Here is a 57,397-nt window from a genome sequence, read left to right as displayed (position 1 = left end):
ACGCGAGGCGCGCCCGCTCGCGGCGTTCTGCGTCCTCCTGTCGCCGTTCGTCCCGATGCTCTTCATGGGCGAGGAGTACGGCGAGGACGCCCCCTTCCAGTTCTTCTCCGACCACATCGACGAGAAGATCGCGGTCGCGACACGCGACGGCCGTCGCCGCGAGTTCGCCGCGTTCGCGGAGTTCTCCGAGGAGGAGGTCCCCGACCCGCAGGCCGCGACGACGTTCGAGCGCTCGAAGCTGAGCCGCGTCCGCGACGAGCCGCTCGCCGCGCTCTACGCGGAGCTGCTGCGCGTGCGCCGGACGCTCCCCGGCGACGAGGTCCGCACGGTCCACGACGAGCATGCGCGCTGGCTCGCCGTCGACCGGGGCGACCACCGCCTCTGCTGCAACTTCGCCGGGGACGAGCGCGCGGTGCCGGCCGGCGACCGGCGCGAGATCGTCATCGCGACCGGCGAGGCGACGGTGCGCGAGGACAAGGTCGTGCTCGGCCCGCGCACGGGGGCGCTCGTCCGGTGAGCCTGCGCGAGCACGAGGTGTGGCCGGGACGCCCGTTCCCGCTCGGCCCGACCTGGGACGGCGAGGGGACGAACTTCTCGATCTTCAGCGAGAACGCCGAGCGCGTCGAGCTCTGCCTCTTCGACTCGGGCGACGTCGAGACGCGGATCGAGGTCGTCGAGCGCACGGCGTACAACTGGCACTGCTACCTGCCCGGGGTGGGTCCCGGCCAGCGCTACGGCTACCGCGTCTACGGGCCCTACGACCCCGAGGAGGGCCACCGGTTCAACCCGACCAAGCTCCTCATCGACCCCTACGCGAAGGCGATCGAGGGCGAGATCCAGTGGGAGAGGGCGAGCGTCCTGCCCTACGTCCCCGACGAGACCGACGTCGCCGACCTCGAGCCCGACGACGAGGACGACGCCGACGCGATCCCGAAGTGCCTCGTCGTCAGCACCGACTTCGACTGGGAGGGCGACCGCCTCCTCGGTCACCGGTGGAGCGACACCGTCATCTACGAGACGCACGTGAAGGGCTTCACGCGGCAGCACGAGGACGTCCGCGAGGACCTCCGCGGCACGTTCGGCGGCCTCGCATCCGAGGCGGCGATCGCGTACTTCAAGGACCTCGGCGTGACGGCGGTCGAGCTCCTGCCGGTCCACCACATCGCCGACGAGCACTTCCTCGCGGAGAAGGGCCTCAGCAACTACTGGGGGTACAGCTCGATCGGCTACCTCGCGCCGCACGCCGACTACGCGGCGACCGGCTCGACGGGGGAGCAGGTGCGCGAGTTCAAGGGGATGGTGAAGGCCCTCCACAAGGAGGGGATCGAGGTGATCCTCGACGTCGTCTACAACCACACGGCAGAGGGGAACCACCTCGGGCCGATGCTGTCGTTCCGCGGGGTCGACAACGCCTCGTACTACCGGCTCATGCCCGACGACCCGCGGTTCTACATGGACTTCACGGGGACGGGCAACAGCCTCAACGTCGTCCACCCGAGCGTCCTGCGGCTCATCATGGACTCGCTGCGCTACTGGGTCATCGAGTGCCACGTCGACGGCTTCCGCTTCGACCTCGCGAGCGCCCTCGCGCGCGAGCTCTACGACGTCGACCGGCTGAGCGCGTTCTTCGACACGATCCACCAGGACCCGATCCTCTCCCAGGTGAAGCTCATCGCCGAGCCGTGGGACGTCGGTCCGGGCGGGTACCAGGTCGGCAACTTCCCGGTCCTGTGGACCGAGTGGAACGGGATGTACCGCGACACGATGCGCGACTTCTGGCGTGGCGAGGCCGGCGTCGGCGAGTTCGCGAGCCGGCTCACCGGCTCGAGCGACCTCTACCAGGAGGAGGGGCGCGAGCCGTTCGCCTCGATCAACTTCATCACCGCGCACGACGGCTTCACGCTCGCCGACCTCGTCTCCTACAACGAGAAGCACAACGAGGCGAACCTCGAGGGAGGCCAGGACGGCACCGACGACAACCGGTCGTGGAACCACGGCGTCGAGGGTCCGACGGACGATCCGGAGATCCGCGAGCTGCGCGAGCGCCAGCAGCGCAACATGATGACGACGCTCCTCCTCTCCCAGGGCGTCCCGATGATCCTCGGCGGCGACGAGTTCTCGCGCTCGCAGGGCGGCAACAACAACGCCTGGTGTCAGGACAACGAGATCTCCTGGTTCGACTGGGACATCGACGAGCCGGGGCGCCGGATGCACGGCTTCACGAAGCGCGTCATCGCGCTGCGCCGCAATCACCCCGTCTTCCGCCGCCGCCACTTCCTCTCCGGCGAGACGAGCTCGGCGGCGGGGACCGGGCCGCCCGACGCGTGGTGGTTCCGCACCGACGGCCGCCGGATGACGCACCGCAACTGGGAGGCCGGCGGGCACGTCATCGGCCTCTTCCTCAACGGCCGCGAGTTCCCGTACCGGGGCCACCGCGGCGAGCGCATCATCGACGACTCGTTCCTCATCCTCGTCAACGCGCACCACGAGGACGTCACCTTCACGCTCCCGGGGCGCCGCTACGGCTCGACGTGGGCGCTCGAGCTCTCGACCGCCGAGCCCGAGGCGGAGGCCGGTGCCTACACCGTCGACGCACGCCGCTCGCTCGAGGTGACGTCGCGGTCGATGACGGTGCTGCGGCGGGTCGCGCCGGAGAAGTGAGCCGATGAGCATCCCCCGCGCGACCTACCGGCTCCAGCTGGGGCCCGAGATGCGCTTCGACGACGTCCGCGCGCTCGTCCCCTACCTCCGCGATCTCGGGATCACGCACGTCTACCTCTCACCGGCGCTGCAGGCGCGGTCGGGCTCCACGCACGGATACGACGTCGTCGACCCCACGCGCGTCTCCGAGATGCTCGGCGGCGAGGAGGGGCTGCGCGCTCTCGCCGGCGAGGACATCGGGATCGTGCTGGACATCGTCCCGAACCACATGGGCGCCGGGGACGAGAATCGCTGGTGGGCGGACGAGGCCGAGCGCGTGCGGGTCTTCGACGTCGACCCCGGGACCGGGCACCACCGGCGCTTCTTCGACATCGACGACCTCGCCGGGGTGCGCGTCGAGGACCCGGAGGTCTTCGCGCTCACGCACGACAAGGTCCTCGAGCTCGTCGGCGACGGCGTGCTGGACGGCCTGCGCGTCGACCACCCCGACGGGCTCGCCGATCCGGCCGGCTACCTGCAGCGCCTGCACGACGCCGGCGCGGAGCACGTCTGGGTCGAGAAGATCCTCCACCCCGGCGAGCGGCTGCGGGACTGGCCGGTCGAGGGGACGGTGGGCTACGAGTTCCTCGTCGACGTGCAGGCCCTCTTCGTCGATCCGGTCGCGGAGGCGCCGCTCACGGCGCTGTGGCACGAGCTCTCCGGGGACTCCCGGTCGTTCGACGAGGTCGCGCTCGATGCCCAGATGGAGCAGGCCACGACGACGTTCACGCGCGAGGTCGACCGGCTGCGGACGATCCACGATCCGGGCGGCCTCGAGGAGGCGCTCGCGCGGCTCCCCGTCTACCGCACCTACGTGACGGACGGCCGCGTCGCGCCGGAGGACCGCGCCGCGCTCGAGGCCGCCGGCCGGCCGGACCTCTTCGACGGCGCGCCCGCGGAGTTCGTCTCGCGCTTCCAGCAGACCTCGCCGCCGGTCACCGCGAAGGGCATCGAGGACACGGCGTTCTACCGCTACCTGCGGCTGCTCGCGCTCAACGACGTCGGCGGCGACCCGGGGCGGTTCTCGGTGCCGGTCGCGGACTTCCACCTCGCGAACGCGCAGCGGGCCGAGCGGTTCCCGCACAACCTCCTCATCACGCAGACGCACGACACGAAGCGCTCGGGCGACGCGCGGGCGCGGGTCGGCGCGCTCAGCACGATGCCGGAGGAGTGGGCGGAGCACGTCCGCGGGTGGCTCGCGGCGACCGAGGACCTCGTCGAGGACGGCGCCCCCGACGTCCCGGAGCGCTACCTCGTCTTCCAGACGCTCGTCGCGGCGTGGCCGATCACGCCGGAGCGGCTCGAGGGCTACGTCGAGAAGGCGCTGCGCGAGGCGAAGCGCAACACGACGTGGGTCGACCAGGACCACGGCTGGGAGGAGCGGGCGAAGCGGTTCGCCACCGGGCTCCTCGAGCACGACCGGTTCCGCGCGTCGTTCCTCCCGTTCCTCGACCGGCTGCTGCCGGAGGGCGAGCGGTCGGCCCTCGGTCAGCTCCTCCTCAAGCTCACCGTCCCCGGGGTCCCCGACGTCTACCAGGGCGACGAGCTCTGGGACCTCTCGCTCGTCGACCCGGACAACCGCCGGCCCGTCGACTGGGAGACGCGGCGGGCGGCGCTCGACGCGCTGGCGCGGGGCGAGGCTCCGACGCGCGAGACGATGAAGCTCCACGTCATCCGCCGCGCGCTCGACCTCCGCGCCCGGCGGCCCGAGGCCTTCGACGGCCCGTACCGACCGGTCGATGCCGGCCCCGACGTCTGCGCGTTCACGCGCGGCGAGGCCGTCGAGGTCCTCGTCGCGGTCCCGGTGCGTCGCGACGCGGTGGCGCAGATCGACGCGTCGGGCTACGCCGACGTCCTCGGAGGGCACTCCCCGCCCGGAATGTCCCTCCTCGAGAAGGCGTGAATGCCGATCCGCCCACCGATACCGGGGGTGGATCGACACTCACCGGGTCGGGGCGGGTCAGCGGGGGTCCGCGAGGCCCATGTCGCGGCCGATGATCTCCTTCATGATCTCGGTCGTGCCGCCGTAGATCCGCAGGATGCGGGCATCGGCGTAGTCGCGGCAGATGGGGTACTCCTGCATGTAGCCGTAGCCGCCGTGCAGCTGGAGGCACGCGTCGGTGACCCGGCCGAGCATCTCGCTCGACCAGTACTTCGCCATCGCCGCCTCGGCCGCCGTGAGCTCGCCGGCGACGAGCGACCGCAGGCACTGGTCGACGAACGCGCGCGTCGACGCGATGTCGGTGCGGCACTCGGCGAGGACGAACCGGGAGTTCTGGAAGGTGCCGATCGGCTGCCCGAACGCGTGGCGGTCCTTCACGTACTCGAGCGTGCGCTCGAGCGCGCCCTCGGCCGCCCCGACCGCGCCGATCGCGATCGACATCCGCTCCTGCGGGAGGTTGTGCGTGAGGTGGCGGAAGCCGTCGCCCTCCGCGCCGATGAGGTTCTCGACCGGGACGCGCGCGCCGTCGAAGAAGAGCTCCGCCGTGTCCTGGGCGTGCTGGCCGAGCTTCTCGAGGTTGCGTCCGCGCGTGTAGCCGGGCGTGTCGTTCTCGACCATGACGAGGCTGAGGTCGGAGTGCGTGCCGGTCGACCCCGTCCGCACGGCGGTGATGACGAGGTCGGCGTTGAGCCCGCTCGTGATGAACGTCTTCGAGCCGTCGACGACGTAGTGACCGTTCTCGCGGACGGCCTTCGTCTTGATGCCCGCGAGGTCCGAGCCGGTGCCGGGCTCGGTCATCGCGATCCCGAGGACGAGCTCGCCGCTCACGATGCCGGGCAGCCAGCGCTCCTGCTGCTCGCGGCTGCACAGCTCGAGGACGTAGGGCAGCGCGACGTCGTTCTGCATCGTGACGCAGAGCGCGAAGGCGTTGAGCCCCCGCCGCGTCGCCTCCTCGTTGAGCACCGCGTTGAAGCGGAAGTCCTCGACGCCCGGACCGCCGAACTCCTCCGGGACCTGGAGTCCGTAGAAGCCGAGCTCGCCGATGCGGCGCAGCACCTCACGGGGCACCTGGCCCTCGCGCTCCCAGTCCTCGTAGTGCGGGACGACCTCGGCGTCGAGGAACCTCCCGAAGCTCTCGCGGAGATCGTCGTGGTCGGCGGTGAACGTGTCGCGCTTCATGCGGTGGTGCCTCCGGGGACGAGCGAGCGGACGGCGGCGATGCCGTCCACCTGGGTGAGGGGATGGGGACCCGCCGGCGAGAGGCAGAAGCCGTCGACGCCGGCGTCGCGGTACTCGGCGATGCGCGAGGCGACGTGCTCGGCGTCGCCGATGAACGCCCACTTCTCGACGCGGTCGAACGGCATGCCGTACTGACGCTGGATGTGCTCGGCCGCCTGCTCGCGCCCGACGCCCGCGTCGTCGCAGACGTTGACGAACGCGACGAGCGCGACGCCCGGGGCGGGACGCCCGTGCTCCGCGGCCATCGACGCGAGCTCCTCGCGGGCACGCGCGACGTCCTCGGGGTCCATCCACATCGGGAAGTAGGCGTCGCCGACGCGGGCGGCCCGCCTCAGGGCCGCCGCCGAGCGGCCGCCGACGAGGACGGGCGGCATCTGCGGGACGGCCGGCGCGAGGCCGTCGCAGTCGACCGGGAGGATCCCGTCGGACTGCACGCGCTCGCCGGTCATGAGCGGCGGCAGGAGGTCGAGCGCCGCGTCCATCCGCTTGCCGCGCTCCTTGCGGTCGACCCCGACCGCGCGGAACTCCGGCTCGTACTCGCCGCCGAGCCCGACGCCGAGGAGCAGCCGGTCGCCCGCGAGCGCCGCGATCGTCGAGAGCTGCTTCGCGAGCAGGGTCACCGGGCGCAGCGTCGGGTTGAGGATCGCCGTGCCGAGCTTCACCCGCTCGGTCACCGCGCCGGCGAGCGTGAGGCAGGTGACGGCCTCGAGGACCGGCTGGTGGAAGAGCAGGTGGTCGGGGACCCAGACGTGGTCGAGTCCGGCGGACTCCGCCTCGCGGGCGGTCTCGGCGACGGGCGTCCCGTTGCCGAAGGTGTCGATCGTCTGCAGGGCGATCCCGATGCCCGCCCAGGGTGGTGCGGTGCTCATGCTGTCTCCTCGATCGTTCTCGGTTCCGCGATCTCGCCGAGCGCGCGACGACGCTCGCGGGCGGTGAGGCCCGTGAGGCGCCGGGCCCCGCGCTCGGTGACGACGACGTCGACGTCCGCTCGCGTCGTCGACACGGGGCCGTCGAGCCGCTCGACGATCCGCGCCGCGGGCAGCGCGACGACGCCCGTCCCGCCGCTCGCCGCGGCCGCGCGCAGGAAGTCCACCTGGCCGCCGATCGCCCCGACGGCGCGGCCGCCGACCGACTCGCAGCCGGCATTGCCGTCGAGATCGACCTCGATCGCGCTGTTGATCGCGACGAGGCGGCCGACGCCGGCGAGCGTCGCCGCGGAGTGCGTGTGGCTCACGGTCCGCAGCACGACGTCGTCGCGGCCGTCGACGGCGTCGTAGAGGCGCTGGGTGCCGACGATCTGGCCGGTGACGGTCGGGCGGGAGAGCGCGTCGGCCTCGAGGAGGTCGACGAGTCCGTCGCTCACCATCCCGCTGTGGATGCCGAGGTCCCGGCGGTCGGCGAGCGCCACCAGGATCGCGTCCGGCAGCGCGCCGACACCCATCTGGAGCGTGTCGCCGTCGCGCACGAGGGCCGCGACGTGGCCGGCGATCGCGCGCTCGACCGGGCCGGGCTCCGCGTGCAGCTCGGGGAGGGGCCGGTCGGTGTGGACGACGGCGTCGAAGCGGTCGTACGCGATCGTCTCGCCGCCGACCCGCGGCGCGCGCGCGTTCACCTCGCCGATGACGACGCGGGCGTGCGCGATCGCGTCGGGGAGGTAGTCCGTGCCGCCCGCGTAGCCGCACCGCCCCTCGGCGTCCGGCGGCGTCACCTGGACGAGGACGACGTCGGCCGGGACGAGCCGCTCGGCGAAGAGCCTGGGAAGCGCGGAGTAGTGCGTCGGGATGATCGCGAGGCCGCCGATCCGCCCCGTGCGTCCGAGGCCCCCGTAGGAGGAGACGCGCGCCTGCGGCGGGACGAGCGGCTCGTGGTCGTGCAGCGACATGCCGAGGAAGACGGTGACGTGACCCGCCTCTCGCACCGCCCGCCACACGGCCTCGACGAGACCGACCGGCTCGGCCGCGAGGTTGCCGACGACCACGCCGTCGCCGTCACGCAGCCACGGGGCGAGGTCGATCCGCGCCGCGTCGAGCTCGACCGGGGCCGCCACGACGTCACCCGTCGAGGCGCTCGATGATCGTCCCGACCCCGAGACCGCCGCCGCAGCACATCGTGACGAGGCCGAGGTCGCCTCCGGTCCGCTCGAGCTCGCTGATGATCGTCGCGAAGAGCCGGGCCCCGGTCGTGCCGACCGGGTGGCCGAGCGCCATCGCCCCGCCGTTGACGTTGACGCGGTCCATGTCCGGCCCGAGCTCCTTCGCCCACGCGAGGACGACGGAGGCGAACGCCTCGTTGCACTCGACGAGGTCGAGGTCGCCGATCGCGAGGCCCGTCCGGTCGAGCAGCTTGCGCGTCGCCGGGATGGGGCCGGTGAGCATGATCACCGGGTCGACGCCGACCGTGACGTGGTCGACGATGCGCGCGCGGACGCGCAGCCCGAGCCGCTCGGCCGTCGCGCGCGAGGCGAGGAGGACGGCGGCGGCGCCGTCCGAGAGCTGCGACGACGTCCCCGCGGTCACCCGGCCGTCCTCCTTGAACGGCGTCTTCAGCCCGGCGAGCGACTCCATCGACGTCCCGGGACGGATGCCCTGGTCGGCGTCGACGGTGCCGTGTGGCGTCTCGATGGGCACGATCTCCCCGCGGAAGCGCCCCTCCTCGGTCGCCCGCTGCGCCCGCGCGTGCGACTCGACGGCGAGGGCGTCCATGTCCTCGCGCGAGATGTCCCAGCGCTCGGCGATCCGTTCGGCGCTGAGGCCCTGCGGGATGAGGTCGAAGCGCTCCTTGAGCCGATCGGTCCACGGGTCGCCGTAGAGCTCCTGGATCTTCACCGGCGAGTTGATCGGCACGTGGTGCATGTGCTCGACGCCGGAGGCGATGACGAGGTCGTGGACGCCCGAGGCGATGAGCCCCGTGCCGTAGGCGACCGCGGACTGCGCCGACCCGCAGCGGCGGTCGATCGTCGCCGCCGGGACCTCGACCGGGTAGCCGGCCTGGAGCCACGCGTTGCGGGCGATGTTGCGCGACTGCTCGCCGAAGGGCGCCGTGCAGCCGGTGATGACGTCCTCGACCTCGGCCGGGTCGAGCGACGAGCGCTCCAGCAGCGCGGTGAACGTCGCCTCGAGGAGGTCGGCGGGGTGCGTGTCGCGGAACGCGCCCTTCTCGGGGTGCGCGCGGCCGATCGGCGTGCGCACGGCGTCGACGAGGACGACCTCGCGGCCGGCGTCGAGCATCGGGCTGCGGACCTCGCGCGCCATCAGATGACCGTCCCGCCGTCGACGCACAGCACCTGGCCGGTGATGTACGCGGCGTCGTCGGAGAGGAGGAACGCGAACGTCCCGGCGACCTCGTCGGGCTCGGCGAAGCGGCCGAGCGGGATGCGGGCGAGCGTCTTCGCCTTCAGCTTCTCGTCGGTGCGGACCGTCTCCGTCATCGCGGTCGCGGCGAGCGGCGCGACGGCGTTCACGGTGATCTGCCGCTTGGCGAGCTCCTTCGCCCCCGACTTCGTGAGGCCGACGACGGCGGCCTTCGCCGCCGAGTAGTTCGCCTGGCCGATCGTGCCGACGAGCCCGGCGGCCGAGGTCGAGTTGACGATGCGGCCGGTCCCGTCGTCGGGCAGGTGCGACAGCGCGGACTGCATGACGTGGTAGGTCCCGAGGAGGTGGACGTCGAGCACGGAGCGGAACTGGTCCTCCTCCATCTTGTGCAGCATCGCCGGGCGGATGATCCCGGCGTTGTTGACGACGGCGTGGAGGGCGCCCAGCCGGTCGGCGGCCGCGTCGACGGCGGCCTTCACGGCGGCCCCGTCGGCGACGTCCGCGCCGAGCCCCACCGATCCGCCTCCGATCTCGTCGGCGACCGCCGTCGCGGCGCTCTCGTCACGGTCGACGACCGCGACCTTCATGCCCTCGGCCGCGAGCCGTCGCGAGACCGCGGCGCCGATCCCGGCGCCCGCGCCCGTGACGAGCGCGACCCGTCCCTCGAGGCCGCGCATCAGTACGACCTCGGGAGGCCGAGGACGTGCTCCCCGACGTAGTTGAGGACCATCTCCTGCGGGAGCGGCGCGATCTTCAGCAAGCGTGCCTCCTTGTAGTAGCGCTCGACGTGGTACTCGCGGGCGTACCCGAACCCGCCGTGCGTCTGGATCGCCCGGTCGCAGGCCTCGGTGCCCGCGTCGGAGCAGAGGTACTTCGCCGCGTTCGCCTCGAGGCCGGCGGGCTCGCCGCGGTCGTACTTCCACGACGCCTTGCGCAGGACGAGCTCGGCGGCGTCGAGGCGCATCCGCGCGTCGGCGAGCGGGAACTGGATGCCCTGGTTCTTGCCGATGGGCCGGCCGAAGACGACGCGCTCGTTCGCGTAGTCGACGGCGCGGCGCAGCGCCGCCCGCCCGAGCCCGAGCGCCTCGGCGGCGATGAGGATCCGCTCGGGGTTGAGGCCGTCGAGGAGGTACTTGAAGCCCTTCCCCTCCTCGCCGACGCGGTCCTCGGCGGGGATCTTCAGGTCGTCGATGTACAGCTCGTTGGAGTCGACGGCCTCGCGCCCCATCTTCGGGATCGGCCGGATCTCGATGTTCGGGCTCTGCACGTCGGTGAGGAAGAGCGTCATCCCGTCGGTCTTCTTCGCGCAGTCCTCGAGCTTCGTCGTGCGCGTGAGGAGGAGGACCTTGTCGGAGTGCAGCGCCTTCGAGATCCACACCTTGCGCCCGTTGCACACGTAGTGCGACTCGTCGTCGGAGAGCTTCGCGAAGGTCTTCGTCGCCGTCGTGTCGAGACCGGCGTCCGGCTCGGTGATCCCGAAGCAGACGTGCATCTCGCCGCTCACGATCTTCGGCAGGAGACGCTCCTTCATCTCCGGCGTCCCGTGCTTGATGACGGGATGCATCCCGAAGATCATCCCGTGCAGGGACGAGGCGGCGTTCATGCCGCCACCGCTCGCGGAGATCTCCTCCAGCATGATCGACGCCTCGGTGATCCCGAGGCCGGTGCCGCCCTGCTCCTCGGGGACGCAGATCCCGAGCCACCCGTCCCGGGCGAACGCGTCGTAGAACTCGTGCGGGAACTCGTGCTGGGTGTCCTTCTCGAGCCAGTACTCGTCGTCGAACGTCCCCGCGAGGTCGGCGACCGCGCGGCGGATGTCCTGCTGGTCCTGGGTGAGTGCGAAGTCCATGGGGCCTCTTCCTTAACGATCGTTAGGGAGACTAGCGCCCGCGGCGCCCGGCGTGAACCCCCGGTCCACCGCCGGGCGCGGATTCGCGCCTCTCGGAAGGGGGAGACGCCCCCCGCGGTCAGGTCGTGCGGGCGCGTGCGAAGTCGACGAACCAGTCGAACGCGCCGGGGTTGGCGAGCGCGTCGCGGCTCGCCGCCTGCTCGGGGTCCTGGCCCATGAGGAGGCGCTTCACGGGCACCTCGAGGACCTTGCCGGTGAGGGTGCGGGGCACCTCCGCGACCGCGTGGATCTCGTTCGGGACGTGCCGAGGCGAGCAGTCCTCGCGGATGCGCGTGCGGATCTGCGCGACGAGGTCGTCGGTGAGCTCCTCGCCGTCGGCGAGGACGACGAAGAGCGGCATCCAGCCGTCTCCGGTCCCGTCCATCGCGGGGACGTCGACGACCATCGCGTCGACGACCTCGGGGAGCGCGAGGACGGCGGCGTAGATCTCGGCCGTCCCCATGCGGATGCCGCCGCGGTTGATCGTCGAGTCGCTGCGGCCGTAGATGACGGCGCTGCCGCGCGGCGTGATCCGGATCCAGTCGCCGTGGCGCCAGACCGCCCGGTCGTAGTGCGAGAAGTACGACTCGCGGTAGCGCTCGTCGCCGGGGTCGTTCCAGAACATCACCGGCATGGAGGGCATCGGCTGGGTGACGACGAGCTCGCCGACCTCGTCGATCACCGGCCGGCCGGCGTCGTCCCACGCCTGGAGGTCGACGCCGAGCCCCGCTGCCTGCAGCTCGCCGAGGTGGACGGGGACGAGGGGGTTCGCGCCGACGAACGCCCCGGCGATGTCGGTGCCGCCGGAGGCGCTGAAGAGCCAGATGTGCTCGCCGAGCTCGTCCATCACCCAGCGGAAGCCCTCGGGGGACAGAGGCGACCCGGTCGAGCCGATCGCGCGCAGGCGCGAGAGGTCGCGGCCCTCGCGCGGGTGGATGCCCGCCTTGAGGCAGCCGTGCAGGTACGCGGCGCCGGTCCCGAAGACGGTGACGCCCGCGGCGTCGCAGAGATCCCACAGCACGCCGATGTCGGGGTGCCCGGGGTTGCCGTCGTAGAGGACGATCGACGCGTCGGTCATGAGGCCGGCGACGAGGTAGTTCCACATCACCCACCCGGTCGTCGTGAACCACAGCACGCGGTCGTCGGGCCGGGTGTCGTGCTGCAGCCGCCACGTCTTGAGGTGCTCGAGGACGATGCCGCCGTGCCCGTGGACGATCGCCTTCGGCAACCCGGTCGTCCCGGAGCTGTAGAGGATCCAGAGCGGGTGATCGAACGGGACGCGGGCGAACTCGAGCGGCTCGTCGGTCGCCGGGAACGCGTCGGCCCAGTCGCCCGCCGAGGCGTCGAGGTAGCCGAGCCGCACCGTCCGGCGCAGCGACGGGAGCGCCTCCTCGAGCTCGGCGACGACCTCGGTGCGGTCGTGGTCGCGGCCGCCGTAGCGATAGCCGTCGACGGCGAGGAGCACGGACGGCTCGATCTGGGCGAAGCGGTCGACGACCGTCCGCGTCCCGAAGTCCGGCGAGCAGCACGACCACGTCGCCCCGAGCGAGGAGACCGCGAGGAACGCCGCGACCGTCTCGGGGACGTGCGGCAGGTAGCCGACGACGCGGTCGCCCTCGCCCACGCCCATCGCCTGCAGGCCGGCGCGGATGCGCGTCGTCTCCTCGCGCAGGTGCCCCCACGTCCACGTCTCGTGCTCGCGGACCTCGCCGGCCGCCTGCAGCGCGAGCGCGTCGTCGTCCTTGCCGCGGAAGACGTGCTCGGGGAAGGAGAGGCGGGCGTTCGGGAACCACGACGCGCCCGGCATCCGCGCGTCGGCGAGCGCCGGCTCGGGCGAGCCGTCGTGCAGGACGTCGAAGCGGTCCCACACCGCGGTGCGCCAGAACCGCCCGACGTCTTCGACGGACCAGGCATGCAGGGCCGCCGCGTCCTCGAGGCCGAGCTCGTCGCGCAGCAGCGCCATCTCCGAGCGCTCGAGCAGGTCGGGGCCGGGCGTCCAGATGACCTCGGGGATCTCGTCGGTGCTCGCCATGACACCGACCGTATCCGCGTCGGCCGTCGCCGCCATCCTCCCCGAGGGGGAGCCCCGCTCGACCCTGGGGGGAGGGCTCAGCCGAGCGCGAGGAGGTCCGGCAGGCTGTCCTCGAAGGCGTCGAGGACGGCGGGGTCGAAGTGCGTGCCGCGCCCGGACCGGACGATCCCGAGCGCGTCGGGGACCGGCATCGCCGGCCGGTAGGGGCGGTCGCTGAGGAGAGCGTCGAGGACGTCGGCGACCGCCGCGATGCGCGCCTCGAGCGGGATGTCGTCGCCGCATAGGCGCCGGGGGTAGCCGGTGCCGTCCCAGCGCTCGTGATGGGCGAGCGCGATCGTCGCCGCGAGCTCGAGGAGCGCCGACCCCGAGCCGCTGAGGATCGCGTGCCCGATCTCGGTGTGGCGCTGGATCTCGGCACGCTCCTCGGCGGTGAGCGGCCCCTGCTTGAGGAGGATGCTGTCGGGCGTCGCGACCTTGCCGAGGTCGTGCATGGCGCTCGCCGTGCGCAGCAGCTCGCAGCGCTCCGGTGAGAGACCGAGGGCGCGGGCGATGACGACGCAGTACTCGCTCATCCGCCGCACGTGCTCGCCGGTCCCGCCGTCACGGAGCGTCACCGCGCTCGCGAGCCGCGCGATCGTCTCGTCACGCGTCCCGATGATCTCCGCCTGGCGTCGCGCGAGAGCGACGGCCTGCGAGAGCTGGTGGGCGACGGCGCGGCAGAGATCGACCTGCTCGGGCGTGAACGGCCGTCCGTCGCCGCCGAGGACGACCACGCCGAGCTCGTCCCTGTCGTCGCGCAGCCCGACCGCGACGCCGTCACCGGAGACGACCGCGCGACCGTTGCGCGCCGCCGCGTCGACCGCGTCGGCGGGGACGTGCGGGGGCTCTCCCACCCGGACGGTCTCGCCCGGCGTCGCCGAGCGGAACTCCGCCCCGGCGACCCCGGTGGCCTCCATGCACCGCTTGAGGATGTCCTCGATGACCGCGGCGGGGTCGGGCGAGCGGCCGAGGACCTCGGAGATCCCGGCGATGACGGCGAGCTGGGCGTCGCGCTGGGCGAGCTCGTCCTCGAGCGCGACGTGCTCGGCGGCTTGCACCGCGAGCGCACGGCCGAGACGCTCGGCGTGGAGCGCGACGTAGCCGTCCTCGTCCTCGTCGCGCGCGGGCCGGGCGGTGACGACCCGCCGGATGGCCTCGAGGATCGCGGCCATGTCCGGCTCGCGGGTCACGAAGCCGACGGCGCCGGCCTTCACCGCGAGCTCGCGGTCGGACTCCTCGACGAAGACCGAGGAGGCGAGGATCACCGGGACGTGGGAGAGCTGCGGGTCGTGGGCGATGCGACGGCAGAGCTCGAAGCCGTCGAGCCCCGGCATGAGGACGTCGGCGACGACGACGTCGGGCTGCTCGGAGCGCACGGCGTCGAGCGCGGCCGCGCCGTCCGGCGCGTCGACGACCTCGTACCCCGCGTCGCGGAGCCGCAGGACGGTGAGCTTGCGCTGGAGGTCGGTGTCGTCGGCGACGAGCACCTTCGTGCCGTCGCCCGCGCCGCCGCTCGCGAAGCCCGGGACGAGGCGCTGGACCGCGGCGAGGAGCGCCGACGGCTCGACGGGCTTGCGGATGCGCTCGTCGAATCCCGCCGCGGAGGCCGCCTGCCCGAAGAGCTCCTGCGCGTGGGCGCACACGGCGACGACGGGCGTGCTCGTGCCCTCCCGGCGCGAGCGGATCGCGTCGCGCAGCTCGATGCCGTCCATGTCGGGGAGGACGAGATCCTGCACGACGAGATCGAGCGGGCCGTCGAGCGCGGCGAGCGCCGCGGCCCCGTCGCGCGCCTCGACGACGTCGCAGCCGTGGCTCTCGAGGGTCACGCGCAGCATCTTGCGGTTCCCGGGGTGGCCCTCGACGACGAGGACGCGTGGACGGCTCATCACGCCGCCTCGGCGGGGAGGTGCGGCGCGAGCTCCTCGGCGAACCGGCGCGTGTCGAGCGGCTTCGGGATGAAGCCGGTGCACCCGGCGGCGAGCGCCTTCTCGCGGTCGTGCGTCATCGCCGCCGCCGTGAGCGCGACGACGGGGATGTCCCGCGTCGCGGGGTCGTCCTTGAGGCGCCGGGTGAGCTCGAACCCGTCGACCTCGGGCATCTGGAGGTCCATGAGGATGATGTCCGGGCGCTGCTCGGCGAGCCGGTCGAGCGCCTCGCCGGCGCTGGCGGCGACGTCGGCGTCGTGCCCCTCGGAGGCGACGAGCAGCTGCGCGAGCTTGAGGTTCATCGGGTTGTCGTCGACGATGAGGATCCGCGACCGCATGCCTCACCCCACCGGCTCTGCGGCCGGCTCGGCCGGCGTGGGACGCTCGACGGCGACGACCCGCGGGAGGACGACGTGGAAGCGGCTGCCGACGCCGAGCGTGCTCTCGACGGCGACCTCGCCGCCCTGCGCCTCGACGATCGACTTCGTGAGCGAGAGGCCGAGCCCGGTCCCGCCGTGCCGGCGGTTCGAGCCCGTGTCGACCTGCTCGAAGGCGTCCCAGAGCCGCTCGAGGCCCTCCGGCGGGATGCCGGGCCCGTCGTCCTCGACGACGATCCGGAAGCGGCTGTCGCACTCGAGCGTCGCGCGGACGCTGACCGACCCGCCCTCGGGCGTGAAGCGGAGCGCGTTCGAGACGTAGTTGAAGAGGATCTGCTTGAGCTTGCCCGGGTCGAGCTCGAGGGGATCGATCGCCGGGTCGATCTCGCTGCGCAGCTCGATGCCCTTGCGGACGGCGAGCGAGCCGACCGCGTCGCACACCTCGCCGACGATCGTGGCGCACTCCACGGTCTCGGGGCGCAGGTCGATCTTCCCGGCCTCGATCTTCGAGAGGTCGAGGACGTCGTCGATGAGCCGGCGGAGGTGGCCGGCGCTCGTGAGGATGTCGCCGAGGTACTCCTTGTGGAGATCGGCGACCGGGCCCACGCGCCCGTCGTGCATGAGCTCCGCGAACCCGATGATGCCGTTGAGCGGCGTGCGCAGCTCGTGGGACATCGTCGCGAGGAACTCCGTCTTCATGCGGTCGGCGGCGACGACCTCCTCGTTGCGGTGGGCGAGCTCGGCGTTCGCGCGGGCGAGCTCGTCCGAGCCGAGGGCGAGGCGGCGGACGAGGACGACGACGAGGACCGAGACGAGGACGAGGACGAGGAGGAGCGCCCACGGCAGCCACTCGGAGAGCCCGCCGACGGCCGCGTACAGGCTGCTCTCAGGGGTCGTCACGACGACGGCCCAGTCGGTGCCGACGATGGGGGCGCTCGCGTAGTAGAGCTTCTCTCCCTCGAGCTCGATCGGACCGGACTTCCCGGCGGGGAGGCGCAGGACGCCGTCGGGAAAGCGTCCGCTCGCGGTCGCGAGCGGGGCACCGGTCGCGCTCACGACGAGGGCGTCGTCCTGCGGCGAGGTGCGGATGCGCTGCAGGTATCCGCCGAGGAAGCCTTGGAGGAGCTCTCGCGGGAACGACATCACCGCGACGCGGCGGCCGTTCTCGGTGTCGATGCCCGAGACGAGATGGACGCGGCCGTCCGCGCCGTCGCCGACGTCGAGGATCCAGTCCTCTCCGGCGCCGACCTCCCGCGCCGCGTCGGCGGCCTCCGGCACCGGTCGGCCACGCTCGGCGGCGTCCTGCGGCCACTTCGCGAGGACGCGGGCCTCCGCGTCGGTGACGACGAACGACTGTCCCGGGATCTCGACGGCCTCCCTGAGGACCTCGTCCGTGATCGTGACGCTGCTGAGGTCCTCCGCACGCTCGTCGACCGCCGTGCGGGCGGTCTGGATGAGGATCGACTCGGTGAGGGCGGCGGCGATCGTCGCGCGCTGGTCGAAGTTGCTCTCGAGGTCCGTGCGGCTCTGCGCACGCGACGAGAGGAGGGCGACGGCGACGATCGCGATGAGGAGAACCGTGACGGCGCCGGTCACGGCGACGACGCGCTGCGGTGACCTTGGCATGTTCGCGTCGTCGGCACTCGGGATTCCGGTCTTGAGCGATTCGTCGCCTTTCCGGAGCAAGATCCCCCCGGCGGATGACGAGGAATCTCCCCTGGGGAGGTGCAACGCCGACCCCCGCGGTGGGAATGTCGGGGGGTCGCCAGCCACCCGAGGAGACCCCGTGCCCATCACCGCCACCGACCTCGCCGCCTATCCCGCGCGCTACTTCGACGCCTGGAACGACCAGGACATCGAGAAGGCGCTCGGCGTCATCGCCGACGACATCGAGTGGGTCGACCCGCTCCTCCCTGCGCCGCTCACGACGAAGGACGCCGCCCGCGGCTTCTTCGAGGGGAGCTGGGCGGGGCTCCCGGACTTCCGCATCGAGGCGATCGGAGAGCCGCTCGTCGACGAGGCGGCCGGCCGCGTCGCGCAGGAGTGGCGGATGACCGGGACGCACGAAGGCGAGCTGGCCGGCATCCCCGCGACCGGCAAGCCGTTCGACGTCAAGGGCACGGACGTGTGGGAGGTCGACGCGGACGGCCGCGCCACCTCGGTCCACGCCTACTACGACGCCGCGACGCTCATGCGGCAGCTCGGGCTCGCGTGAGGGTCGAGCCGATCGCGATCTGCGATCACTCCCTTCACACGCCGTCGAGTGGCACCTAGATTCCGCGTCATGCGATCGGAGCGGACGCGGGCCGAGTCCCTGCAGCGGCTGTGCGCGAGGGGCGGCAGCTGGGGAGTCCTCGTCCTCTTCGTCTCCCTCTTCGGGACGGGGGCCCTGCCGCCGCCCTCGCCGGCCGACGAGCCCCAGCAGCTCGTCGACAGCTACTTCGCGAACAAGGACCTCGTCCTCGCCGGGCTCGTCGTCGGCTTCATGGCGTTCGGCTTCTACGCCGCCCTCACCGTCTCCATCTTCATGCAGCTCCTGCGCATCGAGGGCCGCCGGCCGGTCATGTCGTTCCTCCAGCTCGGCTCCGGGCTCGGCTGCTGGCTGTTCCTCTCGGTCCCGATGCTCGTCCTCGTCGCGGCGGGGTTCCGCGTCGATCGCGACCCGGAGGTGACGCAGGCGATGGTCGACCTCGCCTACGTCCTCTTCGTCATCCCGGTCGCGCCGTTCCTCCTGCAGTACCTCGCGCTGGCGAGCGTCGTCCTGCGCGACGAGAGCGCGGAGCCCGTCTACCCGCGCTGGGTCGCGTGGGCGAACATCGCGATCGTCATCTCGTTCGTGCCGGCGCTCGGGCTCGCCTTCGTGAAGGACGGGCCGCTCGCCTACAACGACGTCCTGCCGTTCGGCATCCCCGTCGTCACCTTCGGCCTCTGGATGCTGATGATGGGCATCATGACCCGCCGCGCCGTCGACCAGGAGGTCCGCCAGCGGATCGAGGCGGAGCGGGCGCTCGCGGCCACCGAGGCCGTCGAGGCCGGTGAGCGCGAGCCGGTCCTGTCGACGTGAGCGACCAGGGCTACCCGGACTTCATCGATCCGTTCGCGACCCCGGCGCGGGCCACGACGACGGCGGCCCCCGGCGGCACCGGGACGAGGCCGTCCGCCCGTGCCCGGTCGCGCGCGGACGGCAGGCGCTACCCCGGCGAGGCCGGGCTGTGGGTCCTCATCGCCGAGGACGTCACGGTCTTCAGCGTCGTGTTCGCGGCCTTCCTCGTCAACCGGGCGCAGGAGCCCGCGACGTTCGCCGCCTCCCGCGAGGAGCTCCTCCTCACCGTCGGGGGCGTCAACACGCTCGTCCTCCTCACGAGCTCGCTGCTCGTCGCGGGAGCCGTGCACGCCTACCGGTCGGGGGCGGCGTCGCGCGCGAGGCGGCTCACCGTCGGCGCCGCCGGTCTCGGCGTGGCGTTCGCGGTCCTCAAGGCCTACGAGTGGATCCACACGCTCGACGCCGGCTTCGAGCCGTCGACGAACGACTTCTTCATGTTCTACTACGCGCTCACCGGCGTGCACTACCTGCACGTCGTCATCGGGCTCGTCGTGCTCGGGGTCGTGTGGCGGCGGATGCAGCGCGACCCCGGGGGCGAGAGCCGCGCGTTCGTCGAGGGCGGCGCGGCGTTCTGGCACATGGTGGACGCCCTGTGGATCGTCCTCTTCGCCCTCCTCTACCTCACCGCGACATGACCCTCGCGCTCCCGCGCCGGATCGTCCTCGTCTGGGTCGGCCTCGTGCTCGCCACGATCGTGTCCTGGGTGACCGGACCCGACCAGGGCGCCACGACGCACGGCGCGCAGGCCGGCGCCGTCGCCGCGCTCACCCTCGCGATGATCAAGGTGCGCTACGTCGCCCTCGACTTCATGGAGGTGCGCGACGCCCCGCCGGCCCTCCGCCGGGGCATGGAGGCGTGGGTCGCAGCCGTCGGGACGCTGCTCGTCGTCCTCTACCTCGCCGCCTGATTCACCCAACCTCCCTGACGAAACTCACTCCTGGCGTGAGTTTCGTCAGGACGGATGAGGATCACGGGAGCGGCGGGAAGCCCGACCCCGTGATGAAGAGCTGCGGGACGAGCGTCGTCGCCTTGCCCTCGGTGACGAGCGGCGTGTAGGCCCGCGAGGTGACCGGGTCGAGCTCGAAGAAGTCGAGCTCGTCGCGCATGCGCTCCCACAACCCGGCCCGCCGTGCGTAGGGGGCGATGAAGTCCGTGAAGTAGACCTGCGTGCCCGCCATGATCTTGTCGCGACGCGGCATCGCGGCGATGCGCGCGTAGAGCCGCGAGGTCGCCTCCTCGCAGCCACGCAGGATGCGCGAGCGCTCCTCGGCGTCGACGGGCCGCAGCTCCTCGATCGGCGTGTCCCATCGATCGCGGGCGTAGAGCGCCGCGCCGGTGATGTGGCGCAGGTAGTTCGCCGGCGTCGTGAAGAGGGTTCCGATGTCGACGAGCGACGTCTCGAGGGGGCCGACGGGCTCGAACACCATCGCCTGCGTGACGGCGTGAGGAAGATCGGACGCGGCGTCCGCCCAGTGGTAGACCGGGTCGTGGAGGAAGTGGTCGCGGACGATGAGGAAGCGCCCGTCGCCGAGCGGGTAGGGCCCGGTGTCCGACACCCCGCCGCGATAGTCGAAGTGCAGCAGGAAGCCCATGAGCTCGGCGCTCGCGCTGAAGCGCTGGAATGCACGGCGCTGCTCGGGCTCCGTGAAGATCTCGGCGTCCTCGCGGAAGCGGTCGATCCACTCGGCGTCGAGCAGCGGGGCGGCGTACCCGCGCGAGCAGGTGAACATCGTGCCGCCGTCGCCCCAGGTGCCCTTGTAGAGGCGACGCATGAACTGCAGGACCGTGCGCAGGTCCTCCTCGCGCTCGCCGACGTCCTGATAGCCGAGGGAGATGCTCACGCCGCGACCGAACGCCGCCATGAAGCCGAGGGCGAGGTTGCGCAGGAGGTTGATCTTGGTCCCGACCTCGCGACGGGCGACAGCACCGAGCTCGATGATCCCGTCGGGCCCCAGTTCGTCGGTCATGAAGCGCAGCAGCTCGGGGTAGCGCTGCCAGGTCTGCAGGAAGCCGAGCGCCTCGTACTCCTGGCGCGGGATCAGACCGGACTCGCCCTCGGTCGCGCGCGCGGCGAGGCAGTCCCACATCGTCCACCCGACGTACTCGAGCATCTCGTTGGCCTCGTCGCGCGTGAGGTCGCGATGCAGCGTGTCGTCGTCGAGGTGGAGGGTCCGCGTCCGCAGGCGCGCCTGGAGCATGCGGTCGCCCTCGTCGCCGTGGGGCACCTCACCGCGGTAGCGCTCGAGCAGCGTCTGGATCTGGGCCGCGGTGTCCGCGTCCATCTCGGGCGTCGCCGGGCGGCTCTCGGCGTCGGACGTGGGGGCGTCGGCGTCGACGAGCACGGCCCCTCTCGGGGACGACGAGACGTCGAGGCGCACGAGCGCGCCGTCCGCCGGGACGACCTCTCCGCGCGGCGTGCGCATCCCCTTCGTGAACTCGACCGACATGAGGCAGGGGACGCCGTACTCCCGGGCGAGGATGCCGAGGTGGCTCTCGGGCGCCCCCTGGAGCGTGATGATGCCCTTCACGCCCGCCATGAGCACCGGCGTGAGGAACGTCGTCGTGCCGCCGCGAACCATCGCGATCGTGTTCGGCGCCTCCCCCGAGGCGACGAGATCGGTCACCGCCTGCGGGGAGTCGAGCCACAGCGCCGGGCCCTCGACCGGGTCGTCCTCGAAGACGGTGAGCCCGGTGCCGGCCTGTTCGAAGGCGATCGTCGTCATGCGTGCCGGCCCATGCGGTCCGCGATGTACTCGGGAGCCCAGGAGAGCTCGGAGTAGGTGACCCCGGGGGCCCCGTCGATCTCCGCGGTCCCGATGACGTCGACGAGGGTGAGCCGCGGGTTGATCGGATACACGATGTCCGCGTGGCGGCTGCGGTCCGCTCCACCCGTCGCGACCGTCGTACGACCCTCGGAGTCGTGCAGCTCGAGCCGCAGGCCGCGGTGGACGAAGCGCTCGTCGAGCTCGTAGTCGAACCGGGCGTCGAGGATCTCGGCCGTCGTCCCCTCCTTGTGGACGTACCCCCGGATCGCGCCGTGCCCGTAGGCCTGGAGGTCCATGACGTTGATCGAGGCGTCCTCGGCGAGGAAGTTCCACCACTTGTAGTGCGTCACCGCTCCCCAGTCGCGGGCGCCCCACGAATGGTCGCGGTGGCAGAACGCATCGACGGCGATCTCCTCCCCGTCGATGCGCAGGACCCCGCGTGCGCGGCCGCCCTGCTCGTAGCGGTCGTCGGCGAAGAAGGACGGGAAGCCGTCGGCGTGGGAGGCGTACGTGTAGGGGACGTGGAAGCCCTCGAAGGCGAGCTCCACGCCGAGCCGGTCGCCGCCGTAGGCGACGTCGGCCGAGCGCAGCGGCTCGCTGTGCGCGACGTGCACCGGCCCGACCCTCCAGTCCGTGAACGGCATCTCGAGACCGACGTCGATGCCGTCGCGCATCTCGAAGATGGGCTCGTCGAGCCGGGGCCCGAACGCGACGCCGGCCGCGCCGGCCTTGCCGTGGGCGTCCACCCAGGTGTAGACGAACGCGCCGAGCTGCTCCTCCGGGAGGGGCAGGACCCAGACGAGCGATTCACGCGCGTGCGGTCGCGCGGGGTCGAGGCGGTGACGGGCGTCGCAGGACGGGTCGAGGGCGGCGACGGACATGCTCAACCTCCAGGTCGTGGTCGGTGGCCGGCCTCACCGCTCCCCTCGGAGGGCCGCCTCCGAGTCTCGCCCGTGCGTCACCCGTCGCGCCTGTCCCCGTCGGGCGGTTCTCGTGCCTCGGCGGGGTCAGGGCACCGCGCGGCCGCGTCGCTCGGACGCGCTGGTCGTCGCGTCGAGGCGCGCCTCCGGTGGGGCTCCGGGGAGCGCGAGGCCCGCGGGGCCTCAGCCGGCGATGTGCTCGAGATAGCCGGGAGGCCAGAGGAAGTCGGTGAACGCCGCGCCGGCGCGGCCGTCGATGTCGACGCGCAGCATCGCGTCCATCAGCGTCGCGGCCGGGCTCACCGGGAAGACGAAGTCGCCGAACGCCGAGCCCCTCAAGGTCGTCGTACGATCCGCGTCGTCGCGGACGGCCAGCGCGCACTCGCGCTGCATCCAGCGCTCGTCGTACTCGACGGTCCAGTCGGCCTCGACGATCGACGCGAGGGTGCCGTCGCGGAAGACGTAGCCGACGAGATCGCGCCGGCCGTAGGCGTTCAGCTCGCTGAGGTGGAGCGACAAGTCCGGAGCTTGCGCCTCGATCCACTTGTAGTGCTGCATCGCTCCCCAGTTCCGCACGCCCCACGAGTGGTCGTGATGGCCGAGGGCGTCGACGTCGATCCAGCGGTCGTCGATGCGCAGCCGGCCGGTCACGCGCCCGCTCTGCTCCATGCGGTCGGTCGCGAAGTACGGCGGGCAGCCGCTCGGCGACTGCGAGTAGAGGTACGCGTCGTGCATCGGCGAGAACTCGAGCTCGACGCCGATGCGATCGCCCGTGAAGACGGCGCGACTGCCGACGTTCCCCGGCCGCATGGCGACGCTGAGCGGACCGACCTCCCACGCGTCGAATCCGGCGTCGTCCACGTCGATCCCGTCCTCGAACTCGAAGAGCGTCGAGCCGTCCTGGCCTCCCCCGTAGATCCACGCGGCGTAGCCGGCCCGGCTCGACGCGTCGACCCATGTGTAGACGAGCCCGACGAGACCCTGCTCGGGCAGCTTGACGTCGTAGAAGAACGACTCGCGCGCGTGCGGGACATCCGCGAGCGCGTGGCGGGCGAAATGCTCGGTGGCGATCATGGGCATGAGCCGACCCTGCCCGATCGCGGGAGCCGGCGGGGAGGCCGTGCCCCCACCGGATGGCGCGGATCCCCCGCCCGAGGGCGCGAGGCCCGAAGGACCGCCGAGGGGCGGGTGGGAATCATCCTTTTCGGGCCGGCTCTGCGACGACGTGGTTCTCGAGCGCGCCGATCCCCTCGATCTCGACGCGCACGACGTCTCCTGCCTGCAGGAAGCGTCCGCTCGGCGTGCCGATCCCCCCTGGCGTCCCGGTCGCGATGACGTCCCCGGCCTCGAGACTGCAGACCTGCGAGAGCGTCGAGACGATCTCCGCGACGCCGAGGATCATGTCGCCCGTCGTCCCGTGTTGCCGGACCTCGCCGTTCACGGTCGTGCGGATCGCGAGGGCTCTCGGGTCGAGCGCGTCCGCGCTGACGACGCACGGGCCGAGCGGACCGTGCGTGTCGAAGCTCTTCCCGGGCCACATGGTCTGGGTCTCCACCTGCCACTCGCGGATCGAGAGGTCGTTCGTCACCGTGTAGCCGCCGATGATCGCCGCGGCGTCCCGGACGTCGACCCGGCGGCCGCCGCGCGCGAGGACCACCGCCAGCTCGCCCTCGTAGTCGAGCATCTCGGCGTCGCAGGGGAGCAGCACGTCGTCGCGCGGGCCGACGATGCAGCTCGTCTGCTTGTTGAAGACGAGAGGGAAGCGCGGCGAGGGGTAGGCCTCCTTCGTCCGGCGGACGGTCTCGTAGACCCGCGTGACTCCGGCATGGTCGGTCGTCGGCCCCTCCGCCGCGTGGTCGGCGTAGTTGAAGCCGAGCGCGAGGAACTTCCCCGGTCGCTCCACCGGCGGGAGGAGGTCGACGTGCTCGACCGGTCGCCGGTCGCCGTGCGTGCGAGCGGCCGACTCGATGCGTGCCGCCCGCTGCGATGGCGGGAGCCCGAGCAGCTCCACGACGGATGTCGTGCCGAGGTCGACGACGAGCGGCCCGTCGAGGACGCCCGTCCTCGGAGCGCCGCCCTCGCGGTAGCGGACGAGCTTCACGATGCGGCCCCCGTGAGATTGTGGATAACCGATTGTCTGCCCGCCACCACTACGATGGACGGGTGGAGCCGATGCTGAAGCCGACGACGCCGACGCCGACGACTCGGGCCGAGGCCGTCGCCGACGACCTGCGGCAGCAGATCCTCGACGGGCGCCTCGCTCCCGGCACGGCGTTGCGGCAGATCGAGGTCGCGAAGGCGTTCGCGGTGAGCCCGACCCCGGTTCGCGAGGCGTTCGCGCGCCTCCAGCGCGAGGGCCTCATCACCTACGAGCCGCATCGCGGCGCGGTGGTGTTCCTTCCTCGGGTCGACGACCTCCGCGAGAACTACGAGATGCGCATCGCCCTCGAGCCGCTCGCGACGCGGATCGCCGCCTCGACGCTCGGCCCCGACGATCTCGCCGCGCTGCGCGGCCTCGTCGACGAGATGCGCGACACGCACGAGCTGCGTCCCTACTTCGCTCTCAACCGCACGTTCCACGCCCGGATCTACGCCGCCGCGCGCCGACCTCGGCTCGAACGACTCATCGCCGACCTCCGGGACGCGTCGGCGGCGTACGTCCGGGTCCTCATCGACGAGACCCCCTGGGACCGCGAGGGCGCACAGCGCGAGCACGAGGCCATCCTCGCGGCGCTCGAGGTCCGCGCCCCGGCGCGGGCGGCGAAGCTCATGGCCGAGCACCTCCGGCACAACGAGGCGCTCATCGAGAGCGCCATCGCAGCCGGTCACGGCAGCGGGAGCCGGATGTCGAACGGCCCGGAGGGCGGGAGCCCACCGGCGTAGGCGCGGTCGTGGAGCTCCTGCGGCGAGGCGCCGGCGCGGCGTGCCTCGACGTAGGCGTCGGGGTCGACCGGCTTGCCGATCGGATCGGCCGCGAACCGCGGATCGGTGCGGATGAACTCCGTCGACCTCGCCCAGTCGCCGTAGTTGTCGATCTGCAGCTCGACGGAGTTGTCGTCGGGGTCCTGGTAGTAGAAGGACAGGGTGAGCCCGTGATCGAGGCAGCCGCCGGGCACGATCCCGTGCGACTTCAGCCGCAGGTAGGTCGCGAGGAGGTCGTCGAGCTCCGGATACTCGAAGGCGACGTGATGCATCCCGGTCCGCGTCACCTTGGCGTCGTCGTCGACGAACGCCGGGAGCGTGATGAGCGCGATGCGGTGGTTCGCCTCGTCGTTGGTGAGGAAGGCGCCCCCGGGGAAGGAGAAGTTGGCCTCGGCGCCGAGGACCAGTCCGTACCACTCGACGAGGTCGTCGAGCCGGCGCGTCTTGAGGTTGACGTGATGGAGCGCGGGGCGGCGCACCCGCTGCTCGTCGAACGTGACCTCGGCCATGCCTCTCCTCCTGAGTCGGGACCACAGCCGCACTCGCGGCTGGTCGATATGTTATATACAACGCGTCCCGGAGGAGAGCGGAGGAGCGCTGCGATGCGAGAGGTGCGGGTCCCGGTCCTTGTCGTCGGTGGAGGAGGCTGCGGACTCGCGTCGTCCGCGTTCCTCTCGGATCTCGGCGTCGAGCACCTCATGATCGAGCGGCACGACACGACGTCGCACCTGCCGAAGGCGCACTACCTCACGCAGCGCACGATGGAGATCTTCCGTCAGCACGACATGGCGGACGGGATCTACGAGGTCGGTGCGCCGATCGACAACTTCGGCCACATCCGGTGGGTGACCTCGATCGGCGGCGACGGCCCCTACGACCGGCGCCAGTTCCACGAGTTCGACGGTTTCGGCGGAGGTGTGCTGAAGGACCTGTACGCGCGCGACAGCCCGTGCATGCCGACGAACTACCCGCAGCTCCGTCTCGAGCCGCTCCTGCGCCGGATGGCCGAGGAGCGGTCGCCGGACTCCGTGCGCTTCGGGCACGAGCTCGTCGACTTCGCGCAGGAGGGCGACGAGGTCCTCGCGACCGTTCTCCACCGCGCGGCCGACGAGCGCTACCGAGTCCGCTGCCGGTACATGATCGCCGCGGACGGCGGCAAGACCGTCGGTCCCGCCCTGGGCGTCCCGATGATCGGCCCGACCGGGATGATGGACATGGTCTCGACCCACTTCACGGCCGACCTCTCCGAGTACGCCGACGACGAGTCGATGATCACGTGGTCGATCAACGCCGAGGGCAGCGGCTCGTGGACGAGCGGAGCGCTCGTCAAGATGGGGCCCACGTGGGATCGCCACTCGGAGGAGTGGGTCATGCACTTCGCGTTCCGCCCGGACGACCCGGAGCGCTTCGACGAGGACAAGATCGTCCCGCGGATCCGCGAGCTGCTCAAGATCCCGGAGCTCGAGCTCGAGGTCCACAAGGTGAGTCACTGGATCCTCGACCGGATCGTCGCGGAGCGCTTCCGGATCGGGAACGTCTTCCTCGCGGGGGACTCCGCCCACCGCCAGCCGCCGACGACCGGCCTCGGCCTCAACGGCGCCTTCGCCGACGCCCACAACATCTGCTGGAAGCTCGCCGAGGTGCTCGCCGGCCGCGCGGACGACTCGCTCCTCGACACCTACGAGTCCGAGCGGCATCCCGTCTCGGTCGACAACGCCGACTGGGCGCTCGCCGCGTTCACGAACTTCGCGGTCGTCGACGTCGCGATGGGCTTCCTCCCCGGCGCGCCCATGGAGGCCAACGTCGCAGCGATGCAGGCCTTCTTCTCCGAGGGCCGGCTCGGCGCCTCCATCCGGGCCCGCTTCCGCGAGGTCATCCACACCCAGCGCGTCGAGTTCCACGCCCACGACATCGAGATCGGCTACTCCTACGAGGACGGCGCGCTCGTGCCCGACGGCACGGACGCGCCGGAGCGCGACCCGTTCGGCACGGAGTACGCGCCGACGACACGACCGGGCCACCGACTCCCGCACGCGTGGCTCGACCGCGACGGCGCGCGCATCTCGACCCACGACCTCGTGCGGCCCGGAGGGTTCGCGCTCATCGCGGGACCAGCCGGCGAGGCGTGGGCCGACGCGGCGCGCGAGGTCGCCACCGCCCTCGACCTGCGGCTCGACGTCGTGACGATCGGCGTCGACGCCCAGGACGTCGACGGCCGCTGGGCGGAGATCGCAGGCCTCGACCCGGCCGGGGCCGTCCTCGTGCGTCCCGACCATCACTGCGCCTGGCGGACGCAGGACACGGCCACGGACCCCGCGGCGGAGCTCACGGCTGCGCTTCGCCACGTCCTCGCCCCGCAGGCCTTGGCGAACGCGTCGTCGTAGCCGAGCCGGAGGCCGGACACCCGGACAGCACTGTCGAACGGCGTTTGCCGCGCCGTGCCGCGCGCCCGAAGGTCGGTCCATGACGGAGACGGCGACGCGCACGATGCCCGACGTGAATCGCGAGGTCGGGGACGTCGTGCCCGACCTGAGCACGTTCGTCCTCCCCGGCCGCGTCAAGGACCCGTCCGTCGCCGTCGACGAGGCGATCGCCGCCGAGCGCGCGGGCTTCGCGCGCGTGTGGATCTCCGAGCGCTTCGACCTCAAGGACATCGGCGTCCTCACCGGCGCGATCTCCGCGCTCACGTCGCGGATCGGCGTGGCGAGCGGGCTCGTCGTCGCCGGGGCGCGGCACCCGGTGGTGCTCGCCTCGTGGGCACAGACGCTCCAGGCGATGTTCGGTCCGCGCCTTCTCGTCGGCCTCGGCCGTGGCGCTCGCTCCGTCCTCGACCCGCAGGGCATCCCGTTCCCGACGATGCAGGCGACGGAGGATCTCGTCGTCGTGCTGCGCAGGCTCTGGGCGGGCGAGACCGTCGCCTACGACGGGCCGCTCGGCCGCTTTCCCGCGATGCGGCTCGCCGACGTCGCCGACGTCCCACCGCCGCCGATCCACCTCGGCGCGTTCGGCGCGCCGCGCGCGGCCGACCTCGCAGGCCGGCAGTGCGACGGCCTCGTGCTCCCGCCCTTCCTCACCACGGAGGCGGTGGCCGAGACGGCGCGCCTCGTCCGGGACGCCGCCGTGCGCGCGGACCGCGATCCCGACTCGGTGCGCATCACCTGCGAGCTCGTCTGCGCGCCGGACCGCACGGACGACGAGACGGTCGCCCTCGTGCACGCGCGTCTCCTCACGTACGTCGGGATGTCGGGGTACGGGGAGCACCTCATGACGCGCAACGGCTGGGATCCCGCCCGGCTCGAGGCGGTCCATGCCCACCCGGTCTTCGACGGGCGGACGGCGAAGGACGCCGACGCCGCGTTCCACCGCGCGCAGCTCGTCGATGCCGCCCGGCTCCTGCCCGAGGACTGGGTCCTGCCGAACGCCGCCGTCGGCAGCCCGGCGGACTGCGCCGACCGGATCGAGGAGTACCTCGCGGCCGGCGCCGACGAGATCTGCCTGCACGGCGCGACGCCGGACGTGACCGCCGTGGTCCTCGACGAGATCCGCGAGCGCCGGCGGCGCTGACAGCGCCTCGGCCTTCCGGCGGTGAGCGAAGGGCACCCCCCGCCCTGACGAAACCCACGCCAGCCGTGAGTTTCGTCAGTGGGGGTGGGGGTGGCGAGCGGGCTCAGCCGGCGCGGAGCGACGCCCGCAGCTCCGTCCGGCGGATCTTGCCGCTCACCGTCTTCGGCAGCTCGTCGACGAAGTGGATCTCCCGCGGGTACTTGTACGGCGCGGTGAGCGCCTTCACGTGGTCCTGCAGCTCCTTCGCCAGCTCGGGCGTCCCCTCGTGGCCGGCCGACAGGATGCAGAACGCGACGACGATCTGCGTGCGCTCGGGATCGTCCTTGCCGACGACCGCCGCCTCGGTGACCGCCGGGTGCTCGACGAGCGCGCTCTCGACCTCGAACGGCCCGATCCGGTAGGCGCTCGACGTGATGACGTCGTCGCCGCGGCCCTCGAACCAGAAGTACCCGTCCTCGTCCTTCGCCGCCTTGTCACCCGTGAAGTAGAGGCCGAGGCCCTCGGGGAACGCCTCGGCGGTCGCCTCGGGCGCCTGGTGGTAGCCGGGGAAGAGGCCGACCGGGCGCACGGGCTCCGTGCGCACGGCGACGTGGCCGACGGTGCCCGGCTCGACGGGCCGGCCGTCGTCGTCGACGACGTCGACGTCCCATCCCGGGACGGGCTTGCCCATCGATCCCGGCCGCACCTCCACCGCGCGGTAGTTGGCGACGAGCGCGGCGGTCTCGGTCTGCCCGTAGCCGTCGTAGACCGTGAGCCCGCCCGTCCCCTCGCGCCACGCCCGGATGACCTCCGGGTTGAGCGGCTCGCCGGCGCTGGTGCAGTGCCGCAGCGTCGAGAGGTCGTGCCGGTCGAAGTCGCCCTGGACGAGCGCGCGGTAGAGCGTCGGCGGCGCGCAGAAGGACGTGACGCCGTGGCGCTCGATGACGCTGAAGAGCGTGTCGGCGTCGGGCTTGCCGAGCGCGGCCTGCACGACACAGGCACGCTCGTGGAACTGGCCGAACAGCGTCCCCCACGCGGCCTTCGCCCACCCCGTGTCCGTGATCGTCCAGTGGACGTCGCCCGGGCGGAGGTCGTGCCAGAAGCGCGCCGTCGGCACGTGCGCGAGCCCGTAGGACTGGCGGTGCTGGACCATCTTCGGCTGCGAGACCGTGCCGCTCGTGAAGTAGAGGAGCAAGGGATCATCGCGGTGCGTGGGGTCGGTCGGCACGTCGCCGTCGCCGGCGGCCTCGAGCGCGTCGGCCCAGGAGCGCCACCCGTCGCGACCGGTGTCGCCCACGACGAACCGCGTCGCCAGCCCCGGCGCGGCGCCGTCGACCTTCTCGGCTCCCGCGACGTCGGTGATCGCCGCCCTCGCCCCGGTCTCGCCGATGCGGAAGGCGATGTCCTTCGCGGTGAGGAGGTTCGGCCCCGGCATCGGGACGGCGCCGATGCGCATGCAGCCGAGCATCGCCTCGTACCACTCGGGGACGCGCGGCAGCATGACGAAGACGTGGTCGCCCTTCGTCACGCCGGCGTCCAGGAGCGCCCGTGCGGCGCGGCGGGACCGCGCGGAGAGGTCCGCCGCGGTGTCGAGCCGGACGACCTCGCCGGAGGCGTCGAGCGAGAGGACGGCCGGTGCCGCGGGGTCCTCGTCGGCCCAGCCGTCGACGATGTCGAGGACGGGGTTGTAGCGCTCGGGAACGTCGAGCCGGAACGACGTGCGCTCCGCCTCGTAGTCCGCCATGTTCGGCGCGGCATCGCGCCCGGGCCGCGCACGGAAGGACGCCTGGGTGCTCATGCCGGCACCTCCGCGCCGAGGAAGTCGAGAAGGGTGCCGTTGAACGCGTCGGGACGCTCGAACTGCGGCCAGTGGGCGCAGTCGGTGAGGACCTCGAACCGCGCGTCGGGGATGTCCTTCGAGACCTCGCGCGCGAGCTCGGTCGTCTGCCCGGGGTTGTCCTCGGTCCAGAGGACGAGCGTCGGCCGCTCGAGCCCCCGCAGGACGCCGGGCTCCATGTACTCGTCCCCGTGGTCGCCTCGCAGCATCCCGACGACGCGCGACATGATCGTCGCGACCGAGTCGAGCATCCCGGGCTGCTCGTAGATCCGCAGGCGGACGTCGATCATCTCGTCCGTCATCCGCTCGGGCTCGGCGACGAGCCAGTTCATCCGGTGGCGGACCTTCTCGCGGGTGATGCCCTCCCGCGCGAGCGCCAGCGTCCGCTGCTCGAGATCGTCGAGCTGCGCCTGGCCGCCCGCGTCGGGACGCGCGAGCGTCCCCGTGTTCATGACGATGCGGTCGGTGCGATCGGCATGGGCGATCCCGCACCAGGCGGCGACCATCCCGCCGAGCGACTCGCCCGAGACGTGGGCGCGCTCGATGCCGGCGGCGTCGAGGACGTCGACGACATGGGAGGCGTAGTCGCCCACCGAGTAGTCGATGTCGGGGCGCCCGGTGTAGCCGTGCCCCACCATGTCGATCGCGAGGACGCGGAAGTGCCGCGACAGCGGACCGAGGTTGCGGCAGTAGGTCTCGGCGTGGCCGCCGGTCCCGTGGAGGAGGACGAGCGCCGGGCTCGCCGGGTCGCCCGCCTCGAGGACGCGGGTGCGCACGCCACGGGCGTCGTAGAAGCGCTCGCACACCCCTGCGCCCATCATGTCCAGCCAGATCGTCTGCGCGCTCATGCGCGATCCCTCCGAGTGTCGTCGTTCGCGGTCGCGCCGTGGCGCGACGTCCAGTAGGTCCAGCTGCGCTCGATCTGCTCGCGGCGCGCGACGGTCGCGGCGAGGAAGCGGTCGACCGCGACCGCGTCGTACTCGCGTGGGCTGCCGAGCGCCGCGCCTCCGATGAGGGCCGCGGCGTTGCGCTCGAGGAAGACGGCGTACGCGAGCGCGTCGCGCACGTCGGCGCCGACCGTCAGCTGACCGAAGCCGCGCAGGGCGACGGCACGGCCGTCCCCGAGCGTCGCGGCGACCGCGTCGCCGCCCTCCGGGCTCGTCACGGTGATCGCGACGTCGTGCACCGGCACCGCCGAGCCGCAGAACATCCCGACGCCGGCGACGCACGGCAGCGCGTCGAGCGCCGTCGAGGCGGCGAGGCACGAGCGGCCGTGGAAGCGCACGACCGCGCCGACGTCCTCCCGGGCGCGGTAGGCGCCGAGGTGCAGCGCCGCCTCGCCGGGGAGCAGCGACGCGTCGCCGTCGACGACCTCGCCGTCGGCGTCGAGCCGCAGCAACTCGCTCGGGTCCCCGACGAGGCCCGGCCCGACGCGAGGCGTCATGAGGATCGCCCCGTCGTCCGTCCGCGCGCTCACGTGGCCGAAGGCCTCGGTGAGACCCTCGCCGTCGAGGACGGCGCAGGCCGCGACGATGTCGTCCGCGACCGCGATCAGAGCACCACGCTGAGCGCGCCGTTGGGGATGAGCGCTTCCTGGTCGAGCTCCGCGCGTCGCAGCTTGAACTTGAAGGTCTCCCCGTCGCGGACGAGCGTGTGCTTGTAGACGCCGACGAAGATGTCGTGGTGCCCGGCGCGGAAGCGGTGAAGCACGACGCCGGCCTCGACGTCGACCTCCTCGCCGCGAACCGCGAGGATCCGGATGTTCGAGATCTGACGGCGCGTCCGCGAGTACGGGAACTCGCGGTGCGCGTGGCGGCTCTTCAGCCGGTTCACGCGCCAGGTGAGCCGCAGGTGGTCGTCGTCGATGAGGGTGAGCGCCTCGCGCGGGTCGCCCTCCGGCACGTCGGTCGAGGGCACGACGTAGTCGGCCCCCTCCTGGAACAGCGCGAGCCAGTCGTCGAGCTTCCACTCGTCGAGGAGGTGCGCCTCCTCGACGAGGAACTCCTCGACGGCGAGCCGCAGGAGCAGCCGCTCGTTGGTCGTGATCTGCGTCGTGTCCGCTGTGGCCATCGTCTCTATCCCATGCTGCTTCCGCCGTTGACGCTCACGACCTGACCCGTGACGAACGACGCGTCGGGCGAGGCGAGGAACGCGACGGTCGCCGCGACCTCCTCGAGCCCTCCGGGCCGTCCGAGCGGGATGAGGTCGATCGCCTGATCGATCATCGCGTTCCATCCGGGGACGATCTCGCGTCGCTCCGCGAGCGCCGCGGTCACCTGCGGCGTCTCGATGATCGAGGGCGCGACGCAGTTGACCGTGATGCCGTGCGGGGCGAACTCGCGAGCGAGCCCGGACGTGAGCGCGTGGACGCCGCCCTTCGCGGCGTTGTACATCGCGTGGAGCGACAGCCCGTTGCGCACGGACTCCGCCCCGACGTTGACGATCCGCCCGCCGCCCGCCTCGACCATCAGGGGCAGCGCCGCGCGGCAGCAGTGGATCGTCGTGTGGAGGTTGCGGGAGAGCGTCTCGGCGATCGAGTCCTCGTCGTGATCGAGGAACCGCCGGATGACGCCGCCGCCCGCGTTGTTGACGAGGACGTCGAGCCGCCCGAACGCCGCGAGCGTCGCATCGACGAGCCCCTGGGCGCCGTCGAGCGTGCTCACGTCGCCGGCGTGGCCGATCGCGCGGCCGCCCTCCTCGGCGATCTGGGCGACCGCCTCGTCGAGACGGTCGCCGTCGACGTCGCCGAGGGCGACCGCGGTCCCTCCCGCGGCGAGGCGCCGCGCGATCGCGAGGCCGATGCCGCCGGCGGCGCCGGTGACGATCGCGGCACGCGCGATGCCGTCGCTCATGTCGCCTTCGCGAGGGGTCCGGGCGTCGGGATGCCGTCGTCCCAGCTCGTGATCTTCCGCTCCTCCATGTCCGCCGCCCACTGCCGCCAGAACGAGCGCATCTGCAGCTCGTCGTCGAACTGGGGGGTGCGCTTCATGCCTCGCGAGACGTCGTTCCACTCCTCGCCGCCGGCCGCGAAGCCGATCTGGCACGAGTCGAGGGCCTCGACGTCGTCGGGCGTCGCGAAGCCTCCGGGCCCGAGGAACTCGAGGAAGTTGTGGAGGCGCACCTGGGCGCGGTCGCCGGTCTCCTCGACCGGCGCGAGCGACCAGGCGCTGATCTCCATGAGCCCGGGCGAGACCGGGTAGAAGGTCCGGACCGTCGTCGCCATGATGTCGTTGATGACGAGGTTGGGGTAGATGATCATGTTGCGGTTCCACTCGCACAGCTGAGTGGCCCGCTCCTCCCCGTGACGCTCCGTCATCTCCGCGCGGATGCGCTCGATCTCGGGCTTCGCCTTCTCGCCCATCTGCGGCACCCAGCGCGCGACGGGGCGGCCCCACGGCGACCAGTAGTGGATGACGGCGTGCCCGTTGCCGAGGGCCTCGCAGGTCCCCTTGAGGGTCTTGCCGTCCGCGACGCCGCCTGCCGAGATGACGTACTCGAAGTACGTCTGGTGGGTGGGCATGCCGTGATAGCCGTCGACCGAGTTCTCGACGAGGAGCTTCCAGTTCGCCCGCATCGAGTAGAGGTGCGTGCCCTTCTGGACGACCATCTGGCCCGAAGGCGACTGCTCGGTGACCATGTCGAGGACGTCCTTCGCCCCCGCGAGGTAGCCCTCGAGCGAGCCGATGTCGGGGTTGAAGGAGATGAACCAGAAGCCCTTGTACTGCGCGAGCTTCGCGACGGGGGTGAGGTTGCGGTCGGACTTCTCGAATCCGCCGCCCTCGTACGCGTCGGCGCCGGGGATCCCCTTCAGCTCGCCCTTCGTGTTGAACGTCCACGCGTGGTAGAAGCACTGGAACGCCTTCGCGTTCCCCGCGTCGTGGCGACACACGATCGCGCCGCGGTGCGGGCAGGTGTTGTGGAACGCGCGGACCTCGCCCTCCTGGTCGCGGACGAAGATGATCGACCTGCCGGCGATCCGCCGCCGGCGGTAGTCGCCGGGCTCGGCGAGCTCGGAGTCGTGGCCGAGGTAGAGCCAGACGCGCTCGAAGATCTTCTCGTGCTCGAGCTGGAGGATCTCCTCCGAGGTCATCGAGGAGCGGTGGACGCGGAAGAGGCCCTTGTCGCGGTCGTCGCGGATGAGCGAGCCGAGCCCCGCGGAGTCGATGTCGCGGAAGGTCATCAGCCCGCCACCGCCCCGGCCTGCTCGGTGAGGTCGGCGAGCTCGGTGCCGAGCCGGAACGACTCGGGCAGCGGGGTCCCCCACATGCTGTTCCCGAGGTGCCCGACCTCGGTGTCCCAGCGGATGGGCTCCCAGTCGGGGGCGAAGATGAGCATGCCGCCGGTCCAGATCTCGACCCGGTTGCCGCTGGGCTCCTTGAAGTAGAGGAAGGTCGCCCCGCTCGTGCCGTGCTTGCCGGGCCCCCACTCGAGCTCGAAGCCGTGGTCGACGAGGAGCGACGCGGCGCGCAGGACCTCGTCGGGGGAGTCGGCGTAGTAGGCGACGTGATGGAGCCGGCCGCCGGACTGGTCGAAGCTCTTCGTGAGCGCGATCTCATGCGACACGTTGTTGCAGCTCATCCAGGAGCCCCAGCGGGTCCCGTCCGGGCCGTGGATGAGGTAGTTGTGCCGGATCCCGAGCACGTCGCTGAGGAACGCCTGCTCGGCGGGCACGTCGTCGACGATGAAGGTGACGTGGTCGAAGCGGCGCGGCGCGGCGCCGTACGCGGTCATCTTCGACGGGTGCGAGGGAAGACGCGAGGCGTTCTCCGGCGGGGCGACGTACTTCTTCGGCTCCCAGTAGAGCTCCATGGGGATGCCGCCCGGCGTGTTGAAGACGAGGGAGTCGCCGTGGGCCTTCTCGTCGGAGCCCTCGGCCCACGCGGTCGAGACGCCCGCCGACTCGAGCGCCTTCTGCGCCTGCTCTGCGTCGGCGCGCTCCGGGACGCGCCAGCCCATGTGGTCGAGCCCGGAGGTGTCGGCCTCCGTGAGCATGAGCGTGTGGTGGTCCCAGTCCTGCCAGGCGCGCAGGAGGACGCAGCCGTCGCGCTCCTCGGAGACCTGGAGGCCGATGAGGTCGGTGAAGAAGGCCTTCGAGGCCGCGAGGTCGGTCACTCGCAGCTCCGCGTGACCCAGATGGGTGATCGACATGCGTCTCTCCTGTCCTGACAGTGGGTGGGAACCAGATCGTGCGGTGCCTCGTTCGAGAGAGACAACCGGTGTTCAGCCTTGCTGGACGCGCCGGACCATCTCGTCGCGGGCGATGTGCTTCTCGACGCTGCGGGCGGCGCCGGCGACGAGGCGCCGGTAGTCGTCGCCGCGGTCGCGGACGCGGTCGGCCGGGCCGGAGATGCTGATCGCGGCGCAGACCTCGCCTCCGCTGTCGCGGATCGGCGCGGCGACGCACCCGAGACCCGGGAGGACCTCCTCGCGGTCGTAGGCGACCCCGATCCGCCGGACCGTCTCGAGCTCGCGATGGAGGTCGTCCGGCTTGGTGATCGTCGCCGGCGTGAAGGCCTCCATCCCGTGACGGACGAGGTACTCGTCGACCTCGTCGCGATCACGATGGGCGAGGAGGACCTTCCCGACGCCCGAGCAGTGCGCGGGCAGGTGCTTGCCGATCTGCGAGAGCGGGAGATCCGTCGCGCGCGCGCCCTGCATCCGATCGACGTAGACGACCCGGCCGCCGTCGAGCGCGCCGAGGTGGATCGTCTCGCCGGTGCGACGGGCGAGCGCGACGGCCGCCGAGCGGCCGGGGAGGCGGAACGGCGTGGTCTCGGCGGCGATCCGGTCGAGCTGCAGCGCGCGCCAGCCCACCCGGTAGCGGCCGCCCTGCACCCGCCGCAGGATGCCGACCTCGGCCATCGACGAGAGGAGGAGGTGCGCCTTCGACTTCCCCATCCCGAGCGCCTCGGCCACCTCGGTGACCCCGAGCTCGGGGCGCTCGGCGGCGTAGAGATCGAGAACGCGGCCGAGGTTCTCGACGGTCTGGAGCATGCCTCCGATCGTACGCCTGTCCGCTGTCCACCATAGTAGGACGCGTATTGCCCATCAGGGGGAGGCTCTGGTGACGTGACCGCCGTGCCCGCCTCCTCGCAACCACGGAATCCGGTCGACGTCGCGTCGCTCGCCGAGACGCTGTACCAGGCGTTCGCCTCCGGCATCCCGGTCGAGCCGCTCACGGACGCGCACCCCGAGCTGAGCGTGGACGACGCGTACGCGATCCAGCGCGCCCTGGTCGCCCATCACATCGCGGACAAGCGCACGGTGCGGGGACGCAAGATCGGACTCACGAGCGCAGCCATGCGCGCCCAGCTCGGAGTCGACGACCCGGACTTCGGCGTCCTCTTCCACACCCACACCTTCCCGGACGGCGGTCGGGTCTCGATGTCCGGGATCCGCGCGATCCATCCCCGCCTCGAGGGGGAGATCGGCTTCGTCCTCTCGCGCCCGCTCGGCGACGCCGACACGACCGTCAGCGCCGACGACGTGCGGGAGGCGACCGCCGCCGTCCTCCCCGTGTTCGAGCTCATCGACTCGCGGATCCGAGACTGGAAGATCCGGCTGGCCGACACGATCAGCGACAACGCCTCCTGCCTCGGGGGCGTCCTCGGCACACCGGTCGCGGCGGCGGACGCAGGGGACCTCACCACCGTCGAGATGACGCTCTCGCGGGGCGACGAGATCCTCGAGCGCGGAACCGGCGAGGCGGTGATGGGCGACCCTGCCGAGGCGGTCGCGTGGCTCGCGAACGAGCTCGGCCGCCGCGGCGAGGCGCTGCCCGCCGACGAGCCGATCCTCTCCGGCTCGCTCACCGCCGCCGTCGAGGCGACCCCCGGCGTCTACACCGCCGACTTCGGCCCCCGTCTCGGGGCCGTCACCATCGAGATCGAGGAGTGACCCGCATGTCCGAGCGCCCCCGCGCCGCGATCCTCGGGACCGGGAACATCGGGACCGACCTGCTCATGAAGCTCCGTGCCGCGGGCGAGCTCGACGTCGCGCTCTTCGCCGGCATCGACCCCGCGTCCGCCGGCCTCGCCCGCGCTCGCGATCTCGGTGTCGACACGACCGCCGACGGGCTCGAGGGGATCCTCGCGCGGGACGACATCGCGATCGTGTTCGACGCGACGTCCGCCTACGCGCACCGCGAGAACGCCCCGCGACTGCGCGAGGCCGGCATCGTCGCCGTCGATCTCACCCCCGCCGCGGTGGGGCCGCTCGTCGTCCCGGCGGTCAACCTCGAGGAGCACGTCGCCGAGCCGAACGTCAACCTCATCACGTGCGGCGGGCAGGCGACGATCCCGGTCGTCGACGCGATCGCGTCCGTCGCTCCGCTGCGGTACGCCGAGATGGTCTCGACGATCTCGAGCGCCTCGGCCGGGCCGGGCACTCGGCAGAACATCGACGAGTTCACGCGCACGACCGCGCGGGCGCTCGAGAAGGTCGGCGGCGCGGCGCAGGGCAAGGCGATCATCGTCCTCAACCCGGCCGACCCGCCGATCCTCATGCGCAACACGATCTACGCGGTCCCGGAGTCGGGGACGCTCGACGAGGCGGCGGTCCGCGCGTCCGTCGAGCGCCGCGTCGCCGAGGTCGCCGAGTACGTGCCCGGCTACCGGCTCAAGAGCGTCGCCTTCGACGTCCAGGACACGGCCTGGGGCCGGTCGGACGTCGCGATCGCGCTCCTCGAGGTCGAGGGCGCCGGTGACTTCCTGCCGCCCTACGCCGGCAACCTCGACATCATGACCGCGGCCGCGTGCCGCATCGGCGGCCGGATCGCCGCTCGCCTCGCGGAGGGGGCGATCGCATGAACGCCCCCCGGCTCACCGACACGACGCTGCGCGACGGGTCCCACCCGATGCGCCATCAGTACACGCCGGCGCAGATCCGCGACGTCGTGACCGCGCTCGACGCCGGCGGCGTCCCCGTCATCGAGGTCTCGCACGGCGACGGACTCGGCGGCTCGTCGATCCAGTACGGCATGAGCGCGCACGACGAGATGGAGCTCATCGCGACCGCGCGCGAGACCGCGACCCGGGCGCGGATCGCCGTCCTCCTCATCCCGGGCATCGGGACGCGGGACACGCTGCGCACCGCCCGCGAACGGGGCGCCGACGTCGTCCGCATCGCGACGCACTGCACCGAGGCGGACATCAGCGAGCAGCACTTCGCGGCCGCCCGCGAGCTCGGGATGGAGCCCCTCGGGTTCCTCATGATGAGCCACATGATCGAGCCGTCGCAGCTCGCCGAGCAGGCGGCGCTCATGACGTCCTACGGCGCCGCAGGTGTCTACATCGTCGACTCCGCCGGGGCGATGCTCCCGGCCGACGCCCGCGCCCGCGTCGAGGCGCTCCTCGACGTCACCGACGACGTCGGCTTCCACGCGCACAACAACCTCGGCTGCGCGATCGGGAACACGATCGCGGCGATCGAGACGGGCGCGCGACACGTCGACGGCTGCCTGCGCGGCCTCGGCGCCGGCGCGGGGAACGCGGCGACCGAGCTTCTCGCCGCGGTGTTCGACCGCATGGGGCTCGACTCGCCGCTCGACACGTTCGCGCTCTCCGACGCCGCCGAGCGCGTCGTCCAGCCGTTCATGCCGTTCCAGCCGTTCCCCGACCGCGAGTCGCTCACGATCGGGTACGCCGGCGTGTACTCGACGTTCCTCCTCCATGCGAAGCGCCACGGCGAGCGCCTCGGCCTCGACCCGCGCGAGATCCTCGTCGAGCTCGGCCGGCGGCGTGCGGTCGCCGGGCAGGAGGACTGGATCGTCGACGTCGCCGAGGACCTCGCGCGCGAGCAGGCCTCCGCGCCCGCCTGACGCCCGTCACCCCCCTAAGGGGGATGACGGCCCTCCGCGAGTGCGGCGACGGGCCTGCGCATGCGCGCGAAGGTGTGGGCCAGAGTCATCAAGGAGGAAGAGGAGAAGCATGAGCACCGTCGCACCCGACGAGACCCGTCAGCCGTCCCCCCACAACGTCGGCACCTTCGAGTTCTGGGCGAAGACGTTCGATGTGCGCGAGAAGACGTTCAAGGAGCTGCGGGCCACGGACCCGGTGTCCTGGCAGGCGCCGCCGGACTCCCTCCTCGTCGAGCCCGAGCTGAACACGAAGGGCTACTGGGCGATCACGAAGTACGAGCACATCCGCGAGATCTCGCGCAACCCGAAGGTCTTCAGCAACTCGGAGGGCATCTTCCTCGAGGACCTCCCCGAGGCCGTCCGCGTCGGCGCCCTCTCGTTCATCGTCCAGGACGCGCCGGAGCACACCGCGCTGCGCGGCATCGTCCAGAAGGCGTTCAGCCCGCGGCACATGCGCACGCTCGAGGACTGGACCCGCGAGCAGGTCATCGACCTCATCGAGGGGATCAAGACCAAGGGCGAGGCCGATCTCTGCGAGGAGTTCACCAAGCAGCTCCCCGGCCGCATCTTCTGCTCGTTCTTCAACATCACCGACCCCGAGCACATCCACAAGACGCTCGAGGGCGCCGAGCAGATCGTCTCGTGGAACGACCCCGACTACACCGAGGACACGGAGCCGATCCTCGTCTTCGCGAACGCCGCCGAGATGCTCTCGGAGGTCGCGATGGACCTCGCCGAGGACCGCCGGGAGAACCCGGGCGAGGACCTCATGTCGTGGGTCGTCGAGGCCGACTGGGAGGGCCGCAAGCTCGAGGACTGGGAGATCGGCGGCTTCTTCGTGCTCATGGCCGGCGCGGCGAACGACACGACCCGCCACGCGACCGCGCACGGGCTCATCGCGCTCGAGAACCACCCCGAGCAGAAGGAGCTCCTCCTCTCGGACATGGACAAGTACCTCGACAGCGCGGTCGACGAGATCCTGCGCTGGTCGAGCGTCATCCTCCACATGCGCCGTCAGGTCATGGAGGACTACGAGATCGGCGGCAAGACGCTGAAGGCCGGGGACAAGCTCGCGCTCTTCTACTGCTCGGGGAACTTCGACGAGGACGTCTTCGACGACCCGCACACCTTCGACATCACGCGCAAGCCCAACCCGCACATGACGTTCGGCGGCGGCGGCCCGCACTACTGCCTCGGGAACATCCTCGGCAAGCAGATGCTCAAGCACGCGATCCGCGAGGTCTACACGCGGATGCCGGACATCAAGGTGAGCGACCCGTCCTACCTCGAGTCGAGCTTCATGCACGGCGTGAAGCACCTCACCGGCACCTGGACGCCGCGGTAGCCCGGAGGTGCCGGTGCCGGAGCAGGCGGACGTCGTCATCGCCGGCGCCCGCTGCGCCGGCACCGCCGCCGCCGTCCCGCTCGTCCGCGCGGGACACCGCGTCGTCGTCCTCGACCGGACGAGGTTCCCGTCGGACACGCTCTCGACGCACGTCCTCGTCCCCAACGGCGTCGCGGAGCTCGCGCGGATGGGCGCCCTCGGCCGGATCCTCGCGCTCGACCCGGCCCGCGTCCGCCACCTGCGGATCGTCGACGGCGACGTCGAGGTCCGCGAGCGCTTCCGGCCGTTCGACGGGCTCCCCTACGGCGTCTGCGTCCCGCGCGACCTCCAGGACCGCGCGCTCGTGGACACCGCGCGGGACGCGGGGGCGGACGTCCGCGAGCGCTGCTCGGTGACGCACGTCGTCTGGCGCGACGGTCGGGCGGCCGGCGTCGTCTACACCGACGCCGACGGCGAGGAGCACGAGATCCACGCCGCGCTCGTCATCGGCGCCGACGGCCGGCGGTCCCGCGTCGCCGCCGAGGTCGACGCCTGGGTCCCCTACCGCGCGTCGAAGAACGGCCGCGGCTTCGCGTTCCGGTACATGGACGACCCGCAGCGCGGAACCCCGCGCCACGACGAGTTCGGGGTCTACCGGGCGAAGCGCAACGTCGTCCTCGCGCTGCCGTCGACGCCGGAGGGCCGTCTCCTCATCGTCCACATGTGTCCCGCGGAGGACGTGTCGGCCTTCCGCAAGGACGCGGAGGCGGCGTGGCAGTCCAAGCTCGACGCCGACCCCGCCCTCGCCCGTCGCGTCGCCGGCGCGACGAACATGTCGAAGGTGCGCTCGACCGCCGACCTCTCCTCCTACTACCGCCGATCGAGCGGCCCCGGGTGGGCGCTCGCCGGCGACGCGGGCCACTTCAAGGACCCCGTGACCGGGAACGGGATGCGCGACGCGCTGCGCCACGGGCGGCTGCTCGGCGAGGCTGCGGCGCCGGTCCTCCACGAGCCCCACGAGCTCGACGCGGCGCTGCGCAGATGGGAGCGGGGCCGCGACCGCGACACGCTGTCGACGTACCACTGGGGCAACCGCGAGTCGCGGCCCGACCCCACGAGCGACCTCGTCCGGGAGGTCCTCAGGACCTTCAGCGGCGACGAGCGCCCGGACATCTCGGACACGTTCAACCGCGCGAGGAGCATCGAGGCGATCATCAGCCCGAGCCACCTCGCGCGCGGCCTCGTCGCCGCCCTGCGACGGCCCGGCGCGGACCGGCGGGCGATCCTCGCGCAGGTCCGCCGCGAGCTCCCGCTCGAGTGGCAGGCCCGCCGCAACCGCCTGCTCGACGGGTTCCGCTCGACGAGACCGACGGGCACCGAGCGCGAGGGCTGGAGCGTCGGCCCGCCGGCCGGCCCGCCGTCGCGACGTCCCGCGAGCACGACCGCGGAGGTTGCGGCCCCGCCCCCCGTCCACGCCTGACCCGAGGAGCACCACCATGAGCACGAGCGACACGACGACATCCACTCTCGAGACGACCCGCGCGGTCGCCGCGGAGTTCTTCGCCGCCGTCCACGCGCGCGACATCGAGCGCATGCAGGCGGTCTGGGAGGACGGGGGGATCGACGCGTTCCCGGGCTTCCGCGACATGCGCGTCCCCGACCAGCAGCGCGAGTTCTTCCTCGCGTTCTTCGACGCGTTCCACGACTGGGACGTCGAGGTCCTCGACATCACCTGCGAGGGGGACGTCGCCGTCGTCCACTGGCGGCTCACCGCCGGGTTCACCGGCCCGGGCCGGTTCGACGGCTTCCTCGCGACCGGCGCGAAGGGCACGGTCCAGGGCCTCGACCGCATCGAGGTCCGCGACGGGAAGATCACGCGGCTCGACGCCTACTTCGACACGACCGAGATGGCGCGTGCGATCGGCCTCATGCCGCCCGCCGGCAGCACCGCCGACAAGGGCATGACCGCGGCCGTCAACCTGCAGACGCGCATCAAGCGCCTGTTCACGCGGGGCTGACGGCGGGCCGCGCCGGCGCCTCCCGTCCCGCCCGCTCGGCGGGTCGGACGGAAGGCGCCCGCGGCTTCCCCCGGATCAGCTCTCGGTGAACGCCTTGTGCGTGAGGGCCGAGTTCATGAAGTCGCGGAACTCGAGCCACTTGCCGTCGCGCAGCTTCACGATGTGGGCGAAGTCCGAGTCCCACTCGTGGCCGCCTTCGAGCCGGCGGAACCACTGGTGGCCGTAGGCCGCGACGTCGTCGCCCTGGACGATGAAGCGGTACGTCTCCATCTTCACGATCTCGATGTTCGTGCCGACCTTCGTGAAGAAGTCGACGGCGCCGTCGATGCCGTGGTACTCGCCCTGGTAGGGCGTCTCCTCGCTGCCGTAGTAGACGATCGTCACCTCGGGATCGAGGAGCGACAGCGCGGTGTCGAGGTCCCCGGCGGGGACGGCCGCGTAGATGCGCTCCATCGTCTCGATGTTGACGTTCTCGGTGTCGGTGGGCATGTGCCTCTTCTCTCTCGTCGTTCGTGTGGCGGGCGGGATCAGCGCTCGAGCCGGATGGGCAGGCGCACGTACCCGTGCGTGAGCAGGGACGCCGTCTGCTTCGTCCCCGGGTCGTCGGTGAGCTCGATCGTCGAGTAGCGGTCGAGGAACGCGTTCATCACCGCGAGGACCTCGAGCCGCGCGAGGACGGCGCCCAGGCAGAAGTGCAGGCCGTGGCCCAGCGACAGCTGCTTGCGGACGTTCGGCCGGCGGAGGTCGAAGGTCCCCGGGTTCTCGAACATCGCCGGGTCGTGGTTCGCCGAGCCGAAGAAGAGGGCGACCCACTCGCCCTCCTTGATCTCCCGGCCGCCGATCTCGACGTCGCGCGTCGCGATGCGGAAGAGGCGCTGCGGCGGCCCGTTGAGCCGCATCTCCTCCTCGATGAACGCCGGGAGGAGCGAGCGGTCGGCGCGGACGGCCTCCGTCGCCTCGTCCTCGCGCGCCAGCGCCTGGATGACGTTGCCGATGAGGTACGTCGTCGTCTCGCTGCCGGCGACGACGAGCGTCACGCAGAAGCGGACGATCTCCTCCGGGGTGAGGCGCTCGCCGCCCGACTCCGCGCGCAGGAGGGCCGAGATGAGGTCCTCGGCGTCGTCGACGTCGCCGGTCGGCGGGGTCTCCGCGAGCCTCGCGGCGTGCTCGGAGAGGCGGGCGGCGAACTCGCCGACCATCTCCTCGTTGCTCGCCATGCGCTCCTCGGGCGTGAGATCGCTCGAGAGCATGAAGGCGTTCGCCCACTTCTTGAAGCGGACGTGGGCGCCGTCGGGAAGCCCGAGCAGCTTGACCATCGCTCGCGTCGGCACCTCGGCGGCGAAGTCCATGATGTCGATCTCGCCCTCGCCCAGGTCGTCGAGGAGCGTCGGGAGGAGCTCGTCGAGCCACGGCTTGAGGCGGTTGATCCGCCGGGGCGAGAACGCCTGGCCGACGAGCTTGCGCTCGTCGTCGTGCTGCGGCGGGTCGGTGTTGACGAGCATGAGGCTCGGCGCCGACGACGCCTCCTGGATCGGGTCGCGCGACGAGAACGTCGCGTGGTCCTTCGCGGCCGCGTAGACGTTCTCGTAGTCGAAGATCGCCCAGGCGGTCACCGGCTCGTCGGCACCGGGGACGGTGCCCGGAGGCCAGTCGCGGTAGCCGGGGACCGGCGACAGGTCCCGCAGCTCGTCGTAGATGGGATAGGGGTTCGAGATGCCCTCGGGTGTGGGCAGGCGCTCGATCCCGGGATGGGTCGAAGACTCCGTTGCGCTCATGGGACGTAGGGTCCGTGAGCGGGAGGGGGTACGTCGATCCTCCGAAGGGGGACAGATCCGGTCTCCAAGGGGGTCATCACCGGCGCGGGGGCCTCGCGTGCGTGCGAGGATCGCGTCGTGGAGGAGGAGAAGACGGCCGCACCGGACACGCCGGAGGGCGACGCGAGCGAGGGCGCAGCTGCGCTCCCCCTCGACGCGCTCGTCCGCGACGAGCACCCCGGCTGGCGGTCCCGCCCGCTGCCGGAGACCGACCTCGAGCGACGGCTCGCCGAGGCCCGCGATCTCTACGGCGTCGAGCACGAGACGGACCCCGAGCTCACGGGGGTCCCCGGCGACCACGGCGCCGCCGCCTCGAGGGCGGTCGCCGAGGCGATCGACTCCCACGCGACGTCGGTGCGGCACGCGCTCGAGACGCACGGGGACGAGGACGCGCTCGCCGCGCTCGAGGCCGTCCTCGACCTCGGCCTCCTCGATCGCGATCTCCTCGAGGAGCGCGCGCGCCGGCGGCTGCAGATGCTCGCCGGGGTCCAGGAGGGCCTCAGCAAGCTGCGCAGCATCCACAGCGTCACCGAGATCGTCGAGCGCGCGCCGCGCGAGCTCGTCAACTCGTGCGGGTTCGACCGGGCGGTCGTCTTCCGCGTCCACGAGGGCCGGATGGCGATGGAGGCCGCGTACTTCGACGGCGACGAGGAGGGCGCGACGAAGATGGTCGAGTTCGCGCAGTCCGTCGCCCCGCGGCTCGACCACATGCTCCTCGAGACGGAGATGATCCGCCGCCACGCCCCGGCGATCGTCCACGACGCGCGCAACGACCCGCGGGCGAACCCGGAGATCATCCGGTTCTCGCTCACGCGCGCGTACGTCGCCGCGCCGATCATGCCGACCGGCAAGGTCATCGGGTTCCTCCACGCCGACCGGCTCTACTCGGGCCGGCCGGTCGACACGATCGACCGCGACACGGTGTGGGCGTTCGCCGAGGGGTTCGGCTACGCGTTCGAGCGCACGGTCCTCCTCGAGCGGATGCGCCGGCAGCACAACGAGGTCCGCAGCGCGCTCGCGGGGGCCGACGCGGCGATGCGGGGCCTCATCGACGCCGAGCTCGACCTGCGCACGGCCGAGCCGGCGGCGCGACCCGACCGCCCGTCCGCGGCCCGGGCCCTCGCGGCCGACGACGAGGAGTCGCGGATCCACGCGATGCTCACGCGCCGCGAGATCGAGGTCCTGCGCCTCATGGCCGCCGGCCGCACGAACCAGCAGATCGCCGAGGAGCTCGTCATCTCGACGGGCACCGTGAAGTCGCACGTGAAGCGCGTGCTGCGCAAGCTGCGGGCGACGAACCGCGCCGAAGCGGCGTCGCGGTACGTGCGGCTCGCGCAGCGGCGGGTGCCGAGCGACGAGTAGCGCGACGTCGACGTTTCTCCTCGGGTTGCGGTTGGGCCGGGCGTGACATGCCCCTGCGCTCCGCAGTCCGGCCTCCGGCCGTTCTGCGACGCCGCTCCGGGGCACGTCACGCCCGTCCTTCACCGGCGCGCTCGGTGAACCGCCCCCGCTCCCTCGCCCTGGCCGGGGTGGTGGCGCCGCCGTTGCCGGTGAGCAGCGCGGGCGTGTGACGGTCCTCTGAAGCGGCGTCCGAGCCGGAGCCGGAGGCGGAGGCGAGAGCTCAGAGGACCGTCACGCGCCCGCGCGCACGGCTGCCTCTTCCGCCGGCGCCGCCGCCCCGACGACGCTCACCTCGACCCCGATGCCGTTGAGCCAGGCGTTGCCGCTCGCGACGTCGAGCGTCTCGACGTCGTTGGGGACGAGGTCGTTGTAGCGCGCGCCGCCGGCCGCGACCGCGGTCCGCCAGCCGCCCTTGTGTCCCCAGTGCTGGTTGAGCCCGACGGAGCCCGGCATCACCTCGTCGGTGATGCGCGCCTCGACCTCGATGCGGCCCCAGCGCGAGGCGACCGCGACGGTGGCGCCGTCCTCGATCCCGCGGGCGGACGCGTCGTCCGGGTGGATCCGCAGGCGGCAGCCGCGACCGCCGCTCATGAGCTTCGGGACGTTGTGCAGCCACGAGTTCTGCGAGCGGAGCTCGCGGATCGTGAAGATCCGCAGCGGGTGCTCGTCGTCGGCGGTCGGCATCGCCCGCAGCCGCGCCATCTCGTCGCGCCAGAGCGGGTGGTCGAGGTGGATGCGCTTGTCCTTCGTATGGAGCTTCTTCTCGAGGACGCCTGTCGGCGGGCGGTCGGCGAGCTTCACCGCGCCGTCGCGGCGCATGAGCTTCTTGCGGCTGATGCCGCCTCGGCGCAGGCCGAAGAGGTCGCCGTGCTTGCCGGCGCGCATGAAGAGGTCGACGCCGACGTGCGGGGGCACGCGGATGCCGAGCTTGCCGAGGAGCTGGGCGCCCGGCGCGGGCGACGGGACGAGCCCGATCCGCTTGCAGATCTCGTCGAAGATCCACCAGTCGTCCTTCGACTCCCCGCGGGCGGGGACGAGCTCGTCGGTCCACGAGGCGTTCGGGACGCCGTAGTGGAGCTGCCCGAAGACGGGGAAGCCCTCCCGCTCGAGGAGGAGCTTCGGCGGCAGCACGTAGTCGGCGTGCTGGTTGGTCTCGGTGATGTACGGGTCGAGCGAGACGAAGAGGTCGAGCTTCGACAGCGCGCGCTCCATGTCGTTCGACGCCGGCGAGGTCGCCGCCATGTTCGAGGAGACGGACACGAGCGCCCGCATGCGTCCCTTGCCGGGGGTCTCGATCTCGCGGGGCAGACAGGCCATCGGCGCCGTCCCGAAGACCTCGGGAAGCCCGTCGACGCGGGTGCGCCAGCGGTCGTAGCCGTTGAGCCGGAAGAGCTTCGTGAAGAGCTCGGCGTCGAGGAACGGCTCGGGGAAGATCATGCCGCCGGGCCGGTCGAGGTTGCCCGTCGCGATGTTGAGGCAGTCGATGAGGTACTTCGTGAGCGTCGAGAAGCGGCCGAGCGACGCGCCGCAGCGGCCGTAGACGAGGCCGGACGGGGCGGCGGCGAGGTCGCGGGCGAGCTGCTCGATCGTCGCGCGCGGGATGCCGGTCTCGCCGGCGACGCGGTCGAGGTCGACGTCGGCGACGAGCGCCCGCATCCCCTCCGACCCGCTCGTGCGGCCGGAGAGGAAGCCGCGATCCTCGAGCCCCTCGTCGAGGACGACCTTGAGGAGGCCGGCGACGAGCCACGCGTCGGAGTCCGGGCGGACCGGGACGTGCTCGAAGAGCTGGGCGGTCTCGGTCCGTCGCGGATCGACGACGACGATGCGCCCGCCGCGCTCGACGACGCCGGTCATGCGCTTGCGGATGTCGCCGATCGTCCCCATCGACCCGTGCGAGACGACCGGGTTGGCCCCGATGACGAGAGCGAAGTCGGTGCGGTCGAAGTCGGGGATCGGCGTGACGAGGTTGTGGCCGTAGAGGAGCTCGCCGACGACCCAGTAGTTGTTGATGTCGACGGACGCGGCCGTGTAGAAGTGCTGCGTCTTCAGCGCGGCGGCCATGCCGAAGGCGAGGAAGAAGGCCCCGTAGTTCCAGCCGGTCGGGTTGCCGAGCGCGACGCCGACGGACTCGCGGCCGTCCTGCGCGATGATCGCCCGCAGCCGCTCGCCGATGTCGTCGAGCGCGGTCTCCCAGGAGACCGGGCGGAACGACCCGTCGGGCTGTCGCTGCATCGGGCGCTCGATGCGATCGGGGTCCTCGAGCACCTGCGGCCAGAGGATGCCCTTCGGGCACGCGAACCCGCGCGAGTTCGGATGGCTCTCGTCGGGGCGGATCTTCGCGATGCGCCCTCCCTCGACGGTCGCGACGAGCCCGCAGGTCGCCTCGCAGACTCCGCACCAGATCTTGTGGTCGGCCATCGCTTCCTCTCCTCTGCTCTCCAGGTGAACGAGACGCTATCCGCGCGCGCGAGCGCGGCGCCAGTCGCGTTCCCCCCTTCGGCGGGTGCGGTTGCCCCTTCGGGTGGGCCGCACCGTCCTTAACGATCGTTAGGCAGAGTGGTAAGGTCGTCCGCATGGACTTCCGCGACAGCCCCGAGGACGCCGCCTACCGCGAGAAGGTCCGCTCGTGGATGGAGGAGGCGCTCGCCGCGATGCCCGGTCCCGAGCCGACGGACTGGGACGAGAAGCTCACGTACTGGCGGCAGTGGCAGCGCGCGACGTACGAGGCGGGGTACGCCGGTCTCGCCTGGCCGAAGGAGTACGGGGGCCAGGACGCGTCGCTCGTCGAGCAGGCGATCTTCCTCGAGGAGTACGACCGCGCCGGCGCGCCCGACCGCGTCAACATGCTCGGCGAGGGCCTCGCGGGTCCGACGATCATCGACTTCGGGACCGAGGAGCAGAAGCAGCGGTTCCTGCCCGCGATCCTCCGCGGCGACTCGGTGTGGTGCCAGCTCTTCAGCGAGCCGGGCGCCGGGTCCGACCTCGCCTCGCTCGAGGCGCGCGCCGAACGCGACGAGGAGGCCGGCGGCTGGCGCATCACCGGGCAGAAGGTGTGGACGAGCCGGGCGCAGCTCTCCGACCACGGGATGCTCCTCGCGCGGACCGGCCCTCCGGGCTCCCGCCACGGCGGCATCACCTACTTCCTCCTCCCGATGGACCAGGAGGGCGTGACCATCCGCCCCCTCTTGCAGATGATCGGCGAGCGCGACTTCAACGAGGTCTTCCTCGAGGACGCGTTCGTCCCCGACGACCTCGTCGTCGGCCCCGTCGACGGCGGGTGGAAGATCGCGATGGCGACGCTCGGCTACGAGCGGGTCGTCCTCGCGACCGGGCGGGTGAACATGCAGCGCCTCTTCGACGGGCTCGTGGAGGCCGTCCGCGAGGACACGCGCGGCGGTCGGCCGCTCGGCGAGGACCCCGACGTCCGCCGGGCGATGGCCGACCTCTACGCGCGGACGCGGATGTACCGGCTCAACGGGCTGCGGGCGCTCCACGCGATGTCCGAGGGGACGCCGGGGCCGGCCTCGTCGCTCGGCAAGCTCCTGTCGGCTCCGCTGCTCGAGGACATGGCGGACTTCGCGGTCGCCCGCCACGGCCTCGAAGGCCAGCTCGAGCCGGAGGACGCCGACGCCGACGCGGCGCGCTGGCTGCGGCTCTCCTACCAGGCACGCGGCACGTCGATCGCGGGCGGGACGACGTTCATCCAGAAGAACATCGTCGCCGAGCGCGTGCTCGGGCTGCCGAAGAAGTAGGCCGCCGGCCGTGCAGGCGATCGTCCTGCGGGAGCACGGCGGGCCCGAGGTCCTGCGGGCCGAGACGGTCCCCGACCCGGTGCCGCCCGCCGGCTGGGTCCTCGTCGAGCTGCGGGCCGCGGCGCTCAACTGGCACGACGTCCTCCTGCGGCAGGGCCAGTACCCGCAGTTCGCGCTCCCCCGAGTCCCGGGGTCGGACGGCGCGGGCGTCCGGCGCGACACGGGCGAGGAGGTCGTCGTGCTGCCGTCGCTGCACTGGGGCGGGGACGAGCGCGCGCCGGGCCCCGGCTGGGAGATCCTCGGCGACGCGACCGACGGGACGTACGCCGAGCTCGTCGCGGTGCCGGAGGAGTGCGTGGCGCCGAAGCCGTCGGGGTGGTCGTGGGCGGAGGCGGCGGCGATCGGGCTCGCGGGCCTCACCGCGCACCGCGCGCTCTTCGCACGCGGAGGCCTGCGGGACGGCGAGACCGTGCTCGTCCTCGGCGCGAGCGGCGGCGTGGCGTCGATCGCGGTCGCGCTCGCGCGGATGGCCGGGGCGCGCGTCCTCGTCACGACGTCGTCGGAAGAGAAGCTCGCGCGGGCCCGGGCGATGGGCGCGGCCGGCGGCGTGCTGCGCACGCGAGAGGACTGGCCCGAGGCGGTGCGCGAGCTGACCGGCGGCGCGGGCGTCGACCTCGTCGTCGACTCGGTCGGGAGCACGTGGCCCGAGGCGCTGCTCGCCCTGCGCTCCGGGGGCCGCCTCGTCACCTTCGGCGCGACCGGCGGCGGCCGCGCCGAGGTCGACGTCCGCCGGTTCTACTTCGCGCAGCAGTCGATCCTGGGATCGACGATGGGCAGCCCGCGCGACTTCACGGCCCTCCTCGACCGGCTCGCCGTCCATCCCGACTGGCGCCCGGAGATCGAGGCGGTCGTGCCGCTCGCCGACGCGGCGCAGGCCCATGCGCGGATGGAGCGGCGCGAGCACGTCGGCAAGCTCGTCCTCGACGTGGGGTGAGTTTGCATCTCGTTGCACGATCCCCGTCACGGATGACGTGGATCGTGCAAGGAGGCCGGGAGCGCCGCGAAGACCGCACGGGATCTGCGCGGCATCTCCACGAACACGTCTTGGAACGCCGCAGGCGGCGGACCATCGTCGCGATGCATGTCGCTCCGCGAGCGCGACCATCACCTCACCCGTCTCGCCGCGCGGGCGGACGGGATCGTCGATGACACCGAGCTGTCGACCCTCGGCTTCAGCGACTCGACGATCACCCGCCGGCGCCGCGCTGGGCTTCTCGTCCCCGTGTTCGACGGCGTGTACCTCGTCCCGCCACATCCGCTGACGGGCCGCGCGCTCGAGGTGGCCGCACTCCGCGCGTGCGGATCGAATGCAGCGCTGGGCCTCCGCAGCGCGGCCGCCGACTACGGCTGGCTGCGCTGGGACGGTGACGTCGAGGTCCTGTGCCCGACGCATCGGCGTCGGCGCCGGCGGCTCCACCCACGGGTCGCGCGTCTCGAGGGAGGCGACGTCGTCGTTCGCCGCGGACGTGCGATGACGTCCCGACACCGGACGCTCGCCGATCTCGCGATGGTGCTCGGGCCGGCCGAGCTCGATCGCGTGGTGCACGAGGCGGAGTTCCGGGGACACCTGCACGTGCCGTCCGTGCGGCTCGCGATCGACCGGACGCCGCGACGGCGCTGGACGTCGGCTCTCGAGGCCGCACTCGACCGCCGCCGGCCGCTCGACGGTCGCCTCGACAGCGGACCGGAGCGCGAGTTCGCGCACTTCCTCCGGCAGCGAGACTTCCCACCGAGCGAACACGGCGTGATGTTCGACCTCGGCGGAGAGAAGGCGCGACTCGACGTCCTCTTCCGGAGCGCCTGGCTCGGCGTCGAGGTCGACGGCGGACCGCATCGCAGCGAGCGCGCCTTCCACTCCGACCGCAGACGCGACCTGCGCTTCGAGGTGGAGCACCGGCTGCCGATCGTCCGGGTGACCGACCGTCAGATCGAGGACGACCCCGACGAGCTCGACGAGCTGCTGTGGGCACGGCTCGTCGCGCGAGATCCCACGCTCCGGCGTCGTCGCGTTGCACGTTGACGGTCATCGCTGACCACGATCGTGCAATGACGGCCCCGACACTCCCACCGGGACAACCACCGCGCGCACCACTGTCCGGCCGGACCGCTGCGCGCGCCCCCTGACCGCGGCGAGACTCGACGCAGCCACCCGCGGAGAGAGGAGAGCCATGACGGTCGCAGAGGAGTTCACGCTGGTCGGGACCGGACGGTCCGTGTACACGACGCCCGAGCCGACCGAGGGCCCCGTCGTCTGGCTCGATTCGCCGCAGGCCGTCATCGACTTCGTCGCGGGCGGCGACGTCGGGGACTCGATCGTCCTCGCACGCGGCGGCACGACGACCTTCCTCACGCCCGCCCTCACCGCCGGCGTCAAGGGGGTCCTCACGCTCCAGGGCGCACCGGAGAGCCACCTCGGCATCCTCTCCCGCGAGTACGGCATCCCCTGCATCATGGGCGTCCAGTTCGAGGACGGCGTGCGCTCGGACCGCGGCGAGGTCATCCCCGCCGACGGCGTGCGCGTCCGGATGGACCTCAGCGAGGCGCAGGGCCGCGTCCTCGTCGAGCCGGGCGCCCCGAGCGCCGGCGCGAAGGGCGAGCCGACCGAGGAGGAGAAGGCGCTCGCCGAGCAGATGAAGCAGGTCGAGGTCCTCCTCCACCACTTCCGCGGCGAGGTCCCCCACGGCTCCGAGGGCGACGCGGCGATGCGGTCCAAGGCGCGCAGCGACGCGCTGCGGCTCACCGACGAGTCGCTGCGGCGCACGCTCACCGCCGACGAGTGCAACGACCTCCTCGACTACTACGCCTGGAACGTCTGGGACGCCCTCGCGCTGCGCAGCACCGAGGGCGAGTCCGGGCTCATCCCCCGCCAGGAGTACGAGGCCTTCGGCGCCGTCCAGATGTGGCAGCGCTACCCCCAGCTCGTGGACCGCATCGTCGAGGCGGTCGGCGGCCTCGACGGCGTCGTCGACCTCGGCCGCACCGCCCGACGCGAGGTCGGCAGCAAGGTCAACCAGCTCCACATGTGGTGCTCGTCGATCGTCCCGCTCTTCGGCCGCGGCCTGCTCGTGAAGCTCGGCATGGCCGACCCGAACGAGCGCACCGACGAGGTCGAGCGCCTCCTCCAGTTCCAGCGCGCGCTCATGCGCGGCTTCTGGGACGACGAGGGCCTCATGTTCGCCTCGAGCCGCGGCTACCGCGCGCCCGTCCTCTCGCAGGAGTGGATCGACCGCCTGAGCGGCGACGTCGTCGCCCTCGACGACCCCGACCGCCGCTCGCTCTACCAGCGCTTCAACGCGACGACCGAGATCACCGGCTTCCTCCTGCACTTCGACAACCGCTCGGGTCTCTCGGACACCGGCCCGTACCCGCTGCCCGACGGCGGCTTCATGATCGTCCGCGACCACTTCCTCCACGACCCCGCCTACCACTGGCACGACGTCGCCGAGGACCTCCCGCACGGCCTCACGCAGGCGATGGTCTTCCACCCGACCGAGGACCTCCAGGTGAACGTCCTCGACATCGGCACGCTGTTCAGCGAGCCGACGAACTACCTCTCGGCCCTCACCCACATGGCCGTCTACGCCCGCGACACGATCGACACCCCGGTCGAGGACCTCCGCCGCGTCGACGAGGACGAGATGGAGCGGATCCTCGCGACGTGCGAGACCGCGACGACGCAGCTCTACAAGCGGATGTCGCGGATGAGCCCGCGCGACAAGATCATGGCCGGCGCGCAGGTCTACTACACGGAGTTCATCGCGCCCTTCGCCCGCGCCGCCGGCGTGTGGGACGAGTTCGTCGGCGAGCGCGACTTCTTCGAGATCGACCCCGTCGCCGCGCAGGCCTACTACCCGCTCGTCACCGAGAAGAAGGCGTCGCAGATCGTGCCCGAGGCGTTCCTCATGGGCGGCTACGACCTGCTCGAGCGAGTCGGGGACGTCGACGCCGAGGCCCACGCCGAGCACTACCCGACGCTCCACGCGATCGCGCTGCGCGGGATGCTCACCGAGGTCCCCGGTGGCCACGCGGCGATCGTCGAGGCGGGTCTCGCGGTCGACACGGGGTCCGGCGTCATGCTGAGCGGCGACGGCCAGAAGGTCCACGACGCGCTGCTCGCCCGCGAGCGCGACGGCGCGGACACCGAGCGCGTCGGCAAGGTCTACGAGCGCTTCCTCCCGATCAACCAGGAGTTCAAGGGCACGTGCTCCTCGTGGCACGGCGCGGACGACGGGACGCGCGCCTCGCTCCTGTCCGACCTCGAGACGATCCTCGAGCGCGTCGAGCCCGCCCTGCGCCGCACGGCCGAGGTCCTCCCGCGCTTCGAGGCCTACGGGCCGCGCCTGCGCGACGCGCTCGGCAAGGCGCAGGCCGGCGACCACGAGCAGGTGACGAGCCCCACGACCGACTCCCTCCACACCGTCTGGATGGAGCTGCACGAGGACTACATCCAGGTCCTGCAGATCGACCGCGAGGAGGAGGGCAGCTACTAGCCGGGACCGTACCCCCGATGGTCACCGCGGCTCCCCCGCTGGGGCGTCGCCCGGCCAGCGGGAATGCGACGAGCATCGGACATCGACGTCACCCGATGAAGGAGAGAGCGCATGTCCGACGACTTCGAGCCGGTCGGTGAGGGCCTCACCGTGTACACCGACGAGATCCCCGTCGAGGGTCGCCTGCGCTGGCTCGACTCCCCCGAGGACGTCATGCGCTTCGTCGCCGAGGACGACGTGAGCGATGCGATCGCCTGCGTGCGCGGCGGGACGACGACGTTCCTCACCCCGGCGCTCACCGCCGGCGTGAAGGGGATCATCACGCTGCAGGGCGCGCCCGAGTCGCATCTCGGGATCCTCTCCCGCGAGTACGGCATCCCGGCGGTGATGGGCGTGCGCTTCGAGCGTGGCGTGCGCTCGAAGCGCGGCGAGGTCATCCCCGCGGACGGCGTCCGCGTCCGGCTCGACGTCTCGGGCTGGCCCGAGGGCCGCGTGCTCGTCGAGCCGGGCGCGCCGGAGGCGGACGAGGGCACGCCCGTCGCGCCGGACGCGATGACACCGGAGCAGCTCGAGCAGGTGACGCTGCTGCTGTCGAAGTTCCGTGGCGAGATCCCGCACGGCGAGGAGGGCGGCGCGATCGTCCAGAAGGACCTCCGCACTCGCGTGCTGCACCTCGACGACGACACGCTGCGGCGGGACCTCACCACCGAGGAGGTCAACGAGCTCCAGCACTACGCCCGCTGGCTCTTCTGGGACTGCCTCGCCGCGCGCGGGACCGAGGGCGAGTCCGGGCTCATCCCGCGCCAGGAGTACGAGGCCGTCGGCTTCGTCCAGTGCTGGCAGCGCTATCCCGAGTGGTACCGGCGCATCACGGAGGCCCTCGGGGTGGACGGCGTCATCGCCCTCGGCGGGGTCTGCCGTGACGAGATCGGCACGAAGGTCAACATCCTCCACAACTTCGGCGGGGTCTACTGCGCGGCCTACGGGCGCGGCATCTCGATCGAGCTGGGGTACCACGACGCCAGCGAGCGGGGGGCCGACCTCAAGGAGATCTTCCAGTTCCACCGGCGCCTCTACAAGGGGATCTGGGGCGACGGCGGCGGCCTCTACACCGCGATGCGCGGCTACACCGCCCGGGTCCTCGACGACCGCTGGATCGACCGCTTCGCCGCCGAGCAGTCGCGTCTCGACGACCCTGAGCTGCTCCAGCTCTTCCGCAAGTTCAACGCCTCGACCGAGATGGTCGGGTTCCTCCAGCACTTCGACAACCGGGTCGGCATGCACGACACCGGCCCGTACCCGCTCGGCGACGGCCGGTTCATGATCGTCCGCGACCACTTCCTCGACGACGACGTCTACCACTGGACGGACGTGACGAACGGACTGCCGCACTGCGTCACGCAAGCCATGGTGTTCGATACGAAGGGCGAGCCGCTCGACATGCAGCTCGTCGAGATCGGCACGCTGTTCACGAACCCCGCGAACTACCTCAAGCACCTCGAGTCGGTCGCCGTGTACGCGCGCGATCGCTGGGACACGCCCGCGGACGAGGTCCGTCTCCTCGAGCCGGACGAGATGCGGTCGATCCAGGAGCGCTGCGACAGCGCGTGCACGCAGCTCTACGCGCGGATCGCCTCGATGCCGCGCCGCGACAAGGTGATGGCCGGCGCACAGGTCTACTACGCGGACTTCATCTACCCGTACGCGCGGCGGGCCGGGATCTGGGAGGAGCTCGTCGGCGAGGAGGACTTCTTCGAGCTCGATCCCCTCGCGGCGCAGGCGTACTACCCGCTCGTGAAGGACGGGGTCGCGGCGACGATGGTCCCCCAGCTCTTCCTCACCGGCGCGGGCTTCCCTGATCTCGAGGAGGCGCCGGCCGTCGATGTGGACCCGGCGCACTTCCCGCTGCTGCACGCCCTCGCGCTGCGCGGCCTGGCTCCGGCCGGCGAGAACGGGCACAAGACGCTCGTCGACGACGGCCTCGCCGTCGAGACGCCCTCCGGCGTCATGCTCAGCCCCGACGGCCGCCTGGCGCACGCCGCGCTGCTCGCCCGGGAGCGCGAGGCCGCGGACACCGACCGCGTGCGCCAGGTCTACGAGCGCTTCCTCCCGATCAACCAGGAGTTCAAGGGCGCATGCTCCTCGTGGCACGGCGCGGACGACGAGACGCGCGCCTCGCTCCTCTCCGACCTCGAGACGATCCTCGAGCGCGTCGAGCCCGCCCTGCGCCGCACGGCCGAGGTCCTCCCGCGCTTCGAGGCCTACGGGCCGCGCCTGCGCGACGCGCTCGGCAAGGCGCAGGCCGGCGACCACGAGCAGGTGACGAGCCCCACGACCGACTCCCTCCACACCGTCTGGATGGAGCTGCACGAGGACTACATCCAGCTCCTGCAGATCGACCGCGAGAAGGAAGGCAGCTACTAGATGACCACGAGGCCCGACACCGTCCACGCCGTCCCGTTCGACGCCGGCGCCGAGCCCGACCGCGCGCGGCTCGGCGGCAAGGGCGCGGGGCTCGTGAGGATGGTCGGGCTCGGCCTCCCCGTCCCCCCGGGCTTCGTCGTCGGCACCGACGCCGGCCGCGCGTACCTCGCCGAGGGCCGCCTGCCGGAGGCGCTCGACGCCGACCTCGACCAGCGCCTCGACGCGCTCGAGACGACGCTCGACCGCCGGCTCGGCGACCCCTCCGCCCCGCTGTTCGTGTCGGTCCGCTCGGGGGCGCCCGTCTCGATGCCGGGGATGATGGACACGATCCTCAACGTCGGCATGAACGACGAGGTCGTCGAGGCGCTCGCCGAGGCGACCGGCGACGCGGCGTTCGCGTGGTCCTCCTACGAGCGGCTCCTCGACACCTTCGCGACGACGGTCCGCGAGATCGGTGTCGCCGCCATCGAGGACGCGATGTTCGACGCCGACCCGATCGGCGACGACGACGCGGCCGGCGCACGCGGCAAGGTCCGTGCCCTCCTCGACGTCATCGGCCGCGAGGGAGACCCGTTCCCCGCCGACCCGCGCGCCCAGATCCGGGAGTGCCTCGCGGCCGTCTTCCGCTCGTGGACGAGCCCGCGCGCCATCGCCTACCGCGAGCACCACGACATCGACGAGGCGATGGGGACGGCCGCCGTCGTCCAGGCGATG

At 72.1% G+C, this 57,397-nt stretch carries 49 protein-coding genes (2 of these 49 only partly in view); 23 read left to right on the top strand and 26 right to left on the bottom strand.

Annotated elements, in window-relative coordinates; translation table 11 throughout:
* The 3 genes in view from treZ to ACME2J_RS03270 are tightly spaced (at most 4 nt apart) and all read left to right on the top strand, a layout consistent with a single transcriptional unit that may run on beyond the window.
* A protein-coding gene (gene treZ / locus ACME2J_RS03280) for a malto-oligosyltrehalose trehalohydrolase (RefSeq protein ID WP_495543444.1) crosses the window boundary here: on the top strand, positions 1-517 show its 3' portion. The gene continues 1,220 nt to the left of window position 1, outside the view; 517 of the gene's 1,737 nt are visible here — the last part of the coding sequence; the start codon falls outside the window, past its left edge; it ends in the stop codon at positions 515-517.
* Positions 514-2,661, top strand: coding sequence for a glycogen debranching protein GlgX (glgX, locus tag ACME2J_RS03275; RefSeq protein ID WP_495543443.1), 2,148 nt, complete (start codon positions 514-516; stop codon positions 2,659-2,661). Before treZ ends, glgX begins: the two co-directional genes overlap by 4 nt.
* Positions 2,662-2,665: 4 nt before the next feature.
* Positions 2,666-4,603 carry an alpha-amylase family glycosyl hydrolase gene (locus ACME2J_RS03270; RefSeq protein ID WP_495543442.1) on the top strand — a complete coding sequence of 646 codons (1,938 nt, stop codon included), beginning with the start codon at positions 2,666-2,668 and terminating at the stop codon, positions 4,601-4,603.
* 57 nt (positions 4,604-4,660) lie between these two features.
* Here ACME2J_RS03270 and ACME2J_RS03265 read toward each other — a convergent pair whose 3' ends face one another.
* The 10 genes from ACME2J_RS03265 to ACME2J_RS03220 all read right to left on the bottom strand — a co-directional run bounded on the left by ACME2J_RS03265 (position 4,661) and on the right by ACME2J_RS03220 (position 17,079).
* On the bottom strand, positions 4,661-5,821 hold the full coding sequence (locus ACME2J_RS03265) for an acyl-CoA dehydrogenase family protein (RefSeq protein WP_495543441.1): 1,161 nt from the start codon (positions 5,819-5,821) through the stop codon (positions 4,661-4,663).
* Positions 5,818-6,750 (bottom strand): LLM class flavin-dependent oxidoreductase, encoded by a 933-nt coding sequence (locus ACME2J_RS03260; RefSeq protein ID WP_495543440.1) that lies wholly within the window; start codon positions 6,748-6,750, stop codon positions 5,818-5,820. Before ACME2J_RS03260 ends, ACME2J_RS03265 begins: the two co-directional genes overlap by 4 nt.
* The gene (locus tag ACME2J_RS03255; protein ID WP_495543439.1) at positions 6,747-7,928 is read right to left on the bottom strand and encodes an acetyl-CoA hydrolase/transferase family protein; all 1,182 of its coding nucleotides are present in this window, start codon (positions 7,926-7,928) and stop codon (positions 6,747-6,749) included. Before ACME2J_RS03255 ends, ACME2J_RS03260 begins: the two co-directional genes overlap by 4 nt.
* 4 nt (positions 7,929-7,932) lie before the next feature.
* Complete coding sequence (locus tag ACME2J_RS03250; protein WP_495543438.1) at positions 7,933-9,132, bottom strand: thiolase family protein; 1,200 nt, start codon at positions 9,130-9,132, stop codon at positions 7,933-7,935.
* Positions 9,132-9,869, bottom strand: a complete 738-nt coding sequence (locus tag ACME2J_RS03245) for an SDR family NAD(P)-dependent oxidoreductase (protein WP_495543437.1) — start codon at positions 9,867-9,869, stop codon at positions 9,132-9,134. Before ACME2J_RS03245 ends, ACME2J_RS03250 begins: the two co-directional genes overlap by 1 nt.
* A complete protein-coding gene (locus tag ACME2J_RS03240) occupies positions 9,869-11,041 on the bottom strand; it encodes an acyl-CoA dehydrogenase family protein (protein ID WP_495543436.1) in 1,173 nt (390 codons plus the stop codon). Before ACME2J_RS03240 ends, ACME2J_RS03245 begins: the two co-directional genes overlap by 1 nt.
* 118 nt (positions 11,042-11,159) lie before the next feature.
* Positions 11,160-13,112 (bottom strand): acetoacetate--CoA ligase, encoded by a 1,953-nt coding sequence (locus ACME2J_RS03235; protein WP_495543435.1) that lies wholly within the window; start codon positions 13,110-13,112, stop codon positions 11,160-11,162.
* A 77-nt stretch (positions 13,113-13,189) separates the two neighbouring features.
* Positions 13,190-15,037 carry a response regulator gene (locus ACME2J_RS03230; RefSeq protein ID WP_495543434.1) on the bottom strand — a complete coding sequence of 616 codons (1,848 nt, stop codon included), beginning with the start codon at positions 15,035-15,037 and terminating at the stop codon, positions 13,190-13,192.
* Entirely contained in the window at positions 15,037-15,414 is a 378-nt protein-coding gene (locus tag ACME2J_RS03225) for a response regulator (RefSeq protein WP_495543432.1), read from the bottom strand. The genes ACME2J_RS03230 and ACME2J_RS03225 overlap by 1 nt, the downstream gene beginning before the upstream one ends.
* 3 nt (positions 15,415-15,417) lie before the next feature.
* A complete protein-coding gene (locus ACME2J_RS03220; RefSeq protein WP_495543431.1) occupies positions 15,418-17,079 on the bottom strand; it encodes a sensor histidine kinase in 1,662 nt (553 codons plus the stop codon).
* A gap of 160 nt (positions 17,080-17,239) precedes the next feature.
* On the opposite strand from ACME2J_RS03220, the gene ACME2J_RS03215 reads away from it, so the two are divergent.
* From ACME2J_RS03215 to ACME2J_RS03200, 4 genes are all read left to right on the top strand, one after another.
* On the top strand, positions 17,240-17,668 hold the full coding sequence (locus ACME2J_RS03215; protein ID WP_495543430.1) for an ester cyclase: 429 nt from the start codon (positions 17,240-17,242) through the stop codon (positions 17,666-17,668).
* A gap of 69 nt (positions 17,669-17,737) precedes the next feature.
* The gene (locus tag ACME2J_RS03210) at positions 17,738-18,517 is read left to right on the top strand and encodes a hypothetical protein (protein ID WP_495543429.1); all 780 of its coding nucleotides are present in this window, start codon (positions 17,738-17,740) and stop codon (positions 18,515-18,517) included.
* Positions 18,514-19,191, top strand: a complete 678-nt coding sequence (locus ACME2J_RS03205) for a cytochrome c oxidase subunit 3 (protein WP_495543428.1) — start codon at positions 18,514-18,516, stop codon at positions 19,189-19,191. The genes ACME2J_RS03210 and ACME2J_RS03205 overlap by 4 nt, the downstream gene beginning before the upstream one ends.
* Positions 19,188-19,463: a cytochrome C oxidase subunit IV family protein gene (locus tag ACME2J_RS03200; RefSeq protein ID WP_495543427.1), complete on the top strand. Its 276-nt coding sequence runs from the start codon at positions 19,188-19,190 to the stop codon at positions 19,461-19,463. The genes ACME2J_RS03205 and ACME2J_RS03200 overlap by 4 nt, the downstream gene beginning before the upstream one ends.
* A gap of 61 nt (positions 19,464-19,524) precedes the next feature.
* On the opposite strand, the gene ACME2J_RS03195 is transcribed toward ACME2J_RS03200, so the two are convergent.
* From ACME2J_RS03195 to ACME2J_RS03180, 4 genes are all read right to left on the bottom strand, one after another.
* Positions 19,525-21,279, bottom strand: a complete 1,755-nt coding sequence (locus tag ACME2J_RS03195) for a PEP-utilizing enzyme (protein WP_495543426.1) — start codon at positions 21,277-21,279, stop codon at positions 19,525-19,527.
* Entirely contained in the window at positions 21,276-22,202 is a 927-nt protein-coding gene (locus ACME2J_RS03190) for a DUF7064 domain-containing protein (RefSeq protein ID WP_495543425.1), read from the bottom strand. Before ACME2J_RS03190 ends, ACME2J_RS03195 begins: the two co-directional genes overlap by 4 nt.
* A 222-nt stretch (positions 22,203-22,424) precedes the next feature.
* Positions 22,425-23,321, bottom strand: a complete 897-nt coding sequence (locus ACME2J_RS03185) for a DUF7064 domain-containing protein (RefSeq protein WP_495543424.1) — start codon at positions 23,319-23,321, stop codon at positions 22,425-22,427.
* Between the two features lie 115 nt (positions 23,322-23,436).
* Positions 23,437-24,342, bottom strand: a complete 906-nt coding sequence (locus ACME2J_RS03180; RefSeq protein WP_495543423.1) for a fumarylacetoacetate hydrolase family protein — start codon at positions 24,340-24,342, stop codon at positions 23,437-23,439.
* Positions 24,343-24,413: 71 nt separating this feature from the next.
* Here ACME2J_RS03180 and ACME2J_RS03175 point away from each other — a divergent pair, with 71 nt between their 5' ends.
* A complete protein-coding gene (locus tag ACME2J_RS03175) occupies positions 24,414-25,124 on the top strand; it encodes a GntR family transcriptional regulator (protein WP_495543453.1) in 711 nt (236 codons plus the stop codon).
* On the opposite strand, the gene ACME2J_RS03170 is transcribed toward ACME2J_RS03175, so the two are convergent.
* Positions 25,067-25,672, bottom strand: coding sequence for a VOC family protein (locus tag ACME2J_RS03170; protein ID WP_495543422.1), 606 nt, complete (start codon positions 25,670-25,672; stop codon positions 25,067-25,069). The two genes, ACME2J_RS03175 and ACME2J_RS03170, sit on opposite strands and share 58 nt — an antisense overlap.
* Positions 25,673-25,765: 93 nt before the next feature.
* On the opposite strand from ACME2J_RS03170, the gene ACME2J_RS03165 reads away from it, so the two are divergent.
* The gene (locus ACME2J_RS03165; RefSeq protein WP_495543421.1) at positions 25,766-27,547 is read left to right on the top strand and encodes an FAD-dependent monooxygenase; all 1,782 of its coding nucleotides are present in this window, start codon (positions 25,766-25,768) and stop codon (positions 27,545-27,547) included.
* Positions 27,548-27,626: 79 nt separating this feature from the next.
* Entirely contained in the window at positions 27,627-28,727 is a 1,101-nt protein-coding gene (locus ACME2J_RS03160) for a TIGR03857 family LLM class F420-dependent oxidoreductase (protein ID WP_495543420.1), read from the top strand.
* Positions 28,728-28,830: 103 nt separating this feature from the next.
* Here the strand turns inward: ACME2J_RS03160 and ACME2J_RS03155 are convergent, their stop codons facing one another.
* The 8 genes from ACME2J_RS03155 to ACME2J_RS03120 form a co-directional block, all read right to left on the bottom strand.
* Positions 28,831-30,504 (bottom strand): acetate--CoA ligase, encoded by a 1,674-nt coding sequence (locus tag ACME2J_RS03155; RefSeq protein WP_495543419.1) that lies wholly within the window; start codon positions 30,502-30,504, stop codon positions 28,831-28,833.
* The gene (locus ACME2J_RS03150) at positions 30,501-31,391 is read right to left on the bottom strand and encodes an alpha/beta fold hydrolase (protein ID WP_495543418.1); all 891 of its coding nucleotides are present in this window, start codon (positions 31,389-31,391) and stop codon (positions 30,501-30,503) included. The genes ACME2J_RS03155 and ACME2J_RS03150 overlap by 4 nt, the downstream gene beginning before the upstream one ends.
* Complete coding sequence (locus ACME2J_RS03145; RefSeq protein WP_495543452.1) at positions 31,388-32,077, bottom strand: class II aldolase/adducin family protein; 690 nt, start codon at positions 32,075-32,077, stop codon at positions 31,388-31,390. Before ACME2J_RS03145 ends, ACME2J_RS03150 begins: the two co-directional genes overlap by 4 nt.
* Before the next feature lie 17 nt (positions 32,078-32,094).
* On the bottom strand, positions 32,095-32,613 hold the full coding sequence (locus tag ACME2J_RS03140) for an aromatic-ring-hydroxylating dioxygenase subunit beta (protein WP_495543417.1): 519 nt from the start codon (positions 32,611-32,613) through the stop codon (positions 32,095-32,097).
* Between the two features lie 5 nt (positions 32,614-32,618).
* A complete protein-coding gene (locus tag ACME2J_RS03135) occupies positions 32,619-33,395 on the bottom strand; it encodes an SDR family NAD(P)-dependent oxidoreductase (RefSeq protein WP_495543416.1) in 777 nt (258 codons plus the stop codon).
* On the bottom strand, positions 33,392-34,723 hold the full coding sequence (locus ACME2J_RS03130; RefSeq protein ID WP_495543415.1) for an aromatic ring-hydroxylating oxygenase subunit alpha: 1,332 nt from the start codon (positions 34,721-34,723) through the stop codon (positions 33,392-33,394). The genes ACME2J_RS03135 and ACME2J_RS03130 overlap by 4 nt, the downstream gene beginning before the upstream one ends.
* On the bottom strand, positions 34,723-35,691 hold the full coding sequence (locus ACME2J_RS03125; protein ID WP_495543414.1) for a VOC family protein: 969 nt from the start codon (positions 35,689-35,691) through the stop codon (positions 34,723-34,725). Before ACME2J_RS03125 ends, ACME2J_RS03130 begins: the two co-directional genes overlap by 1 nt.
* Positions 35,692-35,763: 72 nt before the next feature.
* Positions 35,764-36,537: an IclR family transcriptional regulator gene (locus ACME2J_RS03120; protein WP_495543413.1), complete on the bottom strand. Its 774-nt coding sequence runs from the start codon at positions 36,535-36,537 to the stop codon at positions 35,764-35,766.
* 75 nt (positions 36,538-36,612) lie between these two features.
* Here ACME2J_RS03120 and ACME2J_RS03115 point away from each other — a divergent pair, with 75 nt between their 5' ends.
* The 6 genes from ACME2J_RS03115 to ACME2J_RS03090 all read left to right on the top strand — a co-directional run bounded on the left by ACME2J_RS03115 (position 36,613) and on the right by ACME2J_RS03090 (position 42,742).
* On the top strand, positions 36,613-37,440 hold the full coding sequence (locus ACME2J_RS03115; protein WP_495543412.1) for a 2-keto-4-pentenoate hydratase: 828 nt from the start codon (positions 36,613-36,615) through the stop codon (positions 37,438-37,440).
* 5 nt (positions 37,441-37,445) lie between these two features.
* Positions 37,446-38,351 carry an acetaldehyde dehydrogenase (acetylating) gene (locus ACME2J_RS03110; protein WP_495543411.1) on the top strand — a complete coding sequence of 302 codons (906 nt, stop codon included), beginning with the start codon at positions 37,446-37,448 and terminating at the stop codon, positions 38,349-38,351.
* The gene (gene dmpG, locus ACME2J_RS03105; protein WP_495543410.1) at positions 38,348-39,361 is read left to right on the top strand and encodes a 4-hydroxy-2-oxovalerate aldolase; all 1,014 of its coding nucleotides are present in this window, start codon (positions 38,348-38,350) and stop codon (positions 39,359-39,361) included. The genes ACME2J_RS03110 and dmpG overlap by 4 nt, the downstream gene beginning before the upstream one ends.
* A 109-nt stretch (positions 39,362-39,470) precedes the next feature.
* Entirely contained in the window at positions 39,471-40,745 is a 1,275-nt protein-coding gene (locus ACME2J_RS03100) for a cytochrome P450 (RefSeq protein WP_495543409.1), read from the top strand.
* 13 nt (positions 40,746-40,758) lie between these two features.
* Positions 40,759-42,204, top strand: coding sequence for an NAD(P)/FAD-dependent oxidoreductase (locus ACME2J_RS03095; RefSeq protein WP_495543408.1), 1,446 nt, complete (start codon positions 40,759-40,761; stop codon positions 42,202-42,204).
* A 16-nt stretch (positions 42,205-42,220) separates the two neighbouring features.
* Positions 42,221-42,742 (top strand): ester cyclase, encoded by a 522-nt coding sequence (locus ACME2J_RS03090; protein ID WP_495543407.1) that lies wholly within the window; start codon positions 42,221-42,223, stop codon positions 42,740-42,742.
* A 75-nt stretch (positions 42,743-42,817) separates the two neighbouring features.
* Here ACME2J_RS03090 and ACME2J_RS03085 read toward each other — a convergent pair whose 3' ends face one another.
* Both ACME2J_RS03085 and ACME2J_RS03080 read right to left on the bottom strand, forming a co-directional pair.
* Positions 42,818-43,231 carry a nuclear transport factor 2 family protein gene (locus tag ACME2J_RS03085; RefSeq protein ID WP_495543406.1) on the bottom strand — a complete coding sequence of 138 codons (414 nt, stop codon included), beginning with the start codon at positions 43,229-43,231 and terminating at the stop codon, positions 42,818-42,820.
* 38 nt (positions 43,232-43,269) lie between these two features.
* Positions 43,270-44,517, bottom strand: coding sequence for a cytochrome P450 (locus ACME2J_RS03080; RefSeq protein ID WP_495543404.1), 1,248 nt, complete (start codon positions 44,515-44,517; stop codon positions 43,270-43,272).
* A gap of 117 nt (positions 44,518-44,634) precedes the next feature.
* Between ACME2J_RS03080 and ACME2J_RS03075 the strand changes: the two genes are divergently transcribed.
* Positions 44,635-45,918, top strand: a complete 1,284-nt coding sequence (locus ACME2J_RS03075; protein WP_495543403.1) for a LuxR C-terminal-related transcriptional regulator — start codon at positions 44,635-44,637, stop codon at positions 45,916-45,918.
* Positions 45,919-46,188: 270 nt separating this feature from the next.
* Here ACME2J_RS03075 and ACME2J_RS03070 read toward each other — a convergent pair whose 3' ends face one another.
* Positions 46,189-48,375, bottom strand: coding sequence for a molybdopterin-dependent oxidoreductase (locus tag ACME2J_RS03070; RefSeq protein ID WP_495543402.1), 2,187 nt, complete (start codon positions 48,373-48,375; stop codon positions 46,189-46,191).
* A 155-nt stretch (positions 48,376-48,530) separates the two neighbouring features.
* On the opposite strand from ACME2J_RS03070, the gene ACME2J_RS03065 reads away from it, so the two are divergent.
* The 6 genes from ACME2J_RS03065 to ACME2J_RS03040 all read left to right on the top strand — a co-directional run.
* Positions 48,531-49,709 (top strand): acyl-CoA dehydrogenase family protein, encoded by a 1,179-nt coding sequence (locus tag ACME2J_RS03065; protein ID WP_495543401.1) that lies wholly within the window; start codon positions 48,531-48,533, stop codon positions 49,707-49,709.
* 10 nt (positions 49,710-49,719) lie between these two features.
* A complete protein-coding gene (locus tag ACME2J_RS03060) occupies positions 49,720-50,703 on the top strand; it encodes a quinone oxidoreductase family protein (RefSeq protein ID WP_495543400.1) in 984 nt (327 codons plus the stop codon).
* Positions 50,704-50,850: 147 nt separating this feature from the next.
* Positions 50,851-51,789 (top strand): type IV toxin-antitoxin system AbiEi family antitoxin domain-containing protein, encoded by a 939-nt coding sequence (locus ACME2J_RS03055; protein WP_495543399.1) that lies wholly within the window; start codon positions 50,851-50,853, stop codon positions 51,787-51,789.
* Between the two features lie 148 nt (positions 51,790-51,937).
* A complete protein-coding gene (locus ACME2J_RS03050; protein ID WP_495543398.1) occupies positions 51,938-54,259 on the top strand; it encodes a PEP-utilizing enzyme in 2,322 nt (773 codons plus the stop codon).
* A 111-nt stretch (positions 54,260-54,370) separates the two neighbouring features.
* The gene (locus ACME2J_RS03045; RefSeq protein WP_495543397.1) at positions 54,371-56,683 is read left to right on the top strand and encodes a PEP-utilizing enzyme; all 2,313 of its coding nucleotides are present in this window, start codon (positions 54,371-54,373) and stop codon (positions 56,681-56,683) included.
* Positions 56,684-57,397: the 5' portion of a pyruvate, phosphate dikinase gene (locus ACME2J_RS03040; RefSeq protein WP_495543396.1), read on the top strand. The gene runs 879 nt beyond the window's last position; the window shows 714 of its 1,593 coding nt (coding positions 1-714); the start codon lies at positions 56,684-56,686; the stop codon falls past the right edge of the window.

It is taken from the genome of Paraconexibacter sp. (genome assembly GCF_059438195.1).
The sequence above is the reverse complement of the archived record's forward strand: the minus strand, read 5'-3'. Positions and strand labels throughout refer to the sequence as shown.

Coding starts and splice junctions, on each gene's coding strand:
- ACME2J_RS03270 (WP_495543442.1), top strand. CDS start 2,666: ATGAGCATCCCCCGCGCGACCTACCGGCTCCAGCTGGGGCCCGAGATG.
- ACME2J_RS03265 (WP_495543441.1), bottom strand. CDS start 5,821: ATGAAGCGCGACACGTTCACCGCCGACCACGACGATCTCCGCGAGAGC.
- ACME2J_RS03260 (WP_495543440.1), bottom strand. CDS start 6,750: ATGAGCACCGCACCACCCTGGGCGGGCATCGGGATCGCCCTGCAGACG.
- ACME2J_RS03250 (WP_495543438.1), bottom strand. CDS start 9,132: ATGGCGCGCGAGGTCCGCAGCCCGATGCTCGACGCCGGCCGCGAGGTC.
- ACME2J_RS03245 (WP_495543437.1), bottom strand. CDS start 9,869: ATGCGCGGCCTCGAGGGACGGGTCGCGCTCGTCACGGGCGCGGGCGCC.
- ACME2J_RS03240 (WP_495543436.1), bottom strand. CDS start 11,041: ATGGACTTCGCACTCACCCAGGACCAGCAGGACATCCGCCGCGCGGTC.
- ACME2J_RS03235 (WP_495543435.1), bottom strand. CDS start 13,112: ATGGCGAGCACCGACGAGATCCCCGAGGTCATCTGGACGCCCGGCCCC.
- ACME2J_RS03230 (WP_495543434.1), bottom strand. CDS start 15,037: ATGAGCCGTCCACGCGTCCTCGTCGTCGAGGGCCACCCCGGGAACCGC.
- ACME2J_RS03225 (WP_495543432.1), bottom strand. CDS start 15,414: ATGCGGTCGCGGATCCTCATCGTCGACGACAACCCGATGAACCTCAAG.
- ACME2J_RS03220 (WP_495543431.1), bottom strand. CDS start 17,079: ATGCCAAGGTCACCGCAGCGCGTCGTCGCCGTGACCGGCGCCGTCACG.
- ACME2J_RS03210 (WP_495543429.1), top strand. CDS start 17,738: ATGCGATCGGAGCGGACGCGGGCCGAGTCCCTGCAGCGGCTGTGCGCG.
- ACME2J_RS03200 (WP_495543427.1), top strand. CDS start 19,188: ATGACCCTCGCGCTCCCGCGCCGGATCGTCCTCGTCTGGGTCGGCCTC.
- ACME2J_RS03195 (WP_495543426.1), bottom strand. CDS start 21,279: ATGACGACGATCGCCTTCGAACAGGCCGGCACCGGGCTCACCGTCTTC.
- ACME2J_RS03190 (WP_495543425.1), bottom strand. CDS start 22,202: ATGTCCGTCGCCGCCCTCGACCCGTCCTGCGACGCCCGTCACCGCCTC.
- ACME2J_RS03185 (WP_495543424.1), bottom strand. CDS start 23,321: ATGCCCATGATCGCCACCGAGCATTTCGCCCGCCACGCGCTCGCGGAT.
- ACME2J_RS03175 (WP_495543453.1), top strand. CDS start 24,414: ATGCTGAAGCCGACGACGCCGACGCCGACGACTCGGGCCGAGGCCGTC.
- ACME2J_RS03170 (WP_495543422.1), bottom strand. CDS start 25,672: ATGGCCGAGGTCACGTTCGACGAGCAGCGGGTGCGCCGCCCCGCGCTC.
- ACME2J_RS03165 (WP_495543421.1), top strand. CDS start 25,766: ATGCGAGAGGTGCGGGTCCCGGTCCTTGTCGTCGGTGGAGGAGGCTGC.
- ACME2J_RS03160 (WP_495543420.1), top strand. CDS start 27,627: ATGACGGAGACGGCGACGCGCACGATGCCCGACGTGAATCGCGAGGTC.
- ACME2J_RS03155 (WP_495543419.1), bottom strand. CDS start 30,504: ATGAGCACCCAGGCGTCCTTCCGTGCGCGGCCCGGGCGCGATGCCGCG.
- ACME2J_RS03150 (WP_495543418.1), bottom strand. CDS start 31,391: ATGAGCGCGCAGACGATCTGGCTGGACATGATGGGCGCAGGGGTGTGC.
- ACME2J_RS03140 (WP_495543417.1), bottom strand. CDS start 32,613: ATGGCCACAGCGGACACGACGCAGATCACGACCAACGAGCGGCTGCTC.
- ACME2J_RS03135 (WP_495543416.1), bottom strand. CDS start 33,395: ATGAGCGACGGCATCGCGCGTGCCGCGATCGTCACCGGCGCCGCCGGC.
- ACME2J_RS03130 (WP_495543415.1), bottom strand. CDS start 34,723: ATGACCTTCCGCGACATCGACTCCGCGGGGCTCGGCTCGCTCATCCGC.
- ACME2J_RS03125 (WP_495543414.1), bottom strand. CDS start 35,691: ATGTCGATCACCCATCTGGGTCACGCGGAGCTGCGAGTGACCGACCTC.
- ACME2J_RS03120 (WP_495543413.1), bottom strand. CDS start 36,537: ATGCTCCAGACCGTCGAGAACCTCGGCCGCGTTCTCGATCTCTACGCC.
- ACME2J_RS03110 (WP_495543411.1), top strand. CDS start 37,446: ATGTCCGAGCGCCCCCGCGCCGCGATCCTCGGGACCGGGAACATCGGG.
- dmpG (WP_495543410.1), top strand. CDS start 38,348: ATGAACGCCCCCCGGCTCACCGACACGACGCTGCGCGACGGGTCCCAC.
- ACME2J_RS03100 (WP_495543409.1), top strand. CDS start 39,471: ATGAGCACCGTCGCACCCGACGAGACCCGTCAGCCGTCCCCCCACAAC.
- ACME2J_RS03090 (WP_495543407.1), top strand. CDS start 42,221: ATGAGCACGAGCGACACGACGACATCCACTCTCGAGACGACCCGCGCG.
- ACME2J_RS03085 (WP_495543406.1), bottom strand. CDS start 43,231: ATGCCCACCGACACCGAGAACGTCAACATCGAGACGATGGAGCGCATC.
- ACME2J_RS03080 (WP_495543404.1), bottom strand. CDS start 44,517: ATGAGCGCAACGGAGTCTTCGACCCATCCCGGGATCGAGCGCCTGCCC.
- ACME2J_RS03070 (WP_495543402.1), bottom strand. CDS start 48,375: ATGGCCGACCACAAGATCTGGTGCGGAGTCTGCGAGGCGACCTGCGGG.
- ACME2J_RS03065 (WP_495543401.1), top strand. CDS start 48,531: ATGGACTTCCGCGACAGCCCCGAGGACGCCGCCTACCGCGAGAAGGTC.
- ACME2J_RS03055 (WP_495543399.1), top strand. CDS start 50,851: ATGTCGCTCCGCGAGCGCGACCATCACCTCACCCGTCTCGCCGCGCGG.
- ACME2J_RS03050 (WP_495543398.1), top strand. CDS start 51,938: ATGACGGTCGCAGAGGAGTTCACGCTGGTCGGGACCGGACGGTCCGTG.
- ACME2J_RS03045 (WP_495543397.1), top strand. CDS start 54,371: ATGTCCGACGACTTCGAGCCGGTCGGTGAGGGCCTCACCGTGTACACC.